Origin of the sequence: Spirillospora sp. NPDC049652 (genome assembly GCF_040675125.1) — a bacterium.
Classification (GTDB): Bacteria; Actinomycetota; Actinomycetes; order Streptosporangiales; family Streptosporangiaceae; genus Spirillospora.
In genome coordinates this window covers 1-40,523 of record NZ_JBFAOF010000004.1, presented here as the reverse complement: position 1 = coordinate 40,523, position 40,523 = coordinate 1, and the positions used below count along the sequence as shown (strand labels likewise).

The following is a 40,523-nucleotide window of genomic DNA, read 5'->3' as shown; positions in this document are numbered from 1 at the left end:
GCCCCGCCGCGGCCTGCGCGTTCGGCGGCCGTGCCGATGCGCACAGGCCGTGCGGCGTCACGTGGTGCCCCAGCCGTCAACGCAGGCCAGCCATCTTCCCTGGTGGTGGATCGGGTCTATGTGGTGCATCCCGCCCTGGTTCCAGGGCTGGCGTGCGGCGTGGGCGAAGGGGTCGATGGGTGTCGGGGTCTCCTGGTGGTCGTGGGGTGTCAGGTCGGTGACGGTGAAGGCCCGTACTCCCATGCCGTACCCGCCTCGGCAGTCCTGGGCGTAGCGCACAAGGTGCCCGTTCCATCGCACGGGTCGGCCGGCCGGGCGCGCCCGGCCGGGGTCGCCGGAGATCAGAGGGCTGGCGGGGTGTTCGGACCACGGCCCAAAGAGTGTGTCGGCGTGGAAGAGATGCAGATGGTCATGGTTGTGCGGGCCGCAGGCATACATCCACCATCTGCCGTCATGGCAGAACAGCGTCGGGTCGGCCAGTGGCCGGTGCAGCAGGACCATGACCGGCCGCCAGCCGGTCGGGAACGCATCGGCCACGTAAAGGCGCACCTGCCCGGTGCGCCGCGTCTCGGGGACCAGGTAGATCCTTCCGGCGTGGGTGAAGACGAACGGGTAGGACAAGTGGAAGTCCTCGGAGAGGACCACGCCGTTGTAGGTCCAGGATCGATGGTCGACACTGTCGGCGTGACCGATCCGCCCCAGCCCCGCGGCCCGGTCGTAGATCTCGAAAAACATGTGCGACCGGTCGCCGACGCGCAGGGTGAAAGGGTCGGCGACGAAGGCCGCGTCGAGGTCGTGGATGTGATCGCGGGTGAGCACCGGGTTACCGGGGGCCGGCTCCAGGTGCAGGGGGGATTGCCCTTCGAAGATGCCGATCGACCAGTCCTGCACAGGCGTCCTTCCTTGTGGGTCACCGCCGGGAACCAGCACGCGCCGCCCCGCCCTTGGCGGCCACCAGGCCGGTCAGCAGGGCGCCCCAGCGTTCGCCGAGGATGTCGATGTCGTACTGCCGGGCCGCTTCGAAGGCGTTGCCCGCCATATCCCGCCGCAGCCGGTCGTTGTCGATGAGCTCGATCAGTGCCGTGCCGAGGGCGTCGATGTCGCCCGGTGGGACGAGCAGGCCGGTACGCCCGGGCATGATGATCTCGCGGGGGCCGCGGGGGCAGTCGAAACTGACCGCCGGGACGCCACAGCCGAACGCTTCGACGATCGTCCTGCCGAAGCCCTCGTTGTCGGAGCTGACCGCCAGGATCGACGCCTGGACCAGCACGGCCTCGATGTCGTTGGCATGCCCCATGAACTGGACGCCTGCGCCGAGTCCCAGCCTGTCGGCGAGCGCGCGAAGGTCGGCTTCCAGCGCTCCGCCGCCGTAAAGCCGCAAGGTCCAGTCCGGGTGGGCCGCCCTCACCCTGGCAAAGGCGCGGATCAGCAGGTCGTAGCGCTTGACGGGGTCGAACCGGCCGGCTGCCACGACGACCCGCTGGTCCTGTGATGAGCGCAGCCGTCGGCGCGGACCCAGTTCGCCGGGAAGCGCCACCACCGGCACGGCCCCACCCAGCATTTGCGCATAGTCACGGCGGTCGCTTTCGGTACGGGTCGCCAGCGCGTCCAGTCGCGGATACCAGCGGCCGATCTGCTCCAGCATGGCCGTGTCGTGAAAGCCGAAATTTCGGTGCTCACGCCCGACGACGACCACACCACGCGGCGTGAGACGGGCGGCGAGCAGGTTCAGGCCGCTGCGCGTGGCGATCAGGACGTCGGTCCGCAGGGCCCGCAACGCCCGCCACAACCGCGGGTCACCGCGGAGCGGGACCTCCCGGCGTCGAGGGTCGGCCCGACAGATCAGCCGGCTGGAGCAGCGGTCCAGCCAGCGACAGACCCCCGACCGCCCGCGAACATCGACCATCGTGCGCACCCTGACCCGCGCATCGACGCGATAGAACGGCTCCTCACAACAGCGAAGAACAGTGATGATCTCTACCTGGTGTCGGTCGGCCAAGTGGTTGGCCAAGATGATGTTGGACCGGAAGGTGCCACCCATCTCGTACGCGCTGTGCAACAGGAACGTGATTTTCACCAGCCGCCCCGCCGTTCCATCCGCTCCCTGAGGAACCAAGGCACCAGGTCCGCTCCAGCGACATAGTTCGAGCCCAACATGCCCACCCCGCCTCCCCCGGGCCGGCTCGCCAACGCGACCTCCGATCGTCCAGAGATCAGGCACAGCCGCAGGAACCGCCGCATCAGCCTCGACATGCCCATCCCCTGATACAGGGCGAAAACACACCCCACCCGGGGAGAGCTCCAACAAGCGAGGTGAACCCGATCTGCCGGCCGCGCAGCTCGGCGACCATGGCGATGAGGTCCTGAAGGGAGCGGCCGTAGCGGTCCAGCGAGGGGACGACGAGGGTGTCGCCGGCGTCGAGGAAGGCGTGGCAGGCCTTCAGTTCGGGGCGCGCGGCGGTCTTGCCGGACCTTTTGTCCGCGAACACCTTGCGGCACCCGGCCGCCTTGAGCGCGTCGATCTGCTGCTGCAGGTTCTGGCCGATGGTGGAGACGCGGGCGCACCCGATGCGGATCTCGGTGCGGCTGGCGGGGAACGCGGCGAGCGGATCGCCGGGGAGTTCCAGCGCGGTCGGCGGCGAGCTCGGCTCGGCGACCGGCGAGGCCGGTGTGTTGGGGCGGCAAACCCGGAATTCTCTCAACAAACGGCACTACGGGGTTATTGAACGCGGCAGGTTTTGAAGGGATTTCCGGGGCCGCCGGACTCTTCGGAGTGATCTTCAATTAACGAAGGTTTCTTGAAGCTGGAGACCGCCCGTCGGCGGCCGAGGCGATCTATCGAGCAATGCGGTCTGGCCTCAGCCGGTAGCCCATGGCGAAGGGCGGCTCGCCAGTAGTTCCTCCATGCCGAGCAGCCCAGCGTCCAATGCCGTCTGCACCAGCCAGGCGTCGACCTGCTTGTGCCGGCTGGGGGGATCGGTGAGGTCGAAGCCGGGGTCGGCGAGCAGATGCGCGCCGTGGGAGTTGCCTGCCTCGGGGATCGTCTTGAGGGCGCCGATGTCCAGGGTCTGCGGGATCGGTCGCCGAGTGACCAAGTGAAGGGCGCGGGGTTGGGGAACGGCCAATGAATCGATCTGCGCCAACTCGGCGAGCGAGCCGACGACGTGCTGGTCGACGAGCGCGGCGACCAGCACGTCCATGAGCCCCCCGAGAGCATCGACGCTCATCTGCCAGTCGGGCTCAGGGCGGTTCTGCTGGCTGCCGCTGGCTGGAACCCAGCGGGCTTCCTCCGTTCTGAGCCAGCTGGCGATACGGATCGTGACGTCCAGGTGCACCAGAAGGTGGGTGGCGGGCTGGCCGTAGCCGCCCGGCACCTCGGCCGACAGCAGCGCTTCGACGGGAACCGGGCCGCCGGAGGTCCAGCCGGATGGCAGTCCCTGCCACTGGAGCCTGATGACGCGGGATCGGTTGTGTCCGCGGCGGTGGAACCGGCGGATGCCGCAGCCGCCACCACCTGAGATCAGGTCGGCGAGCTGGCCGACCAGTTCCGACCGGTTCAGTGCGTCGGCCAACTGGTCGACGTCCTGCTCGCGCAGCGGACGCCAGGCCGCCCGGGGATCGATGCGGACGTTGAGACCGGATCGAACGATCAAATCCACATGCTCGTCCGGATCACCCGTCGGCCCTCGCGGGAGGTCGGGGGGCCGGATGGACCACGGGTCAGCCTGCGCGACCGTGTCGCTCTCGGCGAACATCGCGGCGAGCTGCTGCCAGCTGGCCGGATGAGTGGTGTTGTGGTGCCGGACCGGCGCAGCCCCGTCAACGAGCAGCGGTCGCGGCCCGACGCCGGGCACCACCCGCATGACCAGGACGTACTTACCCGAGCCGTCGTCCATCGGGACCGGGATGATCTCGGGCACCCACGGGGGCTCAATGGTGCTGTGACAGTGCTCGGACACGCTTTCGAGCGTCTTCTCCTTGACACCGGTGACTTCTCGGTCATCGGTGACACCGACCAGGACCAGACCGCCATAGGTGTTGGCCAACGCGGCCACGGCCTTGGCGATGGTGGAGGTCATGTTGGCCTTGTACTCCAGCGTGGGGCTCTCGGGACCGACCATCGCCACCAGCCGGCGAATCTGATCGATCGTCACCTCGGACGGAGCACTGTGCAACAGGGTCTGGGCCAGGGACACAAGATTCATCATCGTGGATGGCGGACCTGTACCGCTCACGGTTTTCAGGCACACACGTCGTTCCCGCGCCCAAAGGGCAGGTCGGCGACGGGCTTGGCCGGTCCGTGCCAGTCATCCCGAATTTAGCGGACGGTCCGTGTTCGTATTGCTACCGTCCGGGATCGTCAGGGGTGGTGATCTGTCCAGCTCCAGGAGAACACGATGTCCCGACGCGGCCCGCGGGTGGACGCGGCGAAGCGAGCAGCGGCAATAGCCCGCTTGCGGCAGCTGCGTGCCGCCGGGCAGCTGACCTCGGGGCATGTGCGGCTGGCGGCAGAGGGGCTCGGGGTGAGCGGGCGGACAGTCTGGCGGTGGCTGGGCGATCCGGACGGGGACCGCGGACGTCGTCCAGGGCCGCAGGCGTACCGGTTGACCGAGACCGACCGTGAGGCGTTCGCGTACTTCTACGGCAACATCGCGGCGCTGCACCGGGCGCGGCACGCGGTCATCGCTGCGCACGCCGCCACGCCGCCACGCCGTCCGCCGCATCATCCGCCGTGCCGGCCGATGCGCCCCTGGGTGTCCTCGAGGGGGAAGTGGTGGCGGCCGGGGTGCCAGTGCCGCTGTTCCTGGTGGAGGGCTGGGCGGATGCTCCTCCGTTGTCGCTGCGGTCGCTGGAGCGGGCCTTCGCCCGGCAGTTGACGCCCGCCGAGCGGGCCGCCTGGACGCGGGGTGAGGCCGGGGTACGGGCAGTGAGCGTGTTTGAGCAGCGCACTCCGTCGGCACGCAATGAGTGCTGGGAGATGGACCACAAGCAGCTGCCGATCCTGGTGCTGCCCAAACGCGGGATGACCGCGTGCCGGCCGTGGCTGACCGCGGTGGTCGACGATGGGACACGGACGCTGGTCGGCTGGGCGATCGCGCTGACCCCGACCGCCGGCACCGTGCTGACCGCGGTGCGGATAGGCATGGTGCACGACCCGGCTCGTGGGCCGTTCGGTGCGGTCCCGGCCGGGGTGCGCATCGACCGCGGCCTGGAGTTCGCGGCCACCGCGGTGCGCGAGGCGTTCGCAGCATTGTGCGTAGAGATCGACCGGCTTCCCGCCCGTCACCCGTTTCGCAAGGGCAAGGTCGAACGGGTCCACCGCACCATCGAGCAGACCCTGCTGCACGCGCTGCCCGGCTACACCAAGGGCCCGCGCGACGCCGCCGGCCGGCTGTACGGGCCGCTAGACGATCGGCTCGCCGCCCGCGTCGCCGCCGCCGAGGTCGAAGCCGGTGAGGGCGGGCCGATGGCGCTGGAGCGGTTCGTCGCGCTGTTCGCCTCGTGGGCGTCCTGGTACAACACCGACTGGCCGCACTCGGCGCTGGAGGGCCGCACCCGGCTGCAAGCCTGGCACGACGCCCCCGGGCCGCTTCACCGGATCGAGACCGCGCAGCTGCGGTACCTGCTGCTGGCCGGTCAGGACGCGGTGATCGGCAAGTACGGTATCCGCCGCAACAACCTGCACTACTTCGCCCCCGAGCTGCAGGGACGCGGCGGAGAACGTGTCCAGATCCGCTACATGCCGCACGATGACCGGTTTGTCGAGGTGTACGGGGACGGGGAGTTCCTGTGCACCGCCGTCCCCCAGTCCCAGGCCACCGACGCCCAGCGCGCCGCGTTCCGCGCGCACGCCGCCCAAGAGCGCAAGCGGCTGGGGCGGTTGCGGCGCAAGGCCGCCGCGCGGGCCCGAACGACGCTCGTCCCGCTCACCGACGGCCAAGGCGCCGTCACCGAGGCCCGTGTGCTCCCGGCCACCCCCGGCGATGAACTGGCCGCGCGGCGCGGCGAGGATCTGCTGCGCCGCCGCGCCCGTACCAACCTGCTCGGTTTGACCGACCCCGCCGCCGGCCCCGCCGCAGATCCCGCTGGCGAACCCACAGACGAGCAGGAGGGCTGATGCCCCGGCACTTCGTCGCCCTCACCGGCGCCGCCACCCTGCAGACACCGCAATACCAGCTGACCGGCCAGATCATCGACGACCTGATCAAAGTGTCGGCGACCGGGGTGGTGCACGGCGTCGCCGGCACCGGGAAGACCTTCGCGGTCGAGGCCCACCTGGAGCGGCTGCGCGAGCGCGAGCAGGCCCGGCCGGGCACGCGGAAGGCCCCGCAGGTGGTCACCTGCACGCTGGCGTTCCCCAGCAAGCCGACCATGCGGCTGGTCGCCGACGAACTGCTGAAGGCGCTGACCGGGACACCCGCCCCGCGCAGCCGCAACCGCTTCTACCTGACCGCCGCGCTGATCGAGCAGCTGTCGGGACCGCGGCGCCTGGTGGTGGTCGACGAGGCGCAACGCCTCAACGGCGACTGCATCGAGCTGCTGCGGCACCTGCACGACCATCCCGACACCCGGTTCGCGCTGCTGTACGTCGGCGGCGACGGCTGCTGGGAGGTGCTCTCGCGCGAGCCGATGCTGGCCTCGCGGGTGTTTCGCCGACTGCCGTTCACCAAGCTGGAGCGGGCCAAGGTGCCCGCGCTGATGCGCGGCTACCACGCCATCTACCGCGACGCCGACGAGGCGCTGCAGACCGAGGTCGACGAGGCCTACGGCAAGGGCATGCTGCGCAACTGGGCGGTGTTCACCCAAACCGCGCTGTCGCTGTGCCGCGCCCACCGGCTCAAGCAGATCACCGCGGAGGTCGCCGACAACGCCTACGCCAAACTCGGTGGCGGCCTGCCATGAACACCGACCCCAGCCTGCCCCCGCAACCGCCGACCCAAGCGTTGCTGGAAGTACCGCAGCTGGCGCCGCCGGGGGCGCCCGTGCCCGCGGTGATGCTGGTCGACAACGCCGGCGATGAGCTGGCCGCCACGCGCCACATCAACGCCTGCGGAGGACCGACGCACGGCCGGGCGGTCATCCGTCCCACTCCCGGCGCCCGCGGTCTGACCACCCTGGGTCTGGACGTTCTGGTCGCCGCCGGAAAGCCCCCCGCCGCGGCCGCCGGTGAGCGCGTCACCGCGCTGGCGTGGGAACTGGCCGAAGCGTGGCTCACCGGAGCGGCGGTCAGCGACCTGATCGTCGACCGAACCCACCTGGTCACCGGCGAGCAACTCCTCAGCTCGCCACCGCGACCGGTGCGCGGCTATGGCTGCTGTGGAGCACCTCCCTCAGCCCGGACATCATGCAGCCCATCCCCACATTGCAGCAGGCGACCGGCGTGATCCCCGAACGTGTCAGCCTGTGGGAGTTCTACGCCCGCCTGCCCACGGTGCCCGTACCCGCCGCGCCCGCTGCCGTGCGATGGCCACCGCTCCCGGCTGCGGACTTCACCACTTTCCTGGCCGCCTGCCGCCGCCACCTGGACCGCCGCGACTTCGCGTACATCGCGACCGTGTACTACGCCGCCGCCGAAGCCACCGACACCTGGCTGGACGCCTACGACGAACCCTTCGCCGCCATCGACCGCGACCTCAGCCTCGGGTTCGTCACCTCCCTGACGGCTGGCTGCGCGACGTAATGATCGGCCCCGCGCCCAGCCCGCAAGCCGCGCTGGTGCGCCTGCGCGCGGTCCAGGCCGCGCTGCTGGTCCGCCGGGTGCTTTTGCAGTGGCGGCCGGACGCGCTCGGCCCCAGCCCGGCCCGGCGGCTGCTGGGCGACCTGACCGCCCCGCGCGCCGCCGCGCTGGAGAAAAACTGCCGGACCGACACCGCCGCGGCCACCGCCCTCTCGCTCCACCTCAACCGCGGCACCGGGCTGTTCGACGAGCTGCGCATCAACGACATCGCCCCCGACGGATCAGCGATCCGCGGGCCCCACGCCCGCGCCCTCAACGAAGCCCTCCGCTTCACCTCCCACGAGACCATCGCCCAGACCATCAAGGGCCCCGAGGCGGCGATGGCCTACTTCGCCTTCGCCCCGATGGAACCCATCCGCATCCCCGCCTTCGTCCCGCCGGATCTTCACCGCGCACCCGGCCTACCGGCGCGGCCAGGGCGCCGCCGACACCGACACCTACTTCCTCCACCCCGACCAGCCCGAGACCCACTCACCCCACGACAGCCTGCGCGAGGCGATCCGCCGCACCCTGCGCCAACTGAACCTGCAGGCCAACTGGCTGCACGACGGCCACTGCAAATACGGCGCCGACATCGCTCTGACCCGCCGCAGCTACGGCTGGCTCATCGAGCGCGGCCTGCACCTGGCCCGTATCCCGCTACTGGACTCCACCCAGATGCCCTGGCCGCCACCTTCCAGCCGTGCCCGACCACCCTGGATCCGCCGCAAGGAGCCGATGTGAAAAAGAGGATCCGGGGCATCCACGACCGGTTGCGGAAGGCCGGGCTGTCGCTGTGGGAGATGGGCGACCTGCTGGGCATCCACCCCCACCAACTCGGCGCCGGCCCGCAGCCAGAACTGATCGACCAGCCGGTACGCGTCCTCATCGAGATCGCCCGCCAACTCGACATCCACCCCGCCGACCTGGTCGCCGAGTTCCACGGCGTGCTTGGCAAACGACGCCAGCCGCATCACGGCCAGTCCGGCACCGCAGACAAGGACGCGCTCGACGACACCGGCGGGGACGACGGCCTGCGCCACGACACCCTTACCGTGCTCACCGCGCTGGCCACCGCCTCCACCCCGCTCAGCGTCGACGAACTCGCCACCGCCCTGCGCTGGCCTCTCCCCCGCATCACCGCAACCCTGAACAACGCCTACGACCATCCCGACGTCGCCGGCCCGCTGGCGCTACGTCGCGTCGCGCCCGAGCGCTACACCCTCACCCCACGGCTGGACACCCTCACCGACCACGAACGCACGGCTATCCACGACACCGACCGCTCCCGCGGCCTCCTGGACGAACACGACGCCCTGGTCCTGCTGACCGCGCTGGCCGAGGGAGACGGCCCGCGCTACCTCGCGCACCGCGCCAGCGAATCCTGGCGGTACACCGAACGCGCTCTGAAGGGCAGCGGCCTGCTCTACAGCCGCAACGGCCCGCACCACGTCTCGGTCGCCGACGACGTGCTGTTCAGCCTGCGCTACCGGACCGACGACCACATCACCCGCGAACGCGACGAGTACATGCCGCAAGGCGGCCAGCCCTGGCCCGAGTTCGCCATCGTCGACGAGCCCAGCGCGTAACCACCACCCGCCTCGTAACCGTGGGATGGCCGGTGCACCGCCGACTACTGACAAGAACGTGTCGCCGGACCACTGACACCATCTCGTCGCGTCCGCTGACGAAAACCTGTCGCTCAACATCACGCCCGTGTTTCATAGGAGATCGCCTATGAAAGGCGCTCCCGTCTCCGTGCTGACCAGGCCGTTCGCTGTTGCATAGGTCGTTGCAAAACGCCCGGTCTCCTGCAACAGACAAATGAACGTGCGGGTGGCCTGCCGGGGTTCGCTTGTCGGTGTCTTTGCAGGTCACCGAGCGCGCGATCCACTGAAGGTGCCCACCCGGGGCCGTTCGCCGAAGACGGCGTCTGTAGCGGCACGGGCCAGGAGCGCTTGGGTGGTCCCCATGATTCCTATCCGGTTCCAGTGGAAGATTACGTGTTCGGCGGTTACGGCGCGGATTCCGCGGGTGAGGCGGCCTTGCTCTCGCAGGTGGCGCAGTTGTTCTCCCGCATGCTGAAACGCCTGGATCCACGTGGTGGTGAGGTCGTCGGTGCGGAGGTTGCCGAGAAGAAGCTCACGGACGTCGCCAGTGAACGTCGCCCAGGTTGAGGCGGGCGGCCGGTCCGTCCGCAGTGGCGCGCGTTGGTCGGCTACTCGGGCCCAGACGTCTCCTTGCTCGCCGAACTCCAGGCCGGCGGCGCGCATGTAGGCGGTGCACAGGACGATGGACAGCTCGCGGCGGTTGTGAGCGTTGCCGCTGAGGTAGGTGAGGAGGTGGCGGCTGTCGGCGTAGAAGAGCTGGTGTGCGAAAGCCATCGAGGCTGTGCCGCCGAAGGCGTGAGTCTCGGGCTCGTAGATGTCGCTGGTGGCTTTGACGCCTTGGGTGAGGAGGTGGTGAATGGACTGGCCGGTGCTGTCGCCTGGGGTGGAGAGGTAGCGGATGCGCCAGTGTCCTTTGCGGGTGAAGAACCAGGCGGTGATGAGGCCGTTTGCTTCGGCGTCCGGCAGGACCCGGCTCAGGTGGGCGACGCCCTGGAGCTCGCGCTCGCGGGCGCTGTTGCTGGGGAAGGTGAGGTTGACTTGCGTCCAGTTGGTGTCGGGCATGGTCGTTTCTCCTTGGCGGGAGTCAGCAGAGTAGGAGGCAGGCGTCCCAGGACGAGGTGACGCCTGCGGTGGTCAGTGCGACGCCGGCGGCTCCGTCGAGGAGGCCGTCCGGCTCGTCGGGGGCGGCGGTGGCGCGCTGGTGCCTTAGCAGCAGGGGTGTGAGCGGGATCGGGGTTGGAGCGTCGGCGGCGACTCGTCGACCGGTTGCCAGGAGGCCGCCGGTTCCGTGGCAGAGTCCCCGTCCGGTGAGCTGGCCGGCTTGGCGGGGGTCGGTGACGCACGAAGTGAACGCGGCTTCGGCGGCGCGTTGGCGGACGGGATCGTCCAGGGCGCGGGCGGCGAGCTGCTGGGCGCGGGCTATGCCGGGGGTGCCGTAGCACCAGGATGCGCGTGTTGGTCCGCCGAGCCCGGCGTTGTCCTGCTGGAGTTGGTGGAGGGAGAGGGTTTCCGGCCACCACTGGCCGTTGTCGTCCCGCTGCTCCCACCGGTCCAGCCACTTGCAAATGCGGGTGATCGCTGCGCGCTGCCCGTCGACTTCGACGCCGTCGAGCAGGGCGAGTGCCAGCAGAGCCAGCGGCCCGGTGATCCCATGGGCCAGCCCGTGGTTGCTGTGGCCGCCCGCCGGGCCGGGTCGGTTGCGGTTGGGACCGGTGGGGCACCACCAGCCGGGCAGGCCGTGGAGGGGTTGGGTGAGCCGGACCAGGTAGGCCAAGATCTCGCGGAGCAGTGCCTGGTCACCGATGCGGCGTAGGGCGACCCCCAGTCCGGTCAGGCCCCGGATGAGGTCGAACTCCCCGTAGGGGGCGTGCTGACGGTGGTCGATGCGGCGATGAGCGGCTTCCAGGCGTCGCCGCGTCACCAGCGCTGTTCCCGCTGCCGCGGTGGCCTTGGCGCGGGCGAGGCTGGGATGGTCGGCTGCGGCCAGGACGAACGCCAGGGCGGGTGCCCCGAAGTACAGGCTGGCATCGTTGGCGATGCTGACACCGTTGGCGACGGCTGCCTTCAGAGCGGCGAAGGCGTCGTCCCAGCAGCCGTTCTCCAGGTGGAGCAGGGCGATCCCGACGGCTCCCTCGGCAAGGTTCTGGGCTGGGTTCATGATGGCCTGCGGGCCAGGGCGCTATGGGCGGCGGCGCGGGCGAGGCGCAGGCAGTGCCGCTCGGAGGCGGAGTCGACGCCGATCGCGCGGGCGTGGTGCAGGTGCAGGAGGTCGGCGAGGACTTGGTCGGTGTCCAGGCCGTCCTGGTCGGCCGCGGCCCGGTAGGTCTTCAGGGTAGCGGCGAGCTCGGTTTGCGGGGCGAAGGAGTTGACGCAGGACAGCTGGGCCGGGGACAGGCGCGGGCCGCTGCGATGCGGCACATGCTCGACGAGCCAGGTGGCGCCGTCGCCGGTGAATCCGTCGGCGATCGCGATCATCCCGGCTGCCGCGGCCGCCTGCCGGTCGCCGGCCAGGCGCTCCAGGACGGCGCGGGAGTCGGCGGCGAACACCGCTTCGGCCGCGGCCAGGACCGTCCTGCTTCCGTGGCGGGTCTCGGGCCGGTAGGTGGCAAGGAGGTAGTCGGTGAGAACGCCCTCCTTGTCCAGGTGCTCCGCCCACTCGGCGATCTTTTGGGCGACGGCGGTGAACTGGCTGGGATCGGCCAGGGGGATCCGCAACCGCACGTGAGGGGCTGGGGTGGGATAGCGCAGGAACCACCAGCCTGCCGGGAGGTGGGGCGGTGCCCGGTGGAGTTCGGCGAGGATGTCCTCCGCTGTGCCGACGAGTCTTGCGTCCACCCAGCGCGATCGGGCGGGCCGGTGCTGGAGCGTGGTGACGGGCCGGGCCGGGCGCGGTACGGGGCGGGGGCCGGTGGCGACGAGGGTGGTGAGGAACTCGGCGGGCCTGCTTGCCAGCCATCCGGGCGGCTCGGGGGCTTCGGTGAGGACGACGCTCTTATGCCGGTCGAGCTGGTCGCGCAGGAGCACCGCCTGGGCGGGGTCGTCCAGGTCCAGGCGTAGCCGGACGTCGTCGTCACCGATCAGCACCTGGATCGGCAGACGTCGCGACATCCGGTGCCGTTGCCAGGCGCTGCGCCAACGTGCCCATGACGCGGTGCGGTCGGGAAGGTCAGCCTGGTGGATGGTCCAGCGGGCCGGATGCAGGATGGCGCGGCCCCGCCGGATCCTGGGCAGGTAACTGAGGCCGCGAGCGCGCCCCCAGTCGAACGGCGCGCACGGTGCTGTCCAGGCCGTCCAGACCTCAGCGAGGAACCGGACGATCGGCTGCTGGAGGGACGACAGGAGAACGCTGTTCAGCAGAAGAGGCTCGACGGGGCGGCCTGTGGCGAGGGAAGCCAGCCACAACCGGTTGCCGTCGCCGGCGACCGCCAGGTCGGCCAGCGTGTAGGCCGGGTCGGGATGGAAGTCGCCGACGGGCAGCACGGGCAGGAGTTCGGGGGTGCGGGCGAGCGCGGCGAGCCGGGGCTCCAGAGGAGGCGCGGACAGCTGCACGGTGGTTGCGCCCGGTAGAGCGGTCGGCAGAGTGCTGTAGACGCGGCGGAACCGTTCCCGTTCAGTGCAGGTGAGCAGATGAAGGAACCGGGCCGCAGCAACTCCGGCGTGGCGGGCGCCGCTTAACACCGTCAGCGTGAACGCGCCCCGATCCAGGTCGCCGAGCGCGTCGGCGGCAAGGGCGAATCGCAGCTCGGTGTGAGGGATCGGAGGACGGTCGTCGTCGCCGCGCAGCGCCGCGATCAGGTCATTGTGGAGGACGATCTCGGTGCAGCCGTCCAGAGCCGAACGCTGCGCCAGGTCGGCCAACAGGGCGTCCCGGGTGGTCAGCAACGGGAGTTCCCGCCGGACAGATCCTCGGTACCCGGAAGGGAAGCCCAGGACGGTGACGACCTCGCGGAGCGGCACGGCCGCGCCCGGCCCCCACCGCTCGATGAACGCCTCGTGGTAGGCGACCCAACCCGGCAGGCGCGGTGCCACTGCCACGAGGGCGTCGGCGGCCCGGCACACCTCCTCGACGATCGGCGGGGGCAGCGTCACCGAGCAGTCGACGCGCCGGTCCACAGAGGCGTGGCCGCCAGCGCCGGGCAGGGCGTCCGCCGGGAGGTGGCTCGCCAGATGTGCGATGGGGTCGGTCACGGTCATGGGCGGCCGGACCGCTGACAGCAGCGCCTGGGCACGCACCAACGCGCGACACAACTGCTCGGCCTCGCCGGTGCCGTGGGCGACATGAGGGGCGACTTTGGCGGTCAGCTCGGCGAACGCGATGGAGGAGCGGGCGGTCTCCAGGACCATCCGTACCGGTTCGGTCAGCCCGATCTCGGTGTCCCACCGGCGGCCGTCCTGGGACCGGGCGCAAGGGACGACCCACGCCTGGCCGCGCCGGTATCCCGTGGCGTTGGTCACCACCTGCATGGTCCGCAGCGTCGGAAGGTCGTCCTCGGCCGCAGCGGCGCACTCGGTGATGGAGCGCTCGTCGGGAAGGACGGCGTCGCGGTGCTGCCGGCCCCAGCGGACCGCCGCGTGGTCGCCGAACGCGACGGGGGCGACGCCGGCGAACTGGCCGAACGGCGTTGCGCGGGTGGTCCACCTGAGCAGGTATCGGACGGTGGTCTCGACCACGCGGCGCAGGCGGCGCGTGGGGAGTGAGCCTCCGGCCAGGACTCGGGTGACCTGGGCGGCGAAGGAGGGGGTCGCGCAGGTGACGGCTTCGGCGAAGCCCGGCAGCTCCCACACTTCCCGCAGCCACATCAGCCACGCGTCCGGCTGATCGCAAGTCAGGTCCGGCCAGGGCGGAACTTCCAGGTCCAGAGGGTAGGCGGCGGCCCTGATCAAAGCCGCCTCGGTCGCGTGGAACGTCGTAGAGGCTGGGAGGTCGCGCATCTGAGTTCACCGTTCCGAATTCCAAGAAGGGGGCCCGGCCTTCAGCAGGCCGGGCCCCCGGGACGAACGATGCTGCTGACAGCTGATCAGGTCAGTTGCCGGGGCCCGTGCAGGCGTTCGAGCCGGTGTTGCCCGATCCGCAGCCGTCGTCGGTGTTGGTGGCGTGGCCGCTGGCGGCGGGCCCGGCGTCGACCAGACGCACGTCCAGCTGGTAGTAGTCGTGCTCTGTGGTGTCCATCAGGAGAGTCCCTTCTCCTCGGTGGGGGTGAAGGTCAGGACGAGGCGGCTGTGCCGCTTGTCCAGGACCGTCCCGGCCGGCAGGTCGCCGTCGGGAGTCTGTGCCGCAAGGACGCGCAGCGCCGGGGACGGGCTGTCCTCATCCACCCAGGCGCGCATGTGCTCGACCATCCGCTTGGCCGCGGCTGAGCCGTGCGGGCCGTGGGCGATCGCGCCCACGTCGAACCGCTGGCCGGTCCACAGCAGCTGCGACCGGTAGCAGAACGCGCCGGTCTCCACGGTGGCCGGGGTGCCGAACCGCCACGCCGGGGCCACGACGCCGGACTCGACGGCGGCCTCCTGCGCGGTCAGGATCACGAACTCGTCCGCCTCACCGACCAGCCGGGTCGCCAGCCACAGGTCCAGGTCCGCCAGGACCGTGCGGGGCGCCAGGCTGAGGCCGGTCCATGCCTGCTGGCGGTGCTGGAGCATCAGCTCGGTGACCATCGCCGGGTCGACCTGCTGGTCCTCGTCCAGCCGAAGGTGGACCCCGTCGGCGATGTCGAGGTAGCGGACCTCGTGGGCTCCGGCGCCCTGCACGGACACGAACCCGCACTGGCGGTGGCTGTGGCTGACCAGCTCCTGGCCTGCCCGCCGCAGCGCCCACGAGCGGGTCAGCCCGAAGGTGCGCAGTGGCACTACGAGCACACCGCCGTCGGTGAGCTGCTCCCGCCACGCCGCCGGGATGTCCCAGGCGCCGGCGGTGACGATGATCAGGTCGTAGCGGCGGCCCGGCCCGACCGGGTGCTCGCCGTCGGCGCACACCACCTCGACGTCGTGGTAGCCGGCTGCGGCCAGGCACGCCGAGGCGCGGCCGGTGACCTCCGGGTCGATGTCGACGGTGGTCACCGATCCGGCCGGGCCGACGAGCTCGGCCAGCAGCGAGGCGTTGTAGCCGCCAGACCCGATCTCCAGCACGTGCCGGCCCTTCAGACCGTCCAGGGCGTCTACCGCCTGGCCGAGCATCTCGGCGATCAGGAACGGCGCTGAGACCGAGCTGATGCTCTCCTCACCGCGCCGCTTGGTCACGATGGCGGAGTTGGCGTACGCCTCGGGAAGCGGGGTGTTCGGCGCGTACAGCTCCCGGGGGACGGTCCGCAGCGCCGCCTCCACCGAAGCAGGGAGCATGAGGCCCTTGGCCGCCTGGTCGGCGATCAGCTGGTCGACCATGCGGTTGCGGAGGTGCGCGCTCTCCAGTGTGTCGACGGTCATGACGGCGTCCTCCTGAATCGTGGCCTGCTGCGGCCTGAGCGGCGCAGGCGGCTGCTGATGTACCGACCGGCCATGCTGCCCGAGCGAGCCGTCGGCTCCGGCGTGAACAGTCGCTTGACTAGGTCGTTTTCTTCTAAGCCGCACGTCAGCGCGGCGTGAGGTCCCTGCTGTGCCGGGCTCATGGGGCGGGATTGCTCCCGTCGAAGTGGCCTTGGCTGTAGTGAAAACGCTTCCGCGGTCCCGTTGAAGGGGGGAGGCTGGCGCAAAGGCTGAAAGTGCTGAAAGTTCGGGGAGCCGCCGATGGCAGGCCGCAACGACCGCCCGCCGAACACCGCCCTCGCCGCGCTCATCGACCAGGCGCGATGGACACCCGGGCAGCTCGCACACGCGGTGAACCGCCTGGGCCGCGAGGCCGGACTGAAGCTGAACTATGACAACACCGCGGTCCACCATTGGCTGTCGGGGACGCTCCCGCGGGCACCCATCCGGCCCCTGGTGTGTGAGGCGCTCGCGCGACGCCTCCAACGCCCCATCACCCTGTCCGCCGCTGGCCTGGGCCCCTGCCAGACCGAACCCGCCCCGGCCGCGGATATCGTGACGAGGCTGGTGGATCTTGGGGGTGCGGACATGGACCCGAGCAGGCGAGCAGTCCTCGGCCTAGGCCTCTACTCGGCGGCCTTGGCCATCCCCGGCTGGTCGGAGGTGTCCGGACGGTTCGACCGGCTACGCCGTGACCCCCATACCCGCATCGGCCCTGGCGAGGTCGACGCCGTCCGGAAGATGACCGACCACCTGTCCTCGCTGGATGACCAGTTCGGGGGGAAGGCGGTGCGGCCCCTCGCCGCGGCGTTCCTGGTCAACACGATCGCGCCCTACCTACGGGCGCAGGCCGGCGAGGACATCCGGAGCCAGATGATGTCGGCCGCCGCTGACCACTGCTACCTCACCGGCTACATGGCCATGGACGAGGGCGTCGAAGGCGTCGCGCAGCGCTACTACAGCCAGGCCCTGGAGCTGGCCGGGTATGCCGGTGACCACCTGACTTACTGCACCACGCTGCGCGGCATGTCGGTGCAGGCCGTGGACCTGCATCACAGCACCACGGCGCTGCACCTGGCCGACGCCGCCGCAGCGGCCTCGCCGCAGGCCGGTCCCAGGTTGCGTGCGTTCCTGGCAGGGCAGCAGGCGCACGCCGCCGCGCAGGTCGGCGCCCGCGCCAGAGCCCTGACCCACCTGCGGCGAGCCGAGACCGCCCTCGAACAAGCCGAGTCGCAGGCCAAGGCGCTCGGCTCCTACGATCCCGCCGCGATGAGCTACCACGTCTCGCAGGTGTCGTTCGAGCTGGGCGACGTGAAGGGATCCATCGCCGCCTTGGAGCGCTCTCTGCGCATCAGGCCCCCCGCCTACAAGCGGGTCCGTGTCCGCAACCGCGGGATCCTCGCCGAGCGGAAACTCGCGGTGGGGCGGTTGGAGGAAGCCTGCCGGGACTGGGGACGGATGCTCGATGACTACCCGGCCGTCCAGTCCGGGTGGTGCGACAAGCACTACCAGACCATGCTCGCCGCGCTGCGCCGCCATATCCCCAACCCGCAGGCTCGGGACCTCTACGAACGGGCCCTGACCACTCGCCCATCAGGCTAACCGCACGCGGGGCCGATCTCCCAAGGAGCGGCCCCCAGGGCCGCGGCGGGTTTGCGACCCAGTCGGCGGTGGCCGTCGCTGTCCCACTGCAGCTCGCGCATCAAGACGTCGTCGCTCAGGCGCGCATCTTTGTGGAAGGGCGAGCGTGGCCACGGCACTGCGGCCCATCAGGGTTTTCGGTCCTCGGTAGGTGGGCAGGTGAGGGGCCCTTTGATGTGCTGGAGCGGCGTCAGGCTTGGTCGCCGCCGAGGCTTTTGACGCCGCGTGTGAGGGCGCGCCAGTCGTCGGTGGTAAGGGTGAGCTTCGGACCGTCGGGGTCCTTGGAATCGCGGACGGCGACGACGTCGGCGAAGCCGGCGAGTTCGACGCACTGGTCGTTGGCCTGAGCGCTACGGCTCGACTTGCGCCATCGCGCGTTCGAAACGTTGTGGGGCATGGGGCCGGGTCTCCCTACCGCTGCTCATAGGTCCGCGCGGCTGCCGAGATCAGTTCGAGGGATTCAGCCAGGTCGCGAGCTGCCGCGTGGAGGTGCTCGAAAGCGAGCTTAGAGGCGGCGATGTCCTCCTTGCGCTCAAGGTAGAGAGTGCCCGCGATCGTCTCGACGAACACGACGTCAGGGTCGGTCTCCTCGGCGAACGAGAAGACCCCGAACGAACCTGACATCGCCGCGTGCGGACCGACGCCGAACGGGACGACCTGAACCTGGACACGCGGAGCCTTGGCGACTTCCAGCAGGCGTCGGAGCTGCCTGCTCATGACCTCCGGGCCACCGATCTCCCGGTGCAACGCCGCTTCGTCGAGGATGACCCACATGTCGAGGCTGCCGCCGGCCTCGATGACCGCTTGTCGCTTCATCCGAAGCTCGACGCGCCGCTCGACTTCCTCTTCGCTGTACTCCTGGCGACTCCTGATGATCGCGCGAGCGTAGTCGTCGTTCTGAAGCAACCCAGGGATCACCAGGGGCTCGAAGATCCGGAGGGAGGCCGCGGATGTCTCCAGGTCGACGACCGTCTTGTAGTTGCGGGACAGGATGTCGTTGAACGGCTGCCACCACTCGTCACGCCGTTTCGTCTTCGACTCGCGGGCAAGTGCGATGAGGCGATCGCGCTGTTCTCCTTCGGGGACGCCATAGTGATCGAGCAGGTCTGCGACGTCGCCCCAGCCGACAGCGATCCGGCCAGTCTCGATCTTGCTGACCTTGGCGCTGTACCAGCCCAGCTGGGCCGAGACCTCGTCGCCGACCTTGCCGGCCGATTCGCGGAGTCGTCTCAGTTCAGCTCCGAGTCGCCGCCGCCGCATGGTTGGGGATGGGTTGTTCCGGTTTGCGCTCATGATCACCCGTCGAGGCTCGGAGAATATTCTCGGGAGATATTGCCTGCAGCCTGATTCTGCATCACACTACCGGAAGTGTGCCTGACATCACTGATCGTGACGAGGGGAGTGAGTCCATGCGTCAGTCGCGCTTTCACCGGAGCTGCGGAGACGGGGGCCTCGCGCTCCTTGGACGGCACTCGGTGAATTAGACCGCCGCGCGACCAGGCATCGGCCTAGGAAACCCCGCCCGGCCGCGCGGCCCAACCTCACAAAGGAGGTGTCGCCATGGTAGACGCGTCACGGGCGACGAACGATGCGCTGGGCGGCAAGGGAGTCGCTCTGGGCGGGTTGTGCCCGGGCTGGCACACCCAGCGCATTGGCGAGCGCCTGCTCGCACGGCGGCTGCGCGAGCTGTCGGACTACCAGCTTGGGTGCGGCTGTCTCACGGAGATAGCCGCGAACTCGGTCGGGGAGCTGGTGATCCTGTGCGAGGCGCAGAACCTGCTGGCCGAGCGGGTCACATCTGCTGAAGCGATAGCGCGCCAGACAGGGCGATGAGGGCCAGAGCCGAGTAGCTGTCATTGTTCGCGGTGGCCGAACGCACCAACCGCTGAACCCAGACCGTGTTCTGCCTGATGAGTCATCGGCAGACAGGCGGATGTAGCTGGGCGGTGGGCTGACTGTCGACGGTATTTCTGGACCGTTGTTGCTGGCTGGCGTAGTTGTCGGCTGGCCCTCGCGTACGCGCAGGCATCCCGTGTGGAGATGTTCCCCGCTCACCGTGTCCACCTGAGGACGAACGGCGTCCGCCCGGCCCAAGACCACGATCGCGCTGCGAACCGTGAACTCGTCGCTGCCCACTCGCGCAGCAGAGCAGAGACAGCGCTGACCAGCGCAGCGTTCTGTTCCTCTCCGACAAATACGTGCGGTCCCGGCGGGTGTAGCACCACCCGCCGGGACCTTGAGACCGGACTACTAGGAGGTCCAGCCTCATGCGCAACCCTACGAATCAGGCGCCTGTTAGGGGAGATCCAGCTCCACGCGGTGACCTGATGGCGTTCGATACGCCACCAACCGTGCCGAATGAGTTGGGGATGGCCGTGGAACTCGGCCGGGACGGGGTTTTCGCCGTCCTGCACCGTGGCGGTCCGTCCCTCGGCATCGGTGACCGCTCGGAGCGCGGCGGCGCGATGCGCCGTCGGTTGCTGGACGATGACGGCCTATTCGAAGTGGGTGTCCGCCTGGGCGTGCTGCGGGCCGCGCCCGAACATGAGAGCGACTGTCCGGCCGCGAGAAGCGTTCTGGTCCGTCCGGTCTCTCCCCGGCACATGTCTTCGCTGGCGCGGATGGCTGGTTCGCTTCGTGAGGTGGTGGCAGGGGCTTGCCGTTCCTACGCCTCCGATACATGCGGGAGGTCGTGATGGCCATAAACCAGCCCGCCGACCTGCCCTATGGCGGCGTCTGCGCATGGGCGCTGCCTAGCGATGACCGATGTGCGCAGGCGGCACGGACCCATCTCGGTCACGTCATGCAAACCTTGCGCTTCGACACTGAGGCCGTCGAAAACGCTCAGCTGGCGGTCAGTGAATTGGCGACCAACGCACATCGTCACGTCTCCAAGCCTCGCTCTGGTCACCCGGACAACGTGTCCGAGCTGGCGGTGTGGGCTCGGACGTGGCCGGTGGCTGAGCTTGTGGTGAGCGTGTTCGACTCCGCCCCTCAGTCGCTGCCGCATCCCGACGGCGGTGGACCGCTGGCAGAGAGCGGCCGCGGTATGACGATCGTCGGCGCGGTCACCAATGGCTGGGGAGCACATCCGTCTCGTCCCCGGCTCGCAGACCCCCAGTTGTCAGGCAAGGCGGTATGGATGGCGGTCTCGTTGCCCGCCGCCTGGCCGCGCCTCTGCGCGCCGATATTCCCCGTGGTCGCCGCACAGCGTCTTGCCATGAACCTGGCCGCTCGTGGCGTTCGAGCACGGAGGACGAGCGAGGCCACCGGAATCTCGCTGGTCGAGACGCCCGGCCTGAACGTGTGGGTGTGCCGCTCCACGTTCGCGTGGACAGCCCGTGGCGGCGTGCTTCACCGGCATCCGCACATCGACTTGCAGGAGACCACCGAACACGTCATCGCGACCTTGGAACGGTCCGCGCAAAGACCCGCTCACTGAACCTCCGAAGATGGCCTCATCCGGCTCGGTCGCAAAGCCGCACTGGGCGAGGCACCCCGGGGCGCAGACCCGGTGCTGCGAAACGCCGCCACGTCTGCGCCCCGGCCAACCCCACAGACATCGCTGATATTCGTGGCATTTGGAGAGTCCGCATGCCGGATACGCCTGATGACAGCCATGCCCGGCTGGCCCAGTACGTTCACTCCGCCGGGACACTGGCTGTGCGTGCCGATCAACTCGCCCTCGCCAGGACGGGACACCGTCTGGTCGCCGACGGAACACTGGACCAGGCGTCAGCCGAGTTCTTGCAGCGTGCTCCCCGAACGGTGATCGTGCTGGCCGCTGCGCTCCACGCCGTCCTGGACCTTCACCGCCCCACCTCCGGATCGTCCGACGCCGAGGCCGGATGCTGCGCATGTGGCACGAGCGAAGCGGCGGCCTGCCGCACCCTTGAGCGTATGACGGAAGTGCTCACCGCCCATCAGATGGACAGGCTGCCGTGCGTGGATGCCGCCGAGGCATGGCGACGCGCACGCGCTCGCTGGCGCGCACCCGGTCGTGGCGAAGTCGTCTCCACGGTCGCGGAGATCGCTGACGCCTATGTCGTTCGCAGCATGGTGGTCGAACCGCCGCCGGTCCCTGCTCGGGTTGAGCCATCGTCCGAACGTGTGCTTCTAGTCGACAAGATCACCGGCCAAGTGGTGATCTGGCCGCTCATGGCGCTCCCGGCTCTCGAACGCGCGTATGCCCGATACCGCCAAGGCGAGCGGACCGTCTCGTTGACGCGGCGACCAGCCGGCGGACGAGCCGGCGTCATTGCCCAGCAACGCGCACTGATCCCCAAAGTGGCTGGGTGGCTCCGCCGGACGGCGGAATCCGCTCGGTGGCAGCGACGAGGCTGGTGAATCTGTGGTTCTTCGGCTGGCTTGCGGTGGGGAGCGCGCACGCGGTCAGCGGTGTCGCGCTTCGCCGAAGTGCTATCGGATCAATTCTGCCGCCGTGCTGGTTGCCCATGCCGGTGGGACGCCTTGGGGGCCTATCCGAGTTGGCCAGGGCCTTGGCCCTCAGGTGACGAGAGACGGAACTCGCTGCGTCGGGGCATTTTGAAAGCCAGCACCAGGGCGATGGGCCATCCCAGGACGGTCGCGCAGCACATGATGTTGATCAGGAGCACGAGGGAGATCGCCTCAGCGCGTCTGATCACTGCGATCCACGTTGGGAGGAGCGGGAGTACCACGACGCCGACGATGATGAAGAAGGCGATGAAGGAGTCCACGTCTCCTGCGGGGATATGCATTGTCGGAACTCCGTTCTGGTCAGCGGTTGCGGCGTCGGTTGCGATCCGGGGTCGGATTGGGCTTTCGGCGGGCCGCGGAGTGTTCGGCCGGCTGGCTGGCGGCCACGGCAAGGGCTTCGTCGATGGTGAAGGGGAAGCCGGCATCCGCGAGTTCGCCCTCGGGGGTGGCGATTCCGCTGCCCGTCCGGCGGCTGGGTGACCGGAGCGGGACGGCCTTGGTGATCGCGTGCTCGGGGAGGTTGGTGGTGGTCTCCAGCATGCTGCGCAACTCGACCGGGCTCGGGTAGTGGCCCTTCTCGCGAGCCTTGGCGCGGAGGTTGGCGGCGACCTGTTGGGCGCGCCCGCTCTGCTGGGCGGCGTTCAGATCTGCGCGGGTGGGACCGTGCGGGTTGGCGGCCCAGGTGGTTCCTGTCCCCTGGCTGAGGGCTGGACGTGCGGGCGCGGGTTCGCCGGTGCGAGTATTCGGCGCTTTGGTGAAGTAGGGGGCTGCTTCCCGCATCGCGTCCGGCCGGTCTTTGCCCTCGCGGCGTAGTTCGTCGTAGCGCTGCATGGCGTAGGGGTGGAGGGCGCGGAGGCGTGCTTCGCATTTGTCGGCGGCGGACCGTGCGGGCTTCACGGTGTTGATGTACGGCTGTGCCGCGGCCCAGGCTTGCCCCACCTCGTAGAGGTTGGCCCGGTTCAACCACTCTCGGTCGTGGGCAGGCGTCCACCGGATTCGTGCCTCCTCGCGTGTGGCACGAAGCGCTGCGTGCTCCCGTTCCGCAGCGGCTTCGTCCTTGGCGCGGCGCGCTTCCGCTAACCGGCGGACGATGGCGTTGTGGGCCTGGACGCCCATCACCGCGGCCATGGCGATCTGGCTGACGCGCTGGCCGCTGAGGGTGAGGCCCTCGGTGAACGGATCGGGATGGTGGTTGTCACTCATGGTGGTCTCCTGCGGGCTGGGGCTGCGCTAACGGCCGTGTCGTCGTGACGCTCGGGGCGGAGGCGAGGGAAGCGTGCCAGCGGCCATCCGGCTGCTATTGGGCGTGGGCGCGGGGCGAAGGTCCGGGCTGATTGCGTCGGCGACCAGGCCGGTGACGGTGTCAGTGGGGACGCCGGTTGCTGTGGCGACTCGGGGGACCTGGCGGGCGATCTGGTCCCGGGGCATCTGGACGATGAGGCCGGCGGCGGCGCGGGCAGCCGCCAGCTGCTGCTCGGCATGGTCGAGCGTTCCCCCGACACGGCTGATCTGCGCGTCGACGACCAGGTCAGCCAGGGGAACCACGGAACGTAACGCTTGGCGCACCTTCATGGACCCTTCGTAGCGCAGGATGTCGGCTGGGTCCTGGTCCTTGGGCAGAACGACCGCGTCAATTGGCCCTTTGACCTGCTGGAGCGTCTTCCAGGCGCGCAGCATCGCGCGGTGTCCCGCAGCGTCGCCGTCCAGCGCGATCGTTAGGCCGCGGGTGTCGATGTCGGCGTGCTGACGGAGGATCGCTACTTGCTCGGTGGTGAGGGCGGTACCGCAGGGAGCGACTGGCGCGAGGCCGGTGGGAGCGGCTGCGGTGACGGCGATGACGTCCAGGGGACCTTCCACGAGGAGGGGACGGGCGCCGGCGTTCAGCTGGCCGCGGTTTTCGTGGAGGCCGAACAAGATCTGGCTCTTGTTGAACAGGTCGGTGGTGGGAGTGTTGAGGTATTTCGGTCCGCGGCCGGTGTCGGGCCGGCGGCCGATGAAGCCCACGACCGTGCCGTCCGGCGTCCGAAGCGGGAGGACGAGGCGGTCGGTGAACAGCGGCCGACGTCCCTTGCCGGTCTCGCGTGTGAGTCCAGCGTCCTGGAGCGCGGAGTCGGTGAAGCCGAGGGCCTTGAGGTGTTCGACCATCCCCTTGACTGGGGCGTAGCCGATCGCCCATGTGTCCAGGGCGGCTGGAGGGATACCGCGTTCGGATAGGTAGTCCGGCACCCAGCTGTCCGCCAGACATGCCCGGAAGTACTCGTGTGCGCTGGCCAGGGCACCGACCAACTCGTCCTGCGTGGAAGTGGGAGCCTCCTCAACTGCTGTGACTCGCGTGGTCGAGCGGATCGAGCGCGTTGGCGGCGGAGCCGGCAGGCGGCGGCGGATCTGATGGGCTGTGCGGAGGATCTGCGTCGCGGTGCTGTTGACCGCGCTCAGGGAAGGCGCCCGAGGATCGGTTCCGGCCCAGGAGCTCACGAGCGGGAAAGAGAGCTCATTGGTCTCGGCCCCGAGGTGAGCCAGGGTGAGATGGGTGATCGAGTCGGCGCGGACGCGGCGGACGCCTCGGCAGGGCGTCTGGGCATCTGGGTCGGGCTGTTCGCTGCGTTGCAGGACGTGGCTGAGTTGGTGGGCTAGGACCGTCAGGGCCAGTTCGTCACCGAGGTCGGCTGGGAGGACGATGCGACGGTCGGGACGTCCTAGGTAGGACCAGCTGCCCCGATCGACGTAGACACCCAGGTCGGCGGCCAAGCGCAGGAGCCGTTCCAGCGCCTCGGACGGCTGGACGAGCTGAGCAGGTGGAGTGCTGACCAGCGCGGGGCCGTCCGTCTGGGCGATGTCGAAGACGGAGTAGGGGACGTTCTGGCGTGAGATCAGGCGGATGCCGTGTTCTCCCTTGCGGACCTGGCGTCCGCGAGCCTGCCAGTCGTTGTACGTGCGGACTTCTGTCGCTGTGGCCCGCTGCGCGCCGATGAGCAGAGTGTTGGTGAACCCGAATCGTCCGTGCCGATCGGCCAAGTCCAGCCAGGCGGTCCAGGCGAGTCGTCCATCCAGGAGTTCTCTGGTCTGGTGATCGGAGATGCCGCGCAGAACGGCGAGCTGCTGCCGCCGTTCGGTGTCGGCCTGCCTGATGTCGGCACCGGGGGGAGTGCCGGCATCGTGCTCGGGCGGGGTGGAGGCGGCTGAGGTCATCGCTGCTGGTGGTCCAGCATCCAGATGAGCAGGCGGGCGATGGACTGGACGTCGCTGGTCGGGCCGAGGAGGCGTCCGTGGGCGGTGACGTAGGCGTAGGTTCCTTCACTTCCTCCGCACATGACCGTCTCGTGCCATCCGTTCTTGTGCACTCGCAGACGGCAGATACGGCTTCGGGGACGGGTCAGGCGTGTGCGGACGCCGAGAGCCGTCAGGACGGTGCGCAGTCGATTGAGGGCGACTTCGCGGGCCCTTTGGTCGGCGTCGCGAGGGCCACCGGCCCTGGGCGGGGGGACGTTCTGGTTGGTGGCGGACGACGAGGCGGATGTGGTCACGGGCGTCACCTCCAGTAGTTGGATCATTAACAGAATCTCCTCTCATCAATTAAAGTTGATGAGACTCCGACAGTGCACGTCGAGTGGAGGATTGTCAACTATGAGTGATGGCGCGGCAGGCCGCTTTCCCTAGGGCTGTCGCTCGGTGCCGGTGGGGCCGTTTCGGCGCTGGCGCGTTGGCGGAGTTCGGTAAGACGCTCGTTGGAGATGCTGAACCCCAGCCCTCGCATCTGCTGGCCGAGTTCGGCTCGACTCAACACGCGCCCCTCGGCGAGGGCCTCGCGCAGGACGCACCGTGCCGCGAGGAGCAGTTCGGTGCTGAGCCAGTCGGGGGCCGCCTGTTCGAGCTCTGGCGATGCTTGGACCGGAGGAGTGCTCTTGCTCGGCTCATGGTCGAAGGCGAGCAGGCGCAGGTTCAGGCGTTCCGGAAGCGGGGCGCGCCATCGCCACGCGATCCGCCCGTAGCGCTGTTGAAGCCGACCGACCTCGATGAGGCGGCGATGCTCCAGGTCGAGCGCCTTTCGGTAGGAGGTGATGTGCCACAGGACCATTTGCCTCCACAGCGGCGCCGTGGACAGTGGAGCCAGGAGCCATCGCCGGGTGGGAATCGGATCGATGCGTGTCCCGGCGGCGAGCCCCACCCAACGGCGGATCAGGTGGCGGATGCCTTCGACGGCGGTGATGAACAGCGTGGGCATCGCGGCGTGCATGAGGCTTCCGGCCAGGTCCCCGTGCGCAGCCGCCACGTTCACGGCGACGGTGGCCGCGATGTATCCCCAGGCGACCCAGCGGAGCACCGGCCAGGCCATGTCCAGGTACTCCATCAGCAGGTCCGAGGCGAGCAGCACCAGGATTCCCACGTCCATGCCGACCGGCACGATCCAGGAGTCTCCGCCGAACCATGGCTCGGCCATCACACGGACGGTGGTGAATGACCCCATTGCTCCCAGCCCGGCCAACGCGACGATCAGCGGTGTCAAGATCCCCGCGACGATCCGGACGGTCCGGGCTCGCGCGGCGACCGACGGCTCGGCCTGGACGGGGCCTTCGGCGGAATGCCGGGCCGACGGTACGGACATGAGCTCTCCTCTCAGAGGCCCGGTGACGACTGCAGCGGGCGGGCGGGTCGACTGACCGGAGACGAGGCAGGTGGTGAGACCTCGAATATCCCGCCAACCAGCGAAGACGACGGGCAGTCGGCGTCGGCCAGGACCGCGGGCGACGGTAGGACCGCACTGCGCAGCGCGAGGATCGTTTCGGAGTCGGACTGGGGCGCGATCTCACGTAGGAAGTGAGCGAGCCGCGAGACGACCTCGCGTCCGTCAGCGTGGTTGGCGGTGTAGTGGGAGCGGAGCTCGGTGATTCTCTGCGGACTGCCATGCAGGTGCGGGCCGCCGTAGCCTTGTTTCGGTTTGAGGCGCTTGAGGCTTCGGGCGCAGGCCACGTCGTTGATGGCGTGACGATGCTGGGCAGCGATCTGGTTGCAGGTGCCAAGGGTCGCGACGACGGTGAGCCCGATCCTGGTGACCTCCGACAAAGTCGGTGCGAGCAGGGCAGGGTCGGTGGTCGCGTGCCATGAGCGATGGCCCGGCTTCCACGACGAGTCCGTGTAGCCGAGCCGTCCGAGGCGGACGACCAGATCACTCGCGTCCATGGCCGGGCCGATCTCGGAAAGGCGGTGCTCGGTGGTCAACTCGTGCCAGGTTCGGGCGATGGCCCGCCACCGTCTGGTCATGCGCTTCATCGTCTTGACCACCGGCTCCAGGCCGTCGGCGGTTGAGACCCCTGCGAGTGCCTCCAGGCGGAGGCGCAGTATGCAGACCAGGTGGAAGTCGAGTTCATGGGTGATCGTGGCGGCGCGGGCGAGGTACCGCCAGGTGGTGACCGAGCCCTCGGCCTGGGAGGCGTCCAATCGGCGGACACTGGCGTCGATCCCGGTCAAGAGCTGATCGCGGCTCTCACCCACCTCCGGCGGGATCCGGTCGGGGGTTGCGGGCAGGGAAACGGCCTGGAGGCCGGTCTGCTGGCCGTGGGCGAACCCGCCGGCCAGGGCCGCTGCCCGAAGAAGGAAATGCCCTGCCGGGTGTGAGACATGACCGGATTTCAGGGCGAGCTGCCCGGCCGTGGTGGCGTGATCGCTGATCAGATGGAAGAGGTCTCCTGCGACGTCGGGAGCGGCGATGACGGCGGCGACGGATGTCAGTTCTCGGCCGCTAGCAGGGGGCGGCAGATGGGTGGCCAGCAGGTCGAGGCCGCAGCCGAGCGCCACGGCGGACGCTCGTAGGTTCTGCGCCAGGCTGGTGTCCAAGTTCGTGTCGGGCGTCGCCTTGTCCAGGTAGGCCGTCGCATGGCGGAGAGACTCGCCGGCCTGGTGGGCGATCTCGCGTATGCCCGTCCCGTCGTCACCGGGCAGGCCGAAGCCGTGCGCGATGCGGTCGGTGTAGCGGGTCAGCACCCGGGCCAGCCGCCCCAGCTCGGTGACCGAGCAAGGGCGGCCGGCCCGGACCGCGATGTCCGGACGGCGCAGCGCTTCGTGGGCCTCGGCGCGATGACGGTCGGCGACGGCAGCCAGTTGCCCGAAGGTCGCCATCGCCGACGCCTCGTTACTCGAACTGCTCACGCAGCCGCCCCGCGTACCGGGCCGCGTCCAGGCATGCCACCACGTCGCGGGTGTCGGAGCAGCCGTCCGCCAGGCTGATGAGTGTCGAGGAAGCGCGTTCGGCGGTTGCGCCGATCTTGTCCAAGGCGACCGTGATGTCGTCCGCGGTCATGGTGGCCGCCATGTCGGCCTTGGCCTGCGCGCGGGAGACTGCCGTTGATGCCAGCGAGGGGGCGGTTCGTAGGGCGCTGAGGGCCTCGGCGGCCTCGCCCTCGGCGAATCCGAGCCGGATGAAGCCGTCCGGGGCCAGGTCGATGGCCTTGGTGATGACGGCCTTGGCCTCGGCGAGGTCGGCGTAGACCTGCTCCAGGACTGCCGCCGGTTCGGGCTTGGTAGCGGTGGAACTCATGTTCGGCCTTTCGCTCTGTCGGGTGGTGCCGTGCTGGTCCGGCGCTGGGGCCGGATCGGGGCCTAGCCGGGTTGGGCAGGGGCGGTGTTGTCGTAGGAGGCGAGGCGCGCGGGATGCTCGCGGGACGGGACGGCTTCCCGTAGCTGTCGCATTCGCTGGTTGATCTGTGGTTTGGCGTTGGTGAGGAGCTCGTGCGAGGTGCTACCGCTCCATGCGCTCAGCGCCTTCAACACCCGGTCGTAGGTCTGCGTCCAGCCAGGTGCGGCGTAACCGAGGTGCAGGTGCGCCCACGCGTCGATCAGCTCGGCCTCGGCCTGGTCGACCGTGGCCGCGACCCGGAACATGCCTTTGACCGGTGGGAACGGTCGTGTGGGTTCCAGCGCGACGGCGCGTTCATGATGGACGTACGGGAGCCCTGGGACTTTGACCAGGTAGGACGGGTCCTCGGCGTGGGCGTCGTCGATTTCGCTGATGATGCCGCGTCGGTGGGGACTGTGGCGTAGCTGGACGGCGTCTCCGATCGCGTACCGGCGGGCGGCTGCGATCTCGTCAGCGTAGGTTTCGTGTCCTGCGACAGCGGCTTCCGTGAAGTCTACGCCGTGAGCTGCTGCGAAGTGCTCCAGGTCACAGATCAGCGCCGACATCAGTGTCTGCACGTAGGCCCGCTCGCCGGGCACCGCGGACGGCCCGTCGCCGAACACGCCTTGTTCGTAGGCGCGGAGCGCGCCGGTGACGTTGGCGATGCGGCGGACGGCGGGATCGGCGGCACCTGCGTGGGCGGGTGCGGTGCTCATCCGACCTTCTTCAGAGCGTCATGGGCGCGCCCGGCGTGATGCACCGCGGCCAGGCAGGCGGTCCGGTCGGCGGGGTTGCGGGTCTTGTTGGCCGCCTTGAGGAGCGTCTGGCTCACCAGCAGCACCAGTGCCGAGGCTCGTGCGGTGAGTTCGGTCGGGGTGGACGGTCCCGGGTCGCTGCAGGTCGGCGCGCCCGACAGAGCCCACCAGGCTTCGACGGCTGCGGCGAGCGCGTCGCTGTAGTGCGTCCGGAGGTTCTCGGCAGCGCTTTCGGCGAGTAGGGCGGTGGTGCGCTCGACGGTCTCCAGACCATAGAAGGCGGCCGTGAGGAGCGCGGGCAAAGTGTCAGCGGCCTGAATCTGGTCGGTGACGAAGCGGATGTGGTCGTCCATGGGTCTCCGTTCGAGGTGTGGAAGGGCTAGCGCGGGCCGTGAGTGAGCGAACGGTGCAGTTCAGCCGTCAGGGCTTGGGCCCGAACCATCGCCTTGAGCGCGTACAGCGCGTCAGCGGTGTCGGCGGCTTGGCGGGCTGTGACCAGAAGTGCCTCGGTCAGGGCTTCGGCCAGGTCGATGAGCCGGCTGGTCACGGTGGTCAGGTCGTGGACGGCCAGGGCGACGGTCGGCGGCGGAGCGGACAGAGGCCAGGGGATGGACGGTGCGGCGGCGAGGTCGGCGCGCGCGAGGGCGGCGTGCTGATGCACGGCTGCCCAGCGGGGCGGTGGATCGGGCGCGTCCAGGAAGCCGAGCTCCTGGACGGCGGCTTCCACCAACTCCAGCGCGCAGTACGCGGCGGCGAGTCGGCCAGGGAGTGGCTGCTGGACGGCGAGGGCCTCGAGAGTTCGTGCGATGAGCGGCAGGGACACAGATCCTCCTGATCAGCGGCGCGGACCGAGACGCGGCAGAGGCCCCGCAGAGGGACCGGCGGCTGACGTCGGCTTGGTCGGCGCCGCGAGGCCGAGGCCCGGCGCCGCGCGGTCGGCGCAGGCGAGCTGGGCGGGGTGATCTCTGCCCGGTTCGCTGCCGGGGCCGGAGAGCGTGCGGTACGCGGACTCGACCTTGGGCGCGAGGAGGGCGTTCAGTCGCGAGCCGGAAAGCCCGGTCCAGTTGACGAGCGCGTCGAACAGCGCGTTCAGGTTGCGGAGGTCGTCCGGGTGCGAGGGCTGACCCTGCTTTTGCGCCTGCAGCAGCTGCACGCAGGTGCCGAGGACTCCCTGCTCCGCGTCGAGCGGAGAGTGGACCAGCCCCTCTGTGGTTTCGACAGGACCGAACCGCGGCGAAAGCCGCAACTCCGTCCCGAGATAGGGGTGGGCGGTCCGGTCGCCTGGGCAGCGGACGTGATACACGAGGTGCCCGTCCTCGTCCGAGATTCCGGTGACCACTCCACGCGCGGACATGGCCGTCTGTTCGGCTTGTTCCGCGGCCTTCCCGACCAGCTCGACGCAGGCGCCGCGGGCGAAGCGGCCTTCCTCTGCGCGTTCGCTGGCGAAGGTCAGCCGGGCGGTTTCCAGGGCGTGGTCGAACTTCAGGCCCTGCAGCGAGCAGTAGTGCATGAGGTCGGTCAGGACATCGCTGACCTGGCCCTCTCCTGGAAGCTGCTGGATGGTCTGTTCGCTGGAGGTCGCTCCGTACCGCTCCAGGAGTTCCTGGGCGCTCTTGGCGGAGGCGAGGTTGTCGGACATGGGGCGGCTCCTTCAAGATCCGGAAGTGAGGCGGCAGGGCGAAGTCCGGCCGCGTCTGGGTGTCGTGGCGGAAGCGTTCAGGGGCGGGGATCGCGCGCTGGGGATTGCGGCCGGTGCGGGCGAGGTCGGGCGGGACGTGGCGTGCCTTTTTGCGAGGCCGGACGTTCAGGGAGATCGCTGGCCGCAAGCCGTGTTGCGTCCGAACCCGGAGAGGAGAGCGCCTGTTCAGCGGCTGCTCGCAAGATCCGATCCTTGAGGGCCTCGGCGACGCGTTCGGCCGGAACACCTGCCCACTGCGCCAACGCGATCGCGATCACGGTCCGATCGGCCACGTCTCCAGGCCGGGGACCCTCCTGCTCTTGCAGGGTGCGTGCCCAGGCTGTGACGAGCCTGTGTTCAGCCTCTGACGGGCGAGTCACGTCCCCTCGGGAGGTGACCACACCCGGGAATGGCTTGGTCGCTCGCAAGCAGGTGCCCGGAAGCCGGATCTGCTCAGGGACACCGGGGAACCTGACCGTGTACTCGAGGGCCCCGTTGTCCGTGTGGTGGATGGCGGCGATGTAGCCGCGCGTGGGCGGCAGTGCGGCAGACCGGGGAATGGTCTCGACCGCGCCGTCCACCAGCCAGTAGCCGGCTGACGACCGGCCGGGCTCGACCGCGCCGGTCCGAGCGTGCACCTGGGCCAGCACCGCGATCGGCTCGGGATCGAGGGTGATGCCGTGGTGCTCGGCGTAGGCGGCGACGTCCCGCAGCAGGCAGTTGATCGTCATGCGGGCGAGAACTCGGCTGTCGCGGTACGACCGTCCCTCGGGCAGTGCTGAGAGGGCCTCCTGGTAGGCGTCCAAGGCCTTCTCACTGCGGCTGATGGCGTCGCTCATGACTCGCCTCCGATACGGCGCGGCGAGGTGGAGCGGGAGCCGAACACGGCCCGGATGGTTATCGCTAGGTGGCTCGTCATGCGTCCGCCTGCTCGTCGGACTGCGGCGTGGGGTCGTCCCACCAGCGCAGCGGTGGAGGCTCCAGGCGGGCGAGGTGCGGTTCGAGGTGTTCGTCCTCGGTGCACTGGTAGAAGGGGCCGCGGGCTCCGAGCAGGATGGACAGCTGCGCGTCGAGATGGTCGCGATACCAGAGGGCGATGCCGGTCGCGCCTTGAAGGCGGCAGGCTTCCCAGGACTGCCACAGGGCGGTAAGCCGGGAGATCGCCTCCGCGTGGCGCCACCACTGGGCGCACCACCGGAACTCCCCGCCGAGCGTGCGGCGGTACATCGGGACGAAGTACTCGGTGACCCACGTGGTCACCGACGGATGGAACGGCTTGGCGACGCGGTCTACGGCACGGGCGGGATCTTTATCGAGGGCGATGTCGCCCGGCGCAGGGTGTTCGGATTCGGACACGGCAGGTACTCCAGGGTCGCAGCGTTCATGGAACGTGTTCCTTTCGTGTTCGGGCGAAGAGTGTGCAGGTGAAGCGGTAGATCAGTGGTTGGAGGCGAGGTCGTTGTTCTTGCGGTGGTGATCGCGGGCGGCCTTGGTGATGGCGGCGTCAGCGGACTTGATCGCGGCGTTGATGCGGGTCGCGTGCGGGCCGCGGTACCAGGGGCGCAGCTGGATCAGCGCAGGGCGGGTGCCGGTGGCGAGCAGCAGGGCCGTGCCGGCGGGCAGGGCGCGGATATCGGCGGCTTCGAGGATCTCCTGCCTGCGTCGTGAAATCTGCTCGGAGGCGCGGCCCTCGCTGTAGGTGATGGAACGGACGGGAACGTCGTGCTGGCCGATGAGGGTGGCCAGGTCGCGGGCGAGCCTGGGGGAGTCGATGCCCGCGCCGATCAGCTTGCGGGTGGCCGCGCCCCACAGGGCCGCCATGCCGGGCTCGCCCCACACGGTCACGCCCTGCTCGTAGGACTGGAGGATGGTGATCGGGACGATCCCGCGGGACCCGAGGTGGGAGTAGAGCTGGGGCAGGTCGGCGATGCGGCAGATGTTGGCCGCCTCGTCCAGGACCACGACCATCGGCGGGTCGAGCCGTCCACCGGATTGTTCGGCGCGGCGTTCGGCGGCGCGCATGGCGGTGTCGGTGAGCGCCGCGATCAGCGGGGCGGCGGCGCTGAGCGATTTCGACAGCAGGTAGAGGGTGTCGCGGGAGGCGGCGAAGGCGTCCGGGTCGAACACCGGCAGCTCGTCCTGCGGGGTGACCCAGGCGAGGATGTCCTGGTCGCGCAGGCATTTCGCGGCGGTGCGGGCAGTTTGGTAGATCCCGTCGCGGGTCTCGACCGCGCCGTTCTGCGTGCCCTTCAGCGAGGACGCCATCAGGTGGAACCCGGCCTGCCGGAGCAGCTCGATCGGGGTGGGGACGGCGGGCTCGTCCAGCCACTGCGCGATGTGGTGCATCGAGCGGTTGGAGGTGGCGGCCGCCAGGAACAGTGCGCACAGCAGGTCTTGCGCGGCTGGTCCCCAGAGGTCCTTCTTCTGTCCGTCGTCGACGGTGAGGACGAAGTGGCCGGCGAGCCGGTGGGCGTCCTCGACGCTGGCCAGGCCAGCGAGCAGGTCGCACCACCATCTCTGAGGTTGGTAGGTGATGCGCTGGGGATCGAAGAGCCAGGTCTTCGCACCTGTCCGGGCGGCGCGGACGGTTGCGATCGCCGACCACAGGTCGGCCTTGTTGCTCGTGGCGATGACCGCGCCGGGGGCTGACAGCACATGCGGGATGGACTGGGTCGTGGTCTTGCCTGATCGCGGGGCCATGAACGCCACCACGGTGTCCTCCCAGGAGCTGTACAAGGTGGCGCCCGTGCCGGCCGGTTTCAGGAGGTCGCCCATCACCAGGCCGATGTCGTCGTGATTGAGTTCGGTGGGTGCGCGGTCGTTCAGCAAACGACGCAGTGCCACGGCTCGTGAGGCGGTGGCGTTCGGAGACAAGCCGGTCACGTCGGCGCGTTCGGCCAGAGCGGCGATCGCGTCGCCAGGCGGAATGAGGCGCGCGGCAACGCGTTGCCAGACCACCCACGTCACCGCCCCGACCGCGGCGGCGAAAACGACGACCAGCGCCAGGACGAGCAGGGTGGACGTGCCAGGCCACATGCGGAATGTCTGGCCCCGCGCGAGCGCCAGCGCGAAGTCGACGCCGAACGCCATCACTCGACCGCCGGTCAGTGCGGCGGCGAGGCGGGCGGCGGCCCACAGCAGCCAGAGGCATCCGACCGGGAGCCAGCAGGCGGTCAGCACCATCCAGCCGCCTGCTGCGTGGGAGTCCCAGATGGAGGCGCGCGGCCCCAGAGCGCGGGTCATACGGCACCGCCTCGGATGGCCTGGTCGGTGTCGTAGAGCTCGAACTCCGGGCCGACCAGGGACAGCTCGACGGGGATGCCGAGGCGTTCCCCGGTCTTGATGAGGTACCTGCCGCGCCCCGGGTGGCGTGCGCCGGGCTGCCAGGAATCGGGCGCCGACCAGGAGGACACGAGGTGCTGCTCCGGCCCCGTGAGCGGAGTGATCTGGTGGACGCGGCCCAGTTCCCGGGGCGGCAGCCCGGCAAGGACGGTGATGGCGGCCCGTTCGACGAATCCGCGGGCCTTGGCCCGATCCTCCTCGGTGGGCAGGGCGTCCAGGTCCGAGAGCGAATGGGTGATCATGATGGACGCCATGCCCTTGGTGCGGTTCAAACGGGTGAGGGCGTCGGCGTGCTCGACCAGGCCGGGGGCTCCGCGAAGTGCGCGCCAGAGCTCGTCCATCACGCCCACGTGGGTGCGGCGCGGGGCGTGGCCGTGGTCGGCGAGCGCGGCGGTGGCGTCCACCATGCCGAACGCGTACGCCCAGGTGCACAGCATCGCGGCGGTGAGGAGCTTGTCTCCGGCGGCTCGGACACGGGAGATGTCGACGCTGATCGCGGGCGCGTCCAGGTCGAGGGGACGGGTGGTGGGTGCGTCGAAGACCCCGGCGAGCGATCCGCTGAGCAGCAGGTCGAGCGTGTAGGCGAGCTCGCGGGTCTGCTGGCGGTAGGCCGCGGGAGAGTCGGTGCGGGTCACGGCGCGCAACTCGGCCGGACCTTGGCCGAGGATGCGCAGGACGTCCGGGACGGTGGGCTCGCCGTCGAGCCGGTCGTCCAGCAGGTCCAGGGCCCGGCCCAGGACGACCTCCTCGGCGTTGGTGATGCGGGCTTCGCGGACCAGCGTCGCCAGCGCCAGCAGGAGTGACAGCCTGCGAGACCTGACCTCCCAGCGAAGGGTGTCCGAGCCGGATCCGGTGATCGCCGCCAAGGGACCGGCGTCCAGGGGATTGATGCGGTCGAGGCCACGGCCGATGCGGATGACCTGGCCACCGAGGTGGTCGACCAGCATCGTGTAGTCGGGTTTGGTGTCGCCGAGGACGATCGGGGTGGTACCAGTCGCGACCGCCCCGGTGAGCAGCCGTTTGACCAGAGTGGATTTGCCGGTGCCGGGCTGTCCGAGGACGAACATCCCGGGGTTGGTGACCAGGCCGGCACGCAGCCAGGCCAGCGGGTCGCAGCACACGACCTCGCCCCACAGCTGGTGTCGTCCGATCGGCGTCCCCACGGTCGGGGTTCCGGAACCGGCGGTGAAGGGGAACAGGCCGCAGACCTGGCTGGTGGTCGCCTGGTACTCCGGTGCAGCCTCGACGTGCGCGGCGCGTCCGGCTCCCGGGAGCCTCCATCCCCAGGCAGGAGCCAAGGGCTCAGCCATCGCCGCGGTTTCCGCGTCGGCTGATGTTCGCGTTGGCACGGGTGGCTCCTTCCTAGCGGGGGAAGCGGCGGGTGAGGTCGGCAGGGCAGATTCCGCACGGCAGCGTGGTGGCGAACGCGGCGGCCTGGCTGCCCCACAGCCGGCGCAGCCGGATCCTGGCGGTGTCGGCGGCCGACTCCACGTGCGCGACCGCTCGGGGCAGCAGTTCGGGGTCGGTGACGGTGACGGCCGCGTACATGGAGACCAGGCAGACGCCGGCGCCTGCGGCTTCCTCGGCGGCGGCCTGGTGGGCGCGGGCGGCGTCGAAGTGGTCGCGTGCGGTCTCGTCGCGTCCGGTCCGGCGACGGAACTGCGCGCGGAAGGAGGCGGCGTTGACCTCCTGCTGGACGACCCGGCTCGCGGCGGCTGCCGGGAGGGCCCGGTACTGGAGCGTGATGCGCTTGGGGAACGGTCCGGGCGCGACGAGAGCGGCGAGGACATCGGAGCGGACGTTCTGGCGGGGCGGCTCGTGCCATCCCCAGCAGACTGACACCCCGCCGTCGTGCTCGTACCGGTCGGTGTGCTCGCGGGCGGCGAGCGGCCCGGCATCGCCCCAGCTCAGCGCCTCAGGGACCGCGTAGGTGAGGAGCCGGTTGATCTCGCCCCGGCTGTGCGGGTCGAACGCGGTCCGGACCGCGCCCGCGATCTCGGCCGCCGTCGCCCGGCCCAGCACCGATACCCCGCAGACGCCGAGCCGTCCCGCCAGACCGTCCAGCAGCCTGCCGAACTCGGCGACCGCCTCGGTGAGCGAACGCGGCCTGGTCGGCGAGGCGTACGGGTCGAAGGTGACCGACACACGGGTGTCCACATCGGCCGCGGCCGCGGGCGCGGTCCGTACCAACTCATCCAAGATCGCCACCGCCGAAGCCGGCGCATCCGGGACCGACGACCGCGACACCGCATCGGCGAGGGTGGAGCCGGGCTCGGGGGCGGTGTCGACGGTGACGCTGACCCATCGCACCTGCGGCAGGTGTCCCAGCGACGCCAGCCAGCCACCCCAGGACGCGACCCAGGTGTCGCTGTCGGCTCGGTCGGCCAGCCAGGTGGAGGCGGGGACGACGCGCAGCGTCGCGGTGAGCAGGCCGGTGCGGCGATCCCAGACGAGGCCGTAGCGTCCGCCGCGTCCGTCCTCGACACTGAGCAGCGTCAGCGGCGCCAGGACACCGGGAAGCTGGAACGCGCGCGGATGCTCCACCACGATCCCGGCCCGATAGCGCGTCCGCCCACGCCACACCGCCCACCACCAGCGGACACGCGCCAGGACCAGCCGTCCGACGGGGATCCCTCCGATCCGGATCAGGCAGAGGCCGCCCGCTACCAACACAGGTAGCGCTACATACGGCAGGGCGGCCGGACGGACCGACGCCAGGACGACCAGGACCACCGCCGCGGCCAGCGCGACGAACGTCGCGGTGGTGTCCAGGCCGAGCAGGCCGATGCCGTGCCGGCGCCGCCAGCCGCCGTAGGTGCGGATCTCAGGCTCCACTCGCGCCACCTCCCGCGCCCTCCGCACCGGTAGGCGCGCTTGAGCCCCCGCCGCTGCTGCCTGTGGGGTTGCCGAGCCAGCGGATCATCTCCGGTCCGCGCTGCCGCTCGCGATCGGCCATCCGAACGGTGGCCGGACCGACCGGCTCCCCGCCCGCAGCCGTCGAGCCCGCCGTCACGTCCGAGGTTTGGGTTGTGCCGCCGGTCGGCGTGGCCGCCTCGGCCGCACCGGACGTCCCCGTCGTGGAGGCGGGCGCGGACGGCTGGCCGTGCGGGCCAACCTCGCTGTCGCCCCCGGGTGCGCCGGTGACGCCGCTTCCGTGGAAGTTCGAGGAGACGCTCCCGCTCGAAGTGGGCTGATCGCCGAGTTGCTCGGACAGGCGGTTCGCGTGCTCACCGGCCGAACCGGACCCATGTCCCGCACCGGCCATGGCGGGAGACCAGCCGTATCCGCGGACCGCGCCCATCGCGGTCAACCCGCCCATGACGCTGTTCATGATCCCGCCACCGGACCCGGACGAGACGTTGTCGGTCGTCCAAGTGAAGAACCGCAGGAGCACCGGGAAGGCGACCAGGCTGAGCAGCATCATCGCGAAGCCCGCGAGCAACGTCTGCAGGTTCTTGCCGTCGCCGATGAAGGTGAACGCGGTCGCATACACCGCCGCGGCCGCCGGCTTGTAGAAGGTCAGCGCGAGCATCCACCCGCCGACCTTCTTGAACCAGCTCTTGGTCGCCCCGGTCATCATGCCGGCCGCCGCCAGTGGCAACAGGCCCGCGAGCAGCACGATCGCCGCGCCGCGCAGGATCAGCAGCAGCGCCTGGACGATCCCGATGAACAGCGCGATGATCCCCAGGATCACCGCCAGCACGGCCGGGATCCCCTGCCCGGCGATCATCATGTTGGTCAGCTTGTTGGCGAACCCACCCGAGGCCGACGCATCCAAAGCCCAGGACACCCACTGGTCGCACCACTCCAGCAGCCGGTTGGGCAGCACGACCCCGAGCACGCCCACCACCGCCAGCACGGCCAGGCCGGTCCCCGCGTCGATCAGCGGCGCCGCCCGTCGCAGCAAGGCCAGCTTCGCCGCCACCACCAGCAGCGCCCCGACCGCCACCGCGATCGTGAGCGGCTGCATCAACTCGTGCATACGCGCGACCGCGGGCTCGGCCTCCAGGTTCGGCGACGGGGTCTGCACCCACCAGGAGGCGGTCTGCGACACGAACCACTTCACCGCCGAGGTGACGGCCTTGGCGAGGCTGTCCAGAGCATTGCCGCCCGCTTCGGCCGCGATGTCAGGCAGCGGTATGCCGAAGGCGTGCCCGTCGTGGTGGTCGACGGTCTGCACGCACTGCGGATCCAGAACCGTGCTGCACGGCGGCGCGAACGGCGTCATCGGTCGCCCCCGATGGTCGGAAAGCGCGTGTACCCGTCCAGTGAGTCCACGGGCACCGCCGACCCCAGCCAACTTCCACCGGGCGGCGCGATCACACGCCAGTCGCCGTCCTCCCACTGCAGCTGAATCCGGGTCGCAGCACGAATGACCTGGTCACTGTCCCCGGGACCAGCCGACACCACATCCAGGCTCGCGGTCTGGGACGTGTAGCCCTGCCACCGGAACGCCTCCAAGGTCGCGTAGGCGTGCGGGGTGCCCGGCGCGAGCGGCGCGGTGTTGATGGAGGCGAGCATTCCGGCTCGGTCCGGGCCGACGAACTGGGTGTTCACGGTCGAGGTGGCGGTCGCCAGCCCCCAGCGCGGGTCGGAACGCACCGACACATGGATCGCCCCCAGCAGCGCCCCCAGCGGAGTGCGCGCGAAGCCGCCGGCCAGGTCGCCCGCCACGGCGCGCGGACCATCCGACGCCGAGTACGGCAGCCGGAACCCGTGAAAGTCCCGCCACTCCAGCTCCGTCAACGGCGTGATGGGCGAAGACTGGAGCTGATCGCTGACGGAGGCCGGCTGACGGATGACTCCCTGGTCATGGCTGCGGTGGTGCGGCAGGAGAGCGAACGAACCGACCGCGAGCGCCGTACCGGCGGCAGTGCTGAGGAGGACGAGGCGGCGGTTCATTTGAAGAACACCCCCACGATCGAGGAGGCGGTCGCCGCCAGACTGAGCCCACCCAGCACCCACGGGATGCCGGTAGCGCCATCGGCGGCGAACGTGGAGCGGTTCTTACGGCCGATCGCCATCTGACCGGCGCAGATGAACAGTCCGGCGACGCCGCAGATCAGCACCGCCCACTTCCCCCAGCTGAGCAGGGTGCTCATCTTCTCGTCCAAGCCGGGCGGGGGACTGGGCGCCGGGTCGGGAACCTGGATGCCTCCGCCCGGCGACGGGGCGGCTTGGGGCTCGGTCAGCAATGTCAGTCCCAGCAGGTGAGGTGAGAGGAACATCAGCGCTCCCTCGCGGCCGGAGCGACGCTGTCCGCCGGCTGGGCGGCCAGGGCGAGAATCCGGTCCAGCGCCCGCCGGGCCTTGGACGGAAGGTGAACCTGCGTCGGATCGGTGGTCAGCCGTAGCGCGGGGATGAACGGCACCCGCACCACCCCGGCGACCTGCGGCACCAGCAGCGCGATGCGAGAGCTCGCGTCGCGCGGCTCGCCGAAACCGTCGTCGACGATCGCCAGCACCCGCACCCGGTGGCCCACCTGCCCCAGGTAGTGCCGGGCGGTCACCGCTCGCCGGGAACTCGCCACGGTGTTCCGCGTGACCAGCACCATCGGCGTGTCGTCGACCTCGGGGACGTGGTCGGTGGTGCCCAGGTCGAGCGCTCCGCCGAGCAGGGCGGCCAGGGTCGAGGTGCCCGCCCCGCCGTGCGCGCCGATCAGGCGAATGCCGCCCGGCCCGAGGGGCGTGGCGGAGGCCGAGGGCGAGGTGGTCAGGTTGAGTTCGAGTCTTCCCAGTTGCATCCGGATACCTCCGGTCGATTGCTCAGGGTTGCGATGCGAGCACCGTACGTGTCAAGCTTATGGAGCGCAAGCATCACCAAAGAAGTTCACCGTGTCTCAACACATCGAAGAACGTGCTTCCGCAGCGCCCCGTCCACGAGAATGAAAGGCGAGACCGTGACCCCGAACCCAGGAGCCGACATGGCAGCCCGACCCGGCAACGACACCGGCCGCGACCCGGACGTCCTGACCACCGCCGAGCTCGCCGCCAAGCTGGGCCTGTCCGCCCAGACCGTCCGCCGCATGGCGCACGCCGGACAGATCCCCGCGCTCAAGACCGGCAAGGACTTCCGCTACTCCTGGGAAGCGGTCCGCGAGGTGCTGCGGCAGCCCCACCACGAACCGGGGACCACCGCCGATGACCCAGACCAGACCCAGCTCACCGAACCCGCCAGGCGCGCCGGCTACCGCGCCCAGCGCCGCGCCCGCAGCGGAGCCACCGCCGATGACCCAGACCAGACCCAGCTCACC

At 69.9% G+C, this 40,523-nt stretch carries 41 protein-coding genes; 11 read left to right on the top strand and 30 right to left on the bottom strand.

Annotated elements, in window-relative coordinates; translation table 11 throughout:
* Positions 1-57: 57 nt before the first annotated feature.
* The 4 genes from AB0J52_RS00935 to AB0J52_RS00920 form a co-directional block, all read right to left on the bottom strand.
* Positions 58-891: a glucosamine inositolphosphorylceramide transferase family protein gene (locus AB0J52_RS00935; protein ID WP_500179483.1), complete on the bottom strand. Its 834-nt coding sequence runs from the start codon at positions 889-891 to the stop codon at positions 58-60.
* A gap of 19 nt (positions 892-910) precedes the next feature.
* Entirely contained in the window at positions 911-2,077 is a 1,167-nt protein-coding gene (locus AB0J52_RS00930; RefSeq protein WP_500179482.1) for a glycosyltransferase family 4 protein, read from the bottom strand.
* 163 nt (positions 2,078-2,240) lie between these two features.
* The gene (locus AB0J52_RS00925; RefSeq protein ID WP_500179481.1) at positions 2,241-2,702 is read right to left on the bottom strand and encodes a recombinase family protein; all 462 of its coding nucleotides are present in this window, start codon (positions 2,700-2,702) and stop codon (positions 2,241-2,243) included.
* Positions 2,703-2,858: 156 nt separating this feature from the next.
* Positions 2,859-4,196, bottom strand: coding sequence for an AlbA family DNA-binding domain-containing protein (locus tag AB0J52_RS00920; protein ID WP_500179480.1), 1,338 nt, complete (start codon positions 4,194-4,196; stop codon positions 2,859-2,861).
* A gap of 590 nt (positions 4,197-4,786) precedes the next feature.
* Here AB0J52_RS00920 and AB0J52_RS00915 point away from each other — a divergent pair.
* The 5 genes from AB0J52_RS00915 (at position 4,787) to AB0J52_RS00895 (ending at position 9,306) form a co-directional block, all read left to right on the top strand.
* Entirely contained in the window at positions 4,787-6,118 is a 1,332-nt protein-coding gene (locus tag AB0J52_RS00915) for a transposase (RefSeq protein WP_500179479.1), read from the top strand.
* Entirely contained in the window at positions 6,118-6,903 is a 786-nt protein-coding gene (locus AB0J52_RS00910) for an AAA family ATPase (RefSeq protein WP_500179478.1), read from the top strand. Before AB0J52_RS00915 ends, AB0J52_RS00910 begins: the two co-directional genes overlap by 1 nt.
* Positions 6,900-7,385 (top strand): hypothetical protein, encoded by a 486-nt coding sequence (locus tag AB0J52_RS00905; RefSeq protein ID WP_500179477.1) that lies wholly within the window; start codon positions 6,900-6,902, stop codon positions 7,383-7,385. The genes AB0J52_RS00910 and AB0J52_RS00905 overlap by 4 nt, the downstream gene beginning before the upstream one ends.
* Positions 7,382-7,681: a hypothetical protein gene (locus AB0J52_RS00900; RefSeq protein ID WP_500179476.1), complete on the top strand. Its 300-nt coding sequence runs from the start codon at positions 7,382-7,384 to the stop codon at positions 7,679-7,681. Before AB0J52_RS00905 ends, AB0J52_RS00900 begins: the two co-directional genes overlap by 4 nt.
* A gap of 776 nt (positions 7,682-8,457) precedes the next feature.
* Complete coding sequence (locus AB0J52_RS00895) at positions 8,458-9,306, top strand: hypothetical protein (protein WP_500179475.1); 849 nt, start codon at positions 8,458-8,460, stop codon at positions 9,304-9,306.
* Positions 9,307-9,591: 285 nt separating this feature from the next.
* Here AB0J52_RS00895 and AB0J52_RS00890 read toward each other — a convergent pair whose 3' ends face one another.
* From AB0J52_RS00890 to fxlM, 5 genes are all read right to left on the bottom strand, one after another.
* A complete protein-coding gene (locus AB0J52_RS00890) occupies positions 9,592-10,389 on the bottom strand; it encodes a thiopeptide-type bacteriocin biosynthesis protein (RefSeq protein WP_500179474.1) in 798 nt (265 codons plus the stop codon).
* A 22-nt stretch (positions 10,390-10,411) separates the two neighbouring features.
* Complete coding sequence (locus AB0J52_RS00885; protein ID WP_500179473.1) at positions 10,412-11,485, bottom strand: lanthionine synthetase C family protein; 1,074 nt, start codon at positions 11,483-11,485, stop codon at positions 10,412-10,414.
* Positions 11,482-14,127: a lantibiotic dehydratase gene (locus AB0J52_RS00880; RefSeq protein ID WP_500179472.1), complete on the bottom strand. Its 2,646-nt coding sequence runs from the start codon at positions 14,125-14,127 to the stop codon at positions 11,482-11,484. Before AB0J52_RS00880 ends, AB0J52_RS00885 begins: the two co-directional genes overlap by 4 nt.
* Before the next feature lie 223 nt (positions 14,128-14,350).
* Positions 14,351-14,497: an FxLD family lanthipeptide gene (locus tag AB0J52_RS00875; RefSeq protein WP_500179471.1), complete on the bottom strand. Its 147-nt coding sequence runs from the start codon at positions 14,495-14,497 to the stop codon at positions 14,351-14,353.
* Positions 14,497-15,747, bottom strand: coding sequence for a methyltransferase, FxLD system (gene fxlM / locus AB0J52_RS00870; RefSeq protein WP_500179470.1), 1,251 nt, complete (start codon positions 15,745-15,747; stop codon positions 14,497-14,499). The genes AB0J52_RS00875 and fxlM overlap by 1 nt, the downstream gene beginning before the upstream one ends.
* Before the next feature lie 300 nt (positions 15,748-16,047).
* On the opposite strand from fxlM, the gene AB0J52_RS00865 reads away from it, so the two are divergent.
* A complete protein-coding gene (locus AB0J52_RS00865; RefSeq protein WP_500179469.1) occupies positions 16,048-17,388 on the top strand; it encodes an NsdA family TPR-like regulatory protein in 1,341 nt (446 codons plus the stop codon).
* 229 nt (positions 17,389-17,617) lie between these two features.
* On the opposite strand, the gene AB0J52_RS00860 is transcribed toward AB0J52_RS00865, so the two are convergent.
* Together AB0J52_RS00860 and AB0J52_RS00855 are read right to left on the bottom strand one after the other, a co-directional pair.
* Positions 17,618-17,824, bottom strand: a complete 207-nt coding sequence (locus tag AB0J52_RS00860; protein ID WP_500179468.1) for a DUF397 domain-containing protein — start codon at positions 17,822-17,824, stop codon at positions 17,618-17,620.
* A gap of 14 nt (positions 17,825-17,838) precedes the next feature.
* The gene (locus tag AB0J52_RS00855) at positions 17,839-18,720 is read right to left on the bottom strand and encodes a helix-turn-helix domain-containing protein (protein WP_500179484.1); all 882 of its coding nucleotides are present in this window, start codon (positions 18,718-18,720) and stop codon (positions 17,839-17,841) included.
* Positions 18,721-18,987: 267 nt separating this feature from the next.
* Between AB0J52_RS00855 and AB0J52_RS00850 the strand changes: the two genes are divergently transcribed.
* From AB0J52_RS00850 to AB0J52_RS00835, 4 genes are all read left to right on the top strand, one after another.
* The gene (locus AB0J52_RS00850) at positions 18,988-19,260 is read left to right on the top strand and encodes a hypothetical protein (RefSeq protein ID WP_500179467.1); all 273 of its coding nucleotides are present in this window, start codon (positions 18,988-18,990) and stop codon (positions 19,258-19,260) included.
* Between the two features lie 494 nt (positions 19,261-19,754).
* Positions 19,755-20,123 carry a hypothetical protein gene (locus tag AB0J52_RS00845; protein WP_500179466.1) on the top strand — a complete coding sequence of 123 codons (369 nt, stop codon included), beginning with the start codon at positions 19,755-19,757 and terminating at the stop codon, positions 20,121-20,123.
* Complete coding sequence (locus AB0J52_RS00840; RefSeq protein WP_500179465.1) at positions 20,108-20,869, top strand: ATP-binding protein; 762 nt, start codon at positions 20,108-20,110, stop codon at positions 20,867-20,869. The genes AB0J52_RS00845 and AB0J52_RS00840 overlap by 16 nt, the downstream gene beginning before the upstream one ends.
* A gap of 152 nt (positions 20,870-21,021) precedes the next feature.
* Entirely contained in the window at positions 21,022-21,774 is a 753-nt protein-coding gene (locus tag AB0J52_RS00835) for an SUKH-4 family immunity protein (RefSeq protein ID WP_500179464.1), read from the top strand.
* A gap of 411 nt (positions 21,775-22,185) precedes the next feature.
* On the opposite strand, the gene AB0J52_RS00830 is transcribed toward AB0J52_RS00835, so the two are convergent.
* The 19 genes from AB0J52_RS00830 to AB0J52_RS00740 all read right to left on the bottom strand — a co-directional run bounded on the left by AB0J52_RS00830 (position 22,186) and on the right by AB0J52_RS00740 (position 40,013).
* A complete protein-coding gene (locus AB0J52_RS00830) occupies positions 22,186-23,088 on the bottom strand; it encodes a hypothetical protein (RefSeq protein WP_500179463.1) in 903 nt (300 codons plus the stop codon).
* Positions 23,089-23,115: 27 nt separating this feature from the next.
* A complete protein-coding gene (locus AB0J52_RS00825) occupies positions 23,116-25,074 on the bottom strand; it encodes a toprim domain-containing protein (RefSeq protein ID WP_500179462.1) in 1,959 nt (652 codons plus the stop codon).
* Entirely contained in the window at positions 25,071-25,226 is a 156-nt protein-coding gene (locus tag AB0J52_RS00820; protein WP_500179461.1) for a hypothetical protein, read from the bottom strand. Before AB0J52_RS00820 ends, AB0J52_RS00825 begins: the two co-directional genes overlap by 4 nt.
* Positions 25,227-25,507: 281 nt before the next feature.
* On the bottom strand, positions 25,508-26,389 hold the full coding sequence (locus AB0J52_RS00815) for a DUF2637 domain-containing protein (protein WP_500179460.1): 882 nt from the start codon (positions 26,387-26,389) through the stop codon (positions 25,508-25,510).
* Positions 26,390-26,499: 110 nt separating this feature from the next.
* Complete coding sequence (locus AB0J52_RS00810; RefSeq protein WP_500179459.1) at positions 26,500-27,999, bottom strand: hypothetical protein; 1,500 nt, start codon at positions 27,997-27,999, stop codon at positions 26,500-26,502.
* Between the two features lie 13 nt (positions 28,000-28,012).
* Positions 28,013-28,417, bottom strand: a complete 405-nt coding sequence (locus AB0J52_RS00805; protein WP_500179458.1) for a hypothetical protein — start codon at positions 28,415-28,417, stop codon at positions 28,013-28,015.
* 62 nt (positions 28,418-28,479) lie between these two features.
* Entirely contained in the window at positions 28,480-29,211 is a 732-nt protein-coding gene (locus tag AB0J52_RS00800; protein WP_500179457.1) for a hypothetical protein, read from the bottom strand.
* The gene (locus AB0J52_RS00795; protein WP_500179456.1) at positions 29,208-29,603 is read right to left on the bottom strand and encodes a hypothetical protein; all 396 of its coding nucleotides are present in this window, start codon (positions 29,601-29,603) and stop codon (positions 29,208-29,210) included. The genes AB0J52_RS00800 and AB0J52_RS00795 overlap by 4 nt, the downstream gene beginning before the upstream one ends.
* A gap of 26 nt (positions 29,604-29,629) precedes the next feature.
* Positions 29,630-30,073 carry a hypothetical protein gene (locus AB0J52_RS00790; protein WP_500179455.1) on the bottom strand — a complete coding sequence of 148 codons (444 nt, stop codon included), beginning with the start codon at positions 30,071-30,073 and terminating at the stop codon, positions 29,630-29,632.
* A gap of 12 nt (positions 30,074-30,085) precedes the next feature.
* Positions 30,086-30,889 carry a hypothetical protein gene (locus tag AB0J52_RS00785; RefSeq protein WP_500179454.1) on the bottom strand — a complete coding sequence of 268 codons (804 nt, stop codon included), beginning with the start codon at positions 30,887-30,889 and terminating at the stop codon, positions 30,086-30,088.
* Positions 30,890-30,966: 77 nt separating this feature from the next.
* The gene (locus AB0J52_RS00780; RefSeq protein ID WP_500179453.1) at positions 30,967-31,767 is read right to left on the bottom strand and encodes a hypothetical protein; all 801 of its coding nucleotides are present in this window, start codon (positions 31,765-31,767) and stop codon (positions 30,967-30,969) included.
* 76 nt (positions 31,768-31,843) lie between these two features.
* Positions 31,844-32,284 (bottom strand): DUF4913 domain-containing protein, encoded by a 441-nt coding sequence (locus AB0J52_RS00775; RefSeq protein ID WP_500179452.1) that lies wholly within the window; start codon positions 32,282-32,284, stop codon positions 31,844-31,846.
* A gap of 81 nt (positions 32,285-32,365) precedes the next feature.
* Positions 32,366-34,171, bottom strand: coding sequence for a type IV secretory system conjugative DNA transfer family protein (locus AB0J52_RS00770; RefSeq protein ID WP_500179451.1), 1,806 nt, complete (start codon positions 34,169-34,171; stop codon positions 32,366-32,368).
* On the bottom strand, positions 34,168-35,580 hold the full coding sequence (locus tag AB0J52_RS00765) for a putative type IV secretion/conjugal transfer ATPase (protein ID WP_500179450.1): 1,413 nt from the start codon (positions 35,578-35,580) through the stop codon (positions 34,168-34,170). Before AB0J52_RS00765 ends, AB0J52_RS00770 begins: the two co-directional genes overlap by 4 nt.
* Before the next feature lie 52 nt (positions 35,581-35,632).
* Entirely contained in the window at positions 35,633-37,105 is a 1,473-nt protein-coding gene (locus AB0J52_RS00760; RefSeq protein ID WP_500179449.1) for an SCO6880 family protein, read from the bottom strand.
* Positions 37,095-38,498 carry a hypothetical protein gene (locus tag AB0J52_RS00755; RefSeq protein ID WP_500179448.1) on the bottom strand — a complete coding sequence of 468 codons (1,404 nt, stop codon included), beginning with the start codon at positions 38,496-38,498 and terminating at the stop codon, positions 37,095-37,097. Before AB0J52_RS00755 ends, AB0J52_RS00760 begins: the two co-directional genes overlap by 11 nt.
* Positions 38,495-39,172 carry a DUF8175 domain-containg protein gene (locus tag AB0J52_RS00750; RefSeq protein WP_500179447.1) on the bottom strand — a complete coding sequence of 226 codons (678 nt, stop codon included), beginning with the start codon at positions 39,170-39,172 and terminating at the stop codon, positions 38,495-38,497. Before AB0J52_RS00750 ends, AB0J52_RS00755 begins: the two co-directional genes overlap by 4 nt.
* Positions 39,169-39,498 carry a hypothetical protein gene (locus AB0J52_RS00745; RefSeq protein ID WP_500179446.1) on the bottom strand — a complete coding sequence of 110 codons (330 nt, stop codon included), beginning with the start codon at positions 39,496-39,498 and terminating at the stop codon, positions 39,169-39,171. The genes AB0J52_RS00750 and AB0J52_RS00745 overlap by 4 nt, the downstream gene beginning before the upstream one ends.
* A complete protein-coding gene (locus tag AB0J52_RS00740; RefSeq protein WP_500179445.1) occupies positions 39,498-40,013 on the bottom strand; it encodes a hypothetical protein in 516 nt (171 codons plus the stop codon). The genes AB0J52_RS00745 and AB0J52_RS00740 overlap by 1 nt, the downstream gene beginning before the upstream one ends.
* A gap of 180 nt (positions 40,014-40,193) precedes the next feature.
* Here AB0J52_RS00740 and AB0J52_RS00735 point away from each other — a divergent pair.
* On the top strand, positions 40,194-40,523 hold a 330-nt coding region (locus AB0J52_RS00735; RefSeq protein ID WP_500179444.1), incomplete at its 3' end, for a helix-turn-helix domain-containing protein.

Excerpts from the sequence above, each read along its gene's own strand:
- AB0J52_RS00910 (WP_500179478.1), top strand. The coding sequence starts at position 6,118 with ATGCCCCGGCACTTCGTCGCCCTCACCGGCGCCGCCACCCTGCAGACA.
- AB0J52_RS00905 (WP_500179477.1), top strand. The coding sequence starts at position 6,900 with ATGAACACCGACCCCAGCCTGCCCCCGCAACCGCCGACCCAAGCGTTG.
- AB0J52_RS00890 (WP_500179474.1), bottom strand. The coding sequence starts at position 10,389 with ATGCCCGACACCAACTGGACGCAAGTCAACCTCACCTTCCCCAGCAAC.
- AB0J52_RS00885 (WP_500179473.1), bottom strand. The coding sequence starts at position 11,485 with ATGAACCCAGCCCAGAACCTTGCCGAGGGAGCCGTCGGGATCGCCCTG.
- AB0J52_RS00880 (WP_500179472.1), bottom strand. The coding sequence starts at position 14,127 with ATGTGGCTGCGGGAAGTGTGGGAGCTGCCGGGCTTCGCCGAAGCCGTC.
- AB0J52_RS00875 (WP_500179471.1), bottom strand. The coding sequence starts at position 14,497 with ATGGACACCACAGAGCACGACTACTACCAGCTGGACGTGCGTCTGGTC.
- fxlM (WP_500179470.1), bottom strand. The coding sequence starts at position 15,747 with ATGACCGTCGACACACTGGAGAGCGCGCACCTCCGCAACCGCATGGTC.
- AB0J52_RS00865 (WP_500179469.1), top strand. The coding sequence starts at position 16,048 with ATGGCAGGCCGCAACGACCGCCCGCCGAACACCGCCCTCGCCGCGCTC.
- AB0J52_RS00860 (WP_500179468.1), bottom strand. The coding sequence starts at position 17,824 with ATGCCCCACAACGTTTCGAACGCGCGATGGCGCAAGTCGAGCCGTAGC.
- AB0J52_RS00855 (WP_500179484.1), bottom strand. The coding sequence starts at position 18,720 with ATGAGCGCAAACCGGAACAACCCATCCCCAACCATGCGGCGGCGGCGA.
- AB0J52_RS00850 (WP_500179467.1), top strand. The coding sequence starts at position 18,988 with ATGGTAGACGCGTCACGGGCGACGAACGATGCGCTGGGCGGCAAGGGA.
- AB0J52_RS00845 (WP_500179466.1), top strand. The coding sequence starts at position 19,755 with ATGGCGTTCGATACGCCACCAACCGTGCCGAATGAGTTGGGGATGGCC.
- AB0J52_RS00840 (WP_500179465.1), top strand. The coding sequence starts at position 20,108 with ATGCGGGAGGTCGTGATGGCCATAAACCAGCCCGCCGACCTGCCCTAT.
- AB0J52_RS00835 (WP_500179464.1), top strand. The coding sequence starts at position 21,022 with ATGCCGGATACGCCTGATGACAGCCATGCCCGGCTGGCCCAGTACGTT.
- AB0J52_RS00830 (WP_500179463.1), bottom strand. The coding sequence starts at position 23,088 with ATGAGTGACAACCACCATCCCGATCCGTTCACCGAGGGCCTCACCCTC.
- AB0J52_RS00825 (WP_500179462.1), bottom strand. The coding sequence starts at position 25,074 with ATGACCTCAGCCGCCTCCACCCCGCCCGAGCACGATGCCGGCACTCCC.
- AB0J52_RS00810 (WP_500179459.1), bottom strand. The coding sequence starts at position 27,999 with ATGGCGACCTTCGGGCAACTGGCTGCCGTCGCCGACCGTCATCGCGCC.
- AB0J52_RS00805 (WP_500179458.1), bottom strand. The coding sequence starts at position 28,417 with ATGAGTTCCACCGCTACCAAGCCCGAACCGGCGGCAGTCCTGGAGCAG.
- AB0J52_RS00800 (WP_500179457.1), bottom strand. The coding sequence starts at position 29,211 with ATGAGCACCGCACCCGCCCACGCAGGTGCCGCCGATCCCGCCGTCCGC.
- AB0J52_RS00795 (WP_500179456.1), bottom strand. The coding sequence starts at position 29,603 with ATGGACGACCACATCCGCTTCGTCACCGACCAGATTCAGGCCGCTGAC.
- AB0J52_RS00785 (WP_500179454.1), bottom strand. The coding sequence starts at position 30,889 with ATGTCCGACAACCTCGCCTCCGCCAAGAGCGCCCAGGAACTCCTGGAG.
- AB0J52_RS00780 (WP_500179453.1), bottom strand. The coding sequence starts at position 31,767 with ATGAGCGACGCCATCAGCCGCAGTGAGAAGGCCTTGGACGCCTACCAG.
- AB0J52_RS00770 (WP_500179451.1), bottom strand. The coding sequence starts at position 34,171 with ATGACCCGCGCTCTGGGGCCGCGCGCCTCCATCTGGGACTCCCACGCA.
- AB0J52_RS00765 (WP_500179450.1), bottom strand. The coding sequence starts at position 35,580 with ATGGCTGAGCCCTTGGCTCCTGCCTGGGGATGGAGGCTCCCGGGAGCC.
- AB0J52_RS00755 (WP_500179448.1), bottom strand. The coding sequence starts at position 38,498 with ATGACGCCGTTCGCGCCGCCGTGCAGCACGGTTCTGGATCCGCAGTGC.
- AB0J52_RS00750 (WP_500179447.1), bottom strand. The coding sequence starts at position 39,172 with ATGAACCGCCGCCTCGTCCTCCTCAGCACTGCCGCCGGTACGGCGCTC.
- AB0J52_RS00745 (WP_500179446.1), bottom strand. The coding sequence starts at position 39,498 with ATGTTCCTCTCACCTCACCTGCTGGGACTGACATTGCTGACCGAGCCC.
- AB0J52_RS00740 (WP_500179445.1), bottom strand. The coding sequence starts at position 40,013 with ATGCAACTGGGAAGACTCGAACTCAACCTGACCACCTCGCCCTCGGCC.